General features: G+C 40.8%; 34 protein-coding genes and 3 pseudogenes (1 of these 37 running past the window's edge). 28 read left to right on the top strand and 9 right to left on the bottom strand.

Annotation, left to right across the window (positions count from 1 at the left end; translation table 11 throughout):
• The 22 genes from D0T85_RS20265 to D0T85_RS20160 form a co-directional block, all read left to right on the top strand.
• Positions 1 to 1,587: the 3' portion of a RagB/SusD family nutrient uptake outer membrane protein gene (locus tag D0T85_RS20265; RefSeq protein ID WP_163215335.1), read on the top strand. Its footprint begins 39 nt before the window's first position; 1,587 of the gene's 1,626 nt are visible here — the last part of the coding sequence; its start codon lies off the left edge, out of view; its stop codon occupies positions 1,585 to 1,587.
• 1 nt (position 1,588) lies between these two features.
• Positions 1,589 to 3,940 carry a family 20 glycosylhydrolase gene (locus D0T85_RS20260; protein ID WP_163215334.1) on the top strand — a complete coding sequence of 784 codons (2,352 nt, stop codon included), beginning with the start codon at positions 1,589 to 1,591 and terminating at the stop codon, positions 3,938 to 3,940.
• 16 nt (positions 3,941 to 3,956) lie between these two features.
• A complete protein-coding gene (locus D0T85_RS20255; protein ID WP_163215333.1) occupies positions 3,957 to 4,787 on the top strand; it encodes a glycoside hydrolase family 16 protein in 831 nt (276 codons plus the stop codon).
• A 344-nt stretch (positions 4,788 to 5,131) separates the two neighbouring features.
• The gene (locus D0T85_RS20250) at positions 5,132 to 6,265 is read left to right on the top strand and encodes an aldose epimerase family protein (protein ID WP_163215332.1); all 1,134 of its coding nucleotides are present in this window, start codon (positions 5,132 to 5,134) and stop codon (positions 6,263 to 6,265) included.
• A 105-nt stretch (positions 6,266 to 6,370) separates the two neighbouring features.
• A complete protein-coding gene (locus D0T85_RS20245; protein WP_163215331.1) occupies positions 6,371 to 8,050 on the top strand; it encodes a sodium:solute symporter in 1,680 nt (559 codons plus the stop codon).
• 88 nt (positions 8,051 to 8,138) lie between these two features.
• Positions 8,139 to 8,813: an NUDIX domain-containing protein gene (locus tag D0T85_RS20240; RefSeq protein ID WP_163215330.1), complete on the top strand. Its 675-nt coding sequence runs from the start codon at positions 8,139 to 8,141 to the stop codon at positions 8,811 to 8,813.
• 130 nt (positions 8,814 to 8,943) lie between these two features.
• A complete protein-coding gene (locus tag D0T85_RS20235; RefSeq protein ID WP_163215329.1) occupies positions 8,944 to 9,627 on the top strand; it encodes an L-ribulose-5-phosphate 4-epimerase in 684 nt (227 codons plus the stop codon).
• 358 nt (positions 9,628 to 9,985) lie between these two features.
• Complete coding sequence (gene araA, locus D0T85_RS20230) at positions 9,986 to 11,479, top strand: L-arabinose isomerase (RefSeq protein WP_203558537.1); 1,494 nt, start codon at positions 9,986 to 9,988, stop codon at positions 11,477 to 11,479.
• Between the two features lie 98 nt (positions 11,480 to 11,577).
• A complete protein-coding gene (locus tag D0T85_RS20225) occupies positions 11,578 to 13,173 on the top strand; it encodes a xylulokinase (protein ID WP_163215328.1) in 1,596 nt (531 codons plus the stop codon).
• Positions 13,174 to 13,340: 167 nt separating this feature from the next.
• A complete protein-coding gene (locus tag D0T85_RS20220) occupies positions 13,341 to 15,692 on the top strand; it encodes a glycoside hydrolase family 127 protein (RefSeq protein WP_163215327.1) in 2,352 nt (783 codons plus the stop codon).
• A gap of 10 nt (positions 15,693 to 15,702) precedes the next feature.
• Positions 15,703 to 17,631, top strand: a complete 1,929-nt coding sequence (locus tag D0T85_RS20215) for a glycoside hydrolase family 97 protein (protein ID WP_163215326.1) — start codon at positions 15,703 to 15,705, stop codon at positions 17,629 to 17,631.
• Positions 17,632 to 17,768: 137 nt separating this feature from the next.
• Entirely contained in the window at positions 17,769 to 19,307 is a 1,539-nt protein-coding gene (locus D0T85_RS20210; RefSeq protein ID WP_163215325.1) for an alpha-N-arabinofuranosidase, read from the top strand.
• A gap of 127 nt (positions 19,308 to 19,434) precedes the next feature.
• Entirely contained in the window at positions 19,435 to 21,444 is a 2,010-nt protein-coding gene (locus tag D0T85_RS20205; protein ID WP_163215324.1) for a transketolase, read from the top strand.
• An 804-nt stretch (positions 21,445 to 22,248) separates the two neighbouring features.
• Positions 22,249 to 22,578 carry a hypothetical protein gene (locus D0T85_RS20200; RefSeq protein ID WP_163215323.1) on the top strand — a complete coding sequence of 110 codons (330 nt, stop codon included), beginning with the start codon at positions 22,249 to 22,251 and terminating at the stop codon, positions 22,576 to 22,578.
• Between the two features lie 3 nt (positions 22,579 to 22,581).
• Positions 22,582 to 23,178: a DUF3575 domain-containing protein gene (locus tag D0T85_RS20195; RefSeq protein ID WP_163215322.1), complete on the top strand. Its 597-nt coding sequence runs from the start codon at positions 22,582 to 22,584 to the stop codon at positions 23,176 to 23,178.
• Between the two features lie 17 nt (positions 23,179 to 23,195).
• Positions 23,196 to 24,722: a DUF3868 domain-containing protein gene (locus D0T85_RS20190; RefSeq protein ID WP_163215321.1), complete on the top strand. Its 1,527-nt coding sequence runs from the start codon at positions 23,196 to 23,198 to the stop codon at positions 24,720 to 24,722.
• A gap of 94 nt (positions 24,723 to 24,816) precedes the next feature.
• Positions 24,817 to 26,454, top strand: coding sequence for a hypothetical protein (locus D0T85_RS20185; protein WP_163215320.1), 1,638 nt, complete (start codon positions 24,817 to 24,819; stop codon positions 26,452 to 26,454).
• 105 nt (positions 26,455 to 26,559) lie between these two features.
• Complete coding sequence (locus D0T85_RS20180) at positions 26,560 to 27,924, top strand: Mfa1 family fimbria major subunit (RefSeq protein WP_163215319.1); 1,365 nt, start codon at positions 26,560 to 26,562, stop codon at positions 27,922 to 27,924.
• Between the two features lie 115 nt (positions 27,925 to 28,039).
• Positions 28,040 to 28,960: a FimB/Mfa2 family fimbrial subunit gene (locus D0T85_RS20175; protein WP_163215318.1), complete on the top strand. Its 921-nt coding sequence runs from the start codon at positions 28,040 to 28,042 to the stop codon at positions 28,958 to 28,960.
• 42 nt (positions 28,961 to 29,002) lie between these two features.
• Positions 29,003 to 30,505: a hypothetical protein gene (locus D0T85_RS20170; RefSeq protein ID WP_163215317.1), complete on the top strand. Its 1,503-nt coding sequence runs from the start codon at positions 29,003 to 29,005 to the stop codon at positions 30,503 to 30,505.
• A 13-nt stretch (positions 30,506 to 30,518) separates the two neighbouring features.
• The gene (locus D0T85_RS20165; RefSeq protein WP_163215316.1) at positions 30,519 to 33,659 is read left to right on the top strand and encodes a hypothetical protein; all 3,141 of its coding nucleotides are present in this window, start codon (positions 30,519 to 30,521) and stop codon (positions 33,657 to 33,659) included.
• 110 nt (positions 33,660 to 33,769) lie between these two features.
• Positions 33,770 to 37,051: a hypothetical protein gene (locus D0T85_RS20160; protein WP_163215315.1), complete on the top strand. Its 3,282-nt coding sequence runs from the start codon at positions 33,770 to 33,772 to the stop codon at positions 37,049 to 37,051.
• A 127-nt stretch (positions 37,052 to 37,178) separates the two neighbouring features.
• Here D0T85_RS20160 and D0T85_RS20155 read toward each other — a convergent pair whose 3' ends face one another.
• Positions 37,179 to 37,886, bottom strand: coding sequence for a hypothetical protein (locus D0T85_RS20155; RefSeq protein ID WP_163215314.1), 708 nt, complete (start codon positions 37,884 to 37,886; stop codon positions 37,179 to 37,181).
• 898 nt (positions 37,887 to 38,784) lie between these two features.
• On the opposite strand from D0T85_RS20155, the pseudogene D0T85_RS20150 reads away from it, so the two are divergent.
• From D0T85_RS20150 to D0T85_RS20140, 3 genes and pseudogenes are all read left to right on the top strand, one after another.
• Positions 38,785 to 39,222, top strand: a pseudogene (locus D0T85_RS20150) (hypothetical protein); the annotation flags it as partial.
• Positions 39,213 to 40,011, top strand: a pseudogene (locus tag D0T85_RS23255) (glycoside hydrolase); the annotation flags it as partial. The pseudogenes D0T85_RS20150 and D0T85_RS23255, both read left to right, overlap by 10 nt.
• A gap of 162 nt (positions 40,012 to 40,173) precedes the next feature.
• Entirely contained in the window at positions 40,174 to 42,594 is a 2,421-nt protein-coding gene (locus D0T85_RS20140) for a sugar-binding domain-containing protein (RefSeq protein WP_163215313.1), read from the top strand.
• A 116-nt stretch (positions 42,595 to 42,710) separates the two neighbouring features.
• On the opposite strand, the gene D0T85_RS20135 is transcribed toward D0T85_RS20140, so the two are convergent.
• Positions 42,711 to 43,157: a hypothetical protein gene (locus D0T85_RS20135; RefSeq protein ID WP_163215312.1), complete on the bottom strand. Its 447-nt coding sequence runs from the start codon at positions 43,155 to 43,157 to the stop codon at positions 42,711 to 42,713.
• 231 nt (positions 43,158 to 43,388) lie between these two features.
• On the opposite strand from D0T85_RS20135, the gene D0T85_RS20130 reads away from it, so the two are divergent.
• The 3 genes and pseudogenes from D0T85_RS20130 (at position 43,389) to D0T85_RS20120 (ending at position 48,204) form a co-directional block, all read left to right on the top strand.
• Positions 43,389 to 45,911, top strand: coding sequence for an alpha-L-arabinofuranosidase C-terminal domain-containing protein (locus tag D0T85_RS20130; RefSeq protein ID WP_163215311.1), 2,523 nt, complete (start codon positions 43,389 to 43,391; stop codon positions 45,909 to 45,911).
• Positions 45,912 to 46,013: 102 nt separating this feature from the next.
• Positions 46,014 to 46,982: pseudogene (locus tag D0T85_RS20125) on the top strand (glycoside hydrolase family 43 protein); the annotation flags it as partial.
• Between the two features lie 73 nt (positions 46,983 to 47,055).
• The gene (locus D0T85_RS20120; RefSeq protein ID WP_163215309.1) at positions 47,056 to 48,204 is read left to right on the top strand and encodes a lactonase family protein; all 1,149 of its coding nucleotides are present in this window, start codon (positions 47,056 to 47,058) and stop codon (positions 48,202 to 48,204) included.
• A gap of 65 nt (positions 48,205 to 48,269) precedes the next feature.
• On the opposite strand, the gene D0T85_RS20115 is transcribed toward D0T85_RS20120, so the two are convergent.
• From D0T85_RS20115 to D0T85_RS20085, 7 genes are all read right to left on the bottom strand, one after another.
• On the bottom strand, positions 48,270 to 49,037 hold the full coding sequence (locus D0T85_RS20115) for a TIGR03915 family putative DNA repair protein (RefSeq protein WP_163215308.1): 768 nt from the start codon (positions 49,035 to 49,037) through the stop codon (positions 48,270 to 48,272).
• Positions 49,034 to 50,299 (bottom strand): putative DNA modification/repair radical SAM protein, encoded by a 1,266-nt coding sequence (locus D0T85_RS20110; protein WP_163215307.1) that lies wholly within the window; start codon positions 50,297 to 50,299, stop codon positions 49,034 to 49,036. Before D0T85_RS20110 ends, D0T85_RS20115 begins: the two co-directional genes overlap by 4 nt.
• A gap of 393 nt (positions 50,300 to 50,692) precedes the next feature.
• Complete coding sequence (locus tag D0T85_RS20105; protein WP_163215306.1) at positions 50,693 to 51,544, bottom strand: AraC family transcriptional regulator; 852 nt, start codon at positions 51,542 to 51,544, stop codon at positions 50,693 to 50,695.
• Positions 51,545 to 51,776: 232 nt separating this feature from the next.
• On the bottom strand, positions 51,777 to 52,220 hold the full coding sequence (locus D0T85_RS20100) for a hypothetical protein (protein WP_163215305.1): 444 nt from the start codon (positions 52,218 to 52,220) through the stop codon (positions 51,777 to 51,779).
• Positions 52,221 to 52,527: 307 nt separating this feature from the next.
• Positions 52,528 to 53,175: a hypothetical protein gene (locus tag D0T85_RS20095; protein ID WP_163215304.1), complete on the bottom strand. Its 648-nt coding sequence runs from the start codon at positions 53,173 to 53,175 to the stop codon at positions 52,528 to 52,530.
• 3 nt (positions 53,176 to 53,178) lie between these two features.
• Positions 53,179 to 55,101 (bottom strand): heparinase II/III family protein, encoded by a 1,923-nt coding sequence (locus D0T85_RS20090; RefSeq protein WP_163215303.1) that lies wholly within the window; start codon positions 55,099 to 55,101, stop codon positions 53,179 to 53,181.
• A 12-nt stretch (positions 55,102 to 55,113) separates the two neighbouring features.
• Entirely contained in the window at positions 55,114 to 56,607 is a 1,494-nt protein-coding gene (locus D0T85_RS20085) for a hypothetical protein (protein WP_163215302.1), read from the bottom strand.
• Positions 56,608 to 57,671 lie beyond the last annotated feature (1,064 nt).

The following is a 57,671-nucleotide window of genomic DNA, read 5'->3' as shown; positions in this document are numbered from 1 at the left end:
GTTTCCGGTTGTATGCTGCTTACTGTGTCGTGTTCGGACAGCTTTTTTCAAGTTAATAATCCCAATCAGGTTTCGGAAGATACTTATTGGCAAACCGAGGATGATGCATTGATGGCATTGGCTGCATGTTATGACGCCTTGCAAAGTGATAATTTATACGACGACTATATAGATGCCGACGGATTTGGTTTCTTGATGCGCGAAACAAGTACCGATAACGGACACCATAGCTGGGGTTCGTGGATGGTGGGAAGTAATATTGCCCGGGGAACTTCTTCGACAGCAGATTATTATTTTCCAAAATATTGGAATGCAAACTACGAATTAATTAAACGTTGCAATATGCTGATTGCTAATATTGATCGTATTCCAATGACAGAAGAACAAATCGGGATATATAAAGCAGAAGCTATTGCTCTTCGTGCATTGGGATATACAAACCTGATTTCTGTGTTCCGTGATGTTCCTTATCTGGATAAGCCATTGACATTGAAAGAGGCGGAAGCACCTAAAACATTGAAAACCGAGATTGTAAATGCTATATTGGCCGATATGGAAGCTAACAATCCGAAATTGCCAGCAAAAGGAAGCGAAGCAAAAGGACGAATGAGCCAGGAAGCAGCGTATGCCATAATGGGACGTATAGCCCTTTTTGACCAAAGATGGGAGAAAGCCATTGCTGCCTATGGAAAGGTAGTGGGTAAAGTACAACTTTTTAAATCAGGAGATGGTACTGACTATGCTGCCAATTTTGCTGATCTCTTTACTGTAGCCAATGAAACATGTGATGAAGTATTGTTGAGTGTACATTTCAGAGGACCCGGGTTGGGAGAAGGAAGTACATTTGGAATTTGCTGGAGTGCTCCGATGAATGCCATAGAGGGCTCTATGAATTTGTGCGACGAGTTTTATTGCACTGACGGTTTACCCCTCGACAAGTCGCCCTTATATCAGGGAAATGTAGAAGACTATGATGTGACTGCTCCCGATTTGGTACGTTTTGAAAACCGCGACCCTCGTTTGAAAGCTACATTGATGGTACCGGGCATGGAATGGAATGGCAAAGTGTACGATTATGTAAATACCAAAATGGCTGCCGTATCTACTTGTGCTATTCGCAAATGGTTTACTCCCAATGATACCGCCAATGAATATGACGGAAGCCTCGACTTCTATATAATAAGGTATGCCGAAGTATTGCTTTCGTTGGCTGAAGCCATGATAGAAAAAGGAGGATATTCGCAGAGCGAGATTACTAAACACATAAATGAGGTACGTGCCCGTGTAGGAATGCCCGCTGTTGAAGATGTAGAAGGTACCGGATTATCGCAGGAGCAATTGCGAGCCATTGTACGTCACGAACGTAGAGTAGAGTTAGCTTTTGAAGATCTTCGTTTTGCCGACCTTTATCGCTGGGGCGAATGGGAAAACAATGTTAAGCGTATGCAACGCGATGAAACTGTTTATGGTATAAATTACAGCGGTTACAGCCGTACATATCGTGGTGCACAAGATGAAGTATGGCCAATACCACGAGCTGAGATCGACAGCAATTCTAAGCTGGAACAACATAAAGAATGGAAATAATATGAAGATAAAAAAACTGTTAACCGTACTTTGTACAGTTGTGTTAATGGGTTGCTTTACCGCTTGCGAAAACAATTCGCCGGCGGTAAAGTCGTACAACGAAGGCATTAATATTATACCCATGCCTCAAACCCTTATACAACAAGAAGGACGTTTTAAATTGGTGTCCGGAGTTACTTTCGATGCCAATACCCCTGATGCAAAAGCTGTGGCAGCGTATTTCATTTCTAAAATGGAACGCTCTACCGGCTACAAGTTTGCTATTGCCGACGAAGGAAAAATAAGTCTGACTATCGACCCTTCTCTTGAGTTGAAAGACGAAGGTTATCATCTTACTGTAACGCCTACTGCTGTAAATGTGGTTGCCAAAACTTCTCAAGGGTTATTTTATGGTATGCAAAGCTTTATGCAATTGCTTCCGGCCGAAATAGAAAGTCAGGAGATTGTACCCACAATGGACTGGACAGCACAAGCCGTTAACATAACCGACGAACCGCGATTTACACACCGGGGAATACTGATTGATCCATGCCGGCATTTTATATCTGTAGCCGATATTAAAAAACAACTGGATGTGTTGGCGCTGTTCAAGATAAACCGTATGCATTGGCACCTTACCGACGATCAGGGTTGGCGTATTGAAATAAAGAAATATCCCCGGCTCACCGAAGTTGGTTCCTGGCGTATTGATGGTGAAGGAACCGAATACGGAGGCTTTTATACACAGGAAGAAATTAAGGAAGTAGTAAACTATGCTGCAGAACGGTTTATTACCATTATTCCCGAGTTAGAGATACCCGGGCATGAACTGGCTGCCATCTCTGCTTATCCGGAGTTGTCCTGTACCGGCCGAGCCATTACTCCACGTATTATCTGGGGAGTAGAAGACATTGTACTATGTGCCGGTAAAGAAGAAACATTCCGGTTTCTGGAAGATGTGGTCGATGAACTGGTAGCTTTATTCCCCGGTACATATTTTCATATAGGTGGCGACGAAAGTCCGAAAACCAGTTGGGAAGCCTGCTCGTTGTGTCAGAAACGCATCCGTGAAGAAGGACTGAAAGGCGATAAAGAACATACGGCAGAAGAGAAACTGCAAAGTTATGTGGTACAGCGTATGGAAAAATACCTGGCCAAATATGGCAGAAAGATTATCGGCTGGGATGAAATACTGGAAGGCGGATTAGCACCAACAGCCACGGTAATGTCCTGGCGTGGAGAGAAAGGTGGAATAGCAGCCGCCATGGCAGGACACGATGCTATTATGACTCCGGGTCCGAATGGTTTTTATCTGGACTACTATCAGGGCGACAGTAAAATAGAACCAGTAGCCATTGGTGGATATTCTCCATTGAAAAAGACCTATAGCTATAACCCTGTACCCGATACGCTGGTATCTATCCAAAAAGATCATCATATAATAGGTGTACAGGCCAATGTGTGGAGCGAATACCTTTATACAACTAACATCCGGGAATATCATACCTTTCCGGGAGCGTTGGCTCTTGCCGAGGTAGCATGGACAACCCCCAGCCGGAAAGATTACAATGATTTTGAACGTCGTATCCATAATGCATATAAACGCATGGATGGGCATACCATTCATTATCATATTCCATTGCCCGAACAACCCCATGGCTCTTGCAATTATGTGGCTTTTACCGATAGCGCATTGCTGGAATTTACTACCAGCAGGCCCGAAGTAATGGTATATACAACAGACGGAACCGACCCGGTTGCACAATCTACTGTTTATAAAACTCCCATTGTGTTTACCCAAAGCGGTGTGTTGAAGATTGCCACATTGCTTCCTACAGGTAAGTTAAGTAGCATACGTACTATCCAGGTAGAGAAACAGAACCTGGCACCTGCACTGAATGTTGAAAATCTATCACCCGGGCTCAATATGCAGATTATTGAAGGCATGTATCTTCATGTAGATGAACTGGAGAAGGCCGGTAAAAGTCCTGTTGCCAACCGGATAATTAAAGAAACAAAGGAAATGGTGACTTATGTAAAATCTACCGAGTCTATGCGGGGAGTAAAACAGTATGCTTCCATTGCCACAGGTTATGTAGATGTTGCAGAGGATGGTGTGTATTATATCTCGTCTAATCTGGAAGAAGTTTGGATAGATGGTAAACTGATGGTAAATAACCGGGGAGAAGTAAAACGCTATTCGCGCAAAGACACTTCGGTGGCGTTGGCAAAAGGATTACACGAAATCAAAGCAGTATTTCTAGGACATATCATAGGAGGATGGCCCTCTAATTGGAACAACGGAAGCATCAGCCTGCGCAAAAGTGACAACGAAAAATTCGAAGCCATCACAGCAAACATGCTTTGGCATTAATTAAAAACTATTTTATATGAAAAGATTTCAACGCTTATTGTTTTGTATAAGTTTAGTTGTTCTGTCTCTGACTGCAATAAACTGTACAGGAAGAAAAAATGGCAATAAAGACGCACCCAAACAGGATTTGTTGTTTGCTGACGATTTTGATGGCAAGTCGGCCATACCCGACACTGCCGTGTGGAAACTATGCACTTATGCCAATAATGCCTGGTCTCAACACTTCAGGCATGTAGAAGGATATGAAAATGTGAAAGTAGAAGATGGTTATCTGAAAATCAGAGCCCGTAAAGATGGTGAAGTATATAAAAACGGAGGCGTATTTTCAAAGATCGGTTTTCCCTGCAACTCCCGTCTGGAAGTAAAAGCCCGGTTGAGTGGCTTAGTTAGAGGAGCTTTTCCGGCCATCTGGCAAATGCCCATAGGCGGACTTCCTTGGCCCAAAAGCGGGGAAATAGATGTGATGGAATGGGTACAGGGCACACCTACACAGATTTATCAAACCGTTCATACATTCTATACCAACGGCGAAGGTGGCTCTGCCGGTGAAACAAATCCGGCACCAGACAAGAGTTTTGATGTAACCAAAGATCATGTTTACGCAGTTGATAGAACAGAGAAAGAATTGATATTCTATGTGGATGGTAAGGAAACCTGGAAATATGAAAACTTGCATCTGGATGCAGAGCAATTGCAATATCCATTTTGTGATTTTCCATATAACATTATCCTGAATTTTTCGTTAGGAGGAACTTTAAACGGTAATCCTACCTGGCCGGGAGAAATACACGATGAAGATTTACCCGGTGAAATGTGGGTAGATTGGGTACGGGTGATTTCTTTGTAGATTGAAACACTTTCTTTTTGTCTTTTTGTACCACGCCTGTGATACAAAAGTGCCACGCCTGTGATACAAATGTATCTTAGGCGTGATACTTTTGTACCACAGGCGTGGTACTTTTTTCTCAGGTCTAAAAAAATCGTGGTACTGTAACTGATTGATTATCAGTTATGCTTTTGGTCTCCTTTCGCGCCTTCTTCCTTTCGCGCCTTCGCGCTTCTACTCTTTTTTGCATTTTATGCTGTATAACATATTGAATAAGTGTACAACTTACACCGTATAGTGTTACTTTTACACTCAAATTGATTTAAGTACCTCATTTACTAAAAATTATCATCAAACACACAACCATGAAGAAACAATTATTATCCCTTGGATTAGCATCTTTACTGGTTTGTTCATGTGGCAATAAGACTGCTACCGAACTAACACTTTCTGGTTTGAATCCTCAAAGTTTTCAAACGGAGATAAACGGAGAGTCTGTAAGTCTTTATACATTAAAGAATCAGGCAGGTATGGAAGTATGCATCACAAACTTTGGTGCACGAATAGTATCTATTATGGTACCCGATAAAAACGGAACTATGAAAGATGTTGTACTGGGATTCGATAACATTCAGGATTATATTAATGTACCCAGTGACTTTGGTGCAGCAATTGGCCGTTATGCTAACCGTATAAAAGATGGTGTAATTGTAATTGATGGTGATACAATTCAATTGCCACAAAATAATTTTGGCCATAGCCTTCACGGTGGTCCACAGGGATGGCAATACAAAGTATTCAAACCAACACAGCTAAATGATAAAGCTGTTAAAATGACTCTTCTATCTCCCGACGGAGATGCAAACTATCCGGGAAATGTAACAGCAACAGTTACATATACCCTAACAGACGATAATGCTATCGACATTAAATACGAAGCCACCACCGATAAGAAAACAATCATTAATATGACAAACCACTCATATTTTAATTTGTCGGGCGATGCTTCAAAACCAATTACTAACGATATTCTTTATATCAATGCAAACGAATTTACTCCGGTTGACGATACATTTATGACTACCGGCGAAATACTTCCGGTTGAAGACACACCAATGAATTTCAATACTCCTAAAAAGGTAGGAGAGGAGATTGACAACTTCGACTTCGCTCAACTGAAAAATGGTAACGGTTACGACCATAACTGGGTACTGAATACCAATCTTGATGTTAATAAACTGGCTGCAAAAGTAACTTCACCAGAATCTGGTATCTCTGTAGAAGTTTATACCAACGAACCGGGTATACAAGTATATACAGGAAACTTCCTCGATGGAACTGTAAAAGGTAAAAATGGTATAACTTACAACCAACGTACCGGAATCTGTCTGGAAGTACAACACTATCCCGATAGCCCCAATAAACCAGAATGGCCTTCGGTAATTCTTGAACCGGGACAGACATATAATAGTCGCTGTATTTACAAATTTACGAAATAAGTAATGAGTGGTGAGTAATGAGTTTTGAGTTGCAATGCTGCATAAATCTCATAACTCAATACTCATAACTCATAACTCAATACTCATAACTTAAAACTAAATATTATGCAATTTTGGGATTGGCTTGTAATCGGAGTATTCTTTTTGGCTCTGATAGGAATTATCGTCTGGGTAGTCAGACAAAAACAAAATGACTCTGCCGATTATTTTCTTGGTGGACGTGACGCTACATGGATAGCTATTGGTGCTTCTATTTTTGCATCGAACATTGGTTCTGAACACTTAATCGGACTTGCCGGGGCTGGTGCATCAAGCGGTATGGCTATGGCGCATTGGGAAATTCAGGGATGGATGATTTTGATATTGGGTTGGGTATTTGTTCCCTTTTATACCCGAAGTATGGTTTATACCATGCCCGAGTTCCTTGAACGTCGTTACAACCCACAGTCGAGAACCATATTATCGGTAATTTCGCTGGTAAGTTATGTGTTGACAAAAGTAGCTGTAACTGTATATGCCGGAGGATTGGTATTCCAACAAGTATTTGGCATTGATAAACTTTGGGGCATTGATTTCTTCTGGATTGCTGCCATTGGCCTTGTACTTATCACTGCACTTTATACAATATTTGGAGGTATGAAGTCGGTACTTTATACTTCTGTGCTTCAAACCCCTATTCTTTTACTCGGTTCTTTAATTATTCTTGTACTTGGTTTCAGAGAACTGGGCGGTTGGGACGAAATGATGAAAATTGCCGGTGCAACCACCGTTAACGAATATGGCGATTCAATGGTTAACCTGATACGCAATAACGGCGACCCTAACTTCCCTTGGTTGGGAGCGTTAATAGGTTCGGCTATCATTGGTTTCTGGTATTGGTGTACCGACCAGTTTATTGTTCAACGTGTGCTTTCGGGTAAAAACCAGAAAGAAGCCCGTCGTGGTACTATCTTCGGAGCTTATCTTAAACTGCTTCCGGTATTCCTGTTCCTTATTCCGGGTATGATTGCTTTTGCTCTTCACCAAAAAACAGGTAACTTCCTTCCAATCATGGAAAATGGTGTACACAATGCCGATGCGGCTTTCCCAACATTGGTAGCAAAATTGCTTCCTGCCGGTGTGAAAGGGTTGGTAGTTTGTGGTATTCTTGCTGCATTAATGAGTTCTTTGGCATCGTTGTTTAACTCGTCGGCTATGTTATTTACAATCGACTTTTACAAACGTTTCAAACCACAAACATCCGAAAAGAAACTGGTAGCTATCGGTCAGGCAGCAACAGTTGTTATTGTAATTCTTGGAATCCTGTGGATACCTATTATGCGTAGTGTGGGCGATGTGTTATACACTTACTTACAGGATGTTCAATCGGTGTTGGCTCCGGGTATTGCGGCTGCATTCTTGTTGGGTATCTGTTGGAAACGTGCCAGCGCTCAAGGTGGTATGTGGGGATTAATCTCGGGTATGATTATTGGTTTGACTCGTCTTGGAGCCAAAGTATATTATAGTAATGCCGAAGCTGCAAGCGATAACCTATTCAAATACTTATTCTATGATTTGAACTGGTTGTTCTTCTGCGGTTGGATGTTCTTGTTCTGTTTATTGGTTGTGTACTTTGTTAGTTTGGCTACCAAAGCTCCATCGCCCGAGAAAATACAGGGATTGGTATTTGGTACAGCTACCGAAGAACAAAAAGCCGAAACCCGCGCCAGTTGGGGTAAATGGGATGTTATTCACACAATCATTATTTTAGGTATAACAGCAGCGTTCTATATCTATTTCTGGTAGTGTTTTAGTTTTTAAGTTTTTGAGTTTTTAAGGCAATTTGCCATGAATTAAATCTCAAAAACTTAAAAACTCAAAAACTTAAAAACTTATGAATTATTATAATCAACATCCCAAGTTCTATGTAGCTGTAGACTGTATAATCTTCGGTTTCAATGAAGATGAAATCAGTTTATTGTTACTCAAACGTAACTTTCAACCGGCAATGGGCGAATGGTCCATAATGGGTGGTTTTGTTCAGGAAGACGAAAGTGCCGACGATGCCGCTAAGCGGGTTCTACATGAACTCACCGGACTGGAGGATGTGTATATGGAGCAAGTGGGGGCTTTCGGAGATATTAGTCGCGATCCGGGTGAGAGGGTTATATCGTTAGCTTATTATGCTTTGATAAACATTAATGATTATGATCATAAACTGGTGAAAGAGCATAATGCTTTCTGGATCAATATTAAAGAGATTCCACCTCTAATTTTTGATCATAACGAAATGGTAGAAAAAGCGCGTAAACGCATGCAGGCCCGTGCATCTACACGTCCTATTGGGTTTAATCTTCTGCCAAAATTGTTCACCCTGTCTCAACTGCAAAGTTTGTACGAAGCTATTTACGACGAAGAATTGGATAAACGCAATTTCCGTAAACGGGTAGCCGAAATGGACTTTATTGAAAAGACTGATAAAATAGATAAAATGGGATCGAAACGTGGTGCTGCCCTGTATCAGTTTAATGATAAGGCATATCGCAAAGATCCTAAGTTTAAACTGTAATTTATTAGACACGGATGACGCGGATTGCACGGATTAAATAACACGGATTAATATCTGTGCAAATCATAAATAATATCCGTGTATTATAATCCGTGCAATCCGCGTCATCCGTGTCTAAATAAAAATTATTATGCTCAACGAATTAAAACAAGAAGTATTTCAAGCCAATCTCGACCTAGTAAAACACGGTTTGGTGATCTTTACCTGGGGAAATGTTTCGGCCATCGACCGTGCGTCGGGGTTGGTTGTGATAAAACCAAGTGGGGTATCTTATGATGATATGAAAGCAGAAGACATGGTAGTGGTAGACCTTGATGGAAACATCGTTGAAGGAAAACTCAAACCATCTTCTGATACTCCCACTCATTTAGCATTATATAAAGCTTTTCCTGAAATTGGTGGTGTGGTACATACACATTCAACTTATGCCACAGCGTGGGCACAAGCCGGATTAGATATTCCCAACATTGGTACTACCCATGCCGATTACTTTCACGATGCCATTCCCTGCACAGCCGATATGACTGAAGCAGAGGTAAAAGGCGCCTATGAACTGGAAACAGGAAATGTAATTGTGAAACGCTTCGAAGGATTAAATCCTGTTCATACGCCGGGCGTACTGGTTAAAAACCACGGACCTTTCTCTTGGGGACCCGACGCGGGTAGCGCAGTTCATAACGCTGTAGTAATGGAACAGGTAGCAAAGATGGCAAGCATTGCTTTTGCTGCTAATCCCAATTTAACAATGAACCCTCTCTTAATAGAGAAACATTTTAGCCGTAAACATGGGCCCGGTGCCTATTACGGACAATAAATAGCAGAGGCCAACGGCCTCATCGCAATAGCGTAGGGCAACGCCCTACGTATCCGGTAAAGCACCACATTGACCCCAACGGGGTCAACGCAATGTGTTTAAAGTTGACCCCGTTGGGGTCACAATGCAATATAATTTGTCAACGTAGGGCTTTGCCCTACGCTACTGCATAGAGGCCGTTGGCCTCTTAACAGGAGGGTGTGTCAAAATAAAGAATGTTCTTTGAATTAATTACAGTTTGTAAGCAAGGGCTGTAAGCCCTTGCTTACAAACTGTAATTAATTCAAAGACCGATTGGAGTTTTGATACAGCCTCAGTAAAAAAGAATATCAAATCATTAACATTAAAAAAAATAATCATGGCTTTTGAAAATTATGAAGTATGGTGGGTAACAGGCGCCCAACTATTGTACGGAGGAGACGCAGTAGTAGCAGTAGATGCACACAGTAACGAAATGGTTAAAGGACTCAACGAGTCGGGTAAACTACCTTTCCCAGTAGTATATAAAGGAACAGCCAACAGCTCGGAAGAAGTAACAACTGTAATGAAGGCTGCCAACAACGATGAAAAATGTGTAGGTGTAATTACATGGATGCACACATTCAGCCCCGCTAAAATGTGGATACACGGTTTGCAAGAACTGAAAAAGCCATTCTGCCACTTCCACACACAATACAATAAAGAAATTCCTTGGGATACAATGGACATGGACTTCATGAACCTCAACCAGAGTGCTCATGGCGACCGTGAATTCGGACACATTACTGCCCGCATGCGTAAACCACGCAAAATCGTTGCCGGCCACTGGCAAGATGCTGCAACGCAAGCCAAACTAGCCGTTTGGATGCGTGTATCAGCCGCATGGGCCGATGCACAGGATATGGTAATCATCCGCTTTGGCGACCAGATGAACAACGTAGCCGTAACCGATGGCGATAAAGTAGAAGCCGAAATGCGTTTAGGTTACCACGTAGATTACGTTCCGGTAAACGATTTGATGGAATACTACAAAGCAGTATCAGATGCCGACGTTAAAGCCCTCGTTGCCGAATATTTCCAACTATACGATCACGTTCCCGAACTCGAAAAAGAAGGAACCGAAGCTTATACCAAAGTATGGAACTCAGCAAAAGCAGAAATCGCTATCCGTCGTATCCTTAAAGAAACAGGCGCAAAAGGTTTCACAACAAACTTCAACGACCTGGGATTAATGGATCAGATACCCGGATTGGCCAGTCAACGCCTCATGGCCGAAGGTTTCGGTTTTGGTGGAGAAGGCGACTGGAAAACAGCTGCCCTTTATCGCACAGTATGGTTTATGGGTCAGGGAATGCCAAACGGTTGCTCGTTCATGGAAGACTATACATTGAACTTCGATGGTGCAAACAGTTCTATCCTGCAAGCACACATGCTCGAAGTTTGTCCGCTTGTAGCCGAACATAAACCCAAACTGGAAGTACACCGTTTGAGCATTGGTATCGACAGTGAAACTGCCCGTCTGGTATTTACTTCTAAACAAGGCGAAGGTATTGCTGCTACTATTGTAGATATGGGTAACCGCTTCCGTATGATTGTGAACAAGGTTGACTCAATCAAGAGCAAGGAACTTCCAAAACTTCCTGTAGCATCCGCACTGTGGATTCCTCGTCCAAACTTTGAAGTAGGTGCAGCAGCATGGATTCTGGCAGGTGGAACACACCACACAGCATTCACGCTCGACCTCACTACCGAGTACTTTGAAGACTATGCCGAAATAGCAGGCATCGAAATGGTTGTGATTGACGAAAACACTACTATGGAAGGCTTCAAGAAAGAACTCCGCATGAACGAGATATATTATATGCTTAAATAATCCAGTTGAGAGTTGAGAGTTGAAAGTTGAGAGTTACGATGCCGCATGATAACTTTCAGCTTTAACTCTCAACTCTCAACTCTCAACTCTCAACTAAAATGATAAACGCAAAATCAGTCATCGAAGCAGGCAAAGCAATTCTGGGTATAGAGCTTGGATCTACTAGAATTAAGGCTGTTTTGATTGACCAGGAGAACAAACCGATAGCACAAGGAAGCCATGCTTGGGAAAACCAATTGATAAATGGACTCTGGACATACAGCATGGATGAAATCTGGCATGGGTTACAGGATTGCTATGCCGACCTTCGTTCAAACGTAAAGAACAAATATGGCATTGAAATAGAGAATCTGGCAGCCATTGGTGTTAGCGCCATGATGCACGGCTATATGGCATTCAATAAAAAAGAAGAGATTCTTGTACCTTTCCGTACCTGGAGAAACACCAATACCGGACAGGCAGCAGCCGAATTGTCGGAACTGTTTGTGTATAACATTCCATTAAGATGGAGCATTTCTCACTTGTACCAGGTTATTCTGGACAACGAAGAACATGTGAAGGATATTGATTTTCTGACAACACTTGCCGGATATATCCATTGGCAAATAACAGGGAAAAAAGTATTAGGTATAGGCGATGCATCGGGTATGCTTCCCATAGATCCTGATACCAAGAACTACTACGCCCACATGGTGACCAAGTTCGATAACCTGATTGTAGGCAAAGGATACAATTGGAAACTGCTCGACATTCTGCCTGAAGTACTATCAGCAGGCGAAGATGCCGGAATACTTACAGCAGAAGGAGCCCGGAAGCTCGACGTATCCGGTAACCTCAAGGCAGGAGTACCTGTTTGTCCGCCCGAAGGAGACGCCGGAACCGGTATGGTAGCAACCAACGCTGTAGAGCAACGCACCGGAAATGTATCGGCAGGTACTTCATCATTCTCAATGATTGTATTAGAGAAAGACTTGTCTAAACCCCACGAAGAGATTGATATGGTAACAACTCCCGACGGAAGTTTAGTAGCCATGGTGCATTGCAACAATTGCACTTCCGACCTCAACGACTGGGTAAACCTCTTCAAAGAATACCAGCAATTGCTGGGCATACCTGTAGATATGGATAAAATATATGAAGAACTTTATAACCATGCGCTAACCGGCGATACGGATTGTGGAGGATTGCTTTCATACAATTATATTTCAGGTGAACCCATAACTGGACTTGCTGAAGGAAGACCCTTGTTTGTACGCTCGGCCAATGACACATTTAATCTGGCTAACTTCATGCGCGCACACCTGCAATCGGCTGTTGGCGTTTTAAAGATTGGTAACGACATTCTTTTCAATGAAGAAAAAGTTAAAGTTGATAGAATTACGGCTCATGGTGGATTATTCAGAACCAAAACCGTAGGGCAGAGAATACTTGCCGCAGCATTAAATTCGCCGATTTCTGTAATGGAAACAGCTGGTGAAGGTGGTGCTTGGGGTATTGCATTGCTGGGTTCTTACTTAGTGAACAATGATACGAAACAATCTCTTGCCGATTTCCTTCACAAACATGTGTTTGGTGGAGAAGCAGGTATTGAGATATCACCTTCGGATGAAGATGTAGAAGGTTTCAACAAATTCATCGAGAGCTACAAGGCAGCACTTCCTATTGAAGCAGCAGCAGTAAAATATAAGAAATAGACACGGATGACGCAGATGACACGGATTAATAGGTTAGTAGCTAGTAGTTAGTAGTTAGTAGTTAGTAGCAATGCTGCATAGATTTCTACTAGCTACTAACTACTAGCTACTAACTTATTAATCCGTGTAATCCGCGTAATCCGTGTCTAAAAAACATCTAAAATCCTGTGGTTACTATGAAGTTTATCATCTCCCTTATTATTTTATTATCCCCTGTTACCCTTTTTGCTCAACCGCAAAAACAAGTAGAACTCTTTAACTTAAGCGATGTTGAACTACTTGACAGCCCATTCTTACAAGCACAACAAGTAGATTTAAAGTATATCCTTGAAATGGAACCCGACCGACTTCTCGCTCCTTATCTTCGCGAAGCTGGTCTTACACCTAAAGCACAATCGTATACCAACTGGGAAAACACCGGATTGGATGGACATATTGGTGGGCATTATCTTTCTGCCCTATCCATGATGTACGCCGCCACAGGCAATGCCGAAGTGAAACGTCGGTTAGACTATATGATAAATGAGCTCTGGCAGTGCCAGAAACAGGTACGCACCGGATTTATCGGAGGTACACCCGGCAGCATCAACCTATGGAAAGAAATTAAACAAGGAAACATCCGCGCCGGAGGCTTCGACCTCAACGGCAAATGGGTGCCCTTGTATAACATACACAAAACCTATGCGGGCTTGCGCGACGCTTATATATTTGCGCATAACGAAATAGCATTCGAAATGCTGGTTAAGTTAACCGACTGGATGATAGATGTGACCGCCGATTTATCCGACACCCAAATGCAGGATATGTTACGCAGCGAACACGGTGGACTGAACGAGGTATTTGCCGATGTGTACGACCTTACCGGCGAATCCAAATATCTTGATCTGGCTAAACGCTTCTCGCATCTGGCTATATTAAATCCTTTGTTGGAAAACGAAGACAAACTAACTGGCTTGCACGCCAACACCCAGATTCCCAAAGTAATCGGGTACAAACGCATTGCCGATCTCGAAGGCAATAAAGCATGGAATGATGCTTCCCGTTTTTTCTGGCAAACAGTAACACAGAACCGTAGTGTAAGCATTGGAGGCAACAGTGTACGCGAACATTTCCATGCTACCGACAACTTCGAACCCATGATAGACGATATTGAAGGGCCTGAAACCTGCAATACATACAATATGCTTCGTTTAAGCAATATGTTTTATCAAACAACCATGGATACCCAATTCATAGATTACTATGAGCGTGCCTTGTATAATCATATTTTAGCCTCTCAAGAACCGGAGAAAGGTGGATTTGTGTACTTCACCCCGATGCGTCCGGGACATTACCGGGTTTACTCGCAACCACAAACCAGTATGTGGTGCTGTGTAGGTTCAGGATTGGAAAACCATACCAAATACGGTGAACTTATTTATGCACATCAGGAAGATGCTTTATTGGTTAATCTCTTTATCCCTTCACGCGTAAACTGGCAGGATAAAGGAGTTGTTCTGGTACAGGAAACCCGTTTCCCCGATGAGAATAAAATTAGTTTCCGTATGGAACAGGCAGATGATGAGCAATTCACACTAAGAGTACGTTACCCGGAATGGGCAGGCGATTTTCAGCAAATAGAAGTAAATATCAATGGCCAAAAAGTCTCTGACCCGGGATTATACATGGGCTATCTTTCTATCGATCGTAAATGGAAAGAAGGAGATGAAGTAGTTGTAACCCTTCCGATGAAACTGGAAATGGAGCAATTACCGGATAAACGCAATTACTATTCTTTCAGATACGGCCCTATTGTACTGGCTACAAAAACAGGTACGGAAAGTATGACCGGACTCTATGCTGATGATAGCCGCGGTGGTCATATTGCCCATGGTGCTAAAATTCCATTAGACAAGGCACCGACGATAATAAGCGAAACTCAAAACATATTGGCTAACTTTAAAAAGTCAGATATTGGTAACCTCTCTTTTGCCTATACAGGAGAAGCATATCCAGCTAAGTCACTTGAGTTTATTCCATTCTTTCGTTTGCACAATTCCCGTTATGCAGTGTATATACATCAGGTAACCGCACAAGAATGGGTACAGAAGAAAGCCGAAATAGAAGCCAAAGAAAAACAAGCCGCCCAGCTTGCCGCCCGCACGGTAGACATTGTTTACCCCGGCGAGCAACAACCGGAATCCGACCACTTTATTGAGCAGGAAGCATCCACAACCGGTATCCATAAAAACCGCCACTTCCGCAGCGCCCGTGGCTGGTTCAGCTATGAAATGAAGATAACCAAGGGAGCTAAAATACAGTTTGTAATGCAAAACAACGAACTTGAATACGAACCCCGTTTATCTGTAAATGGTCAGAAACTTGCCCGGGTTTATAAAGATACACCCATAGAAGAGGGCTTTGTGATCCGCGAAATGGCTTTACCCACTGGTTTAAGCGATGGTAAATATCGTATTCGGTTTGAAGCAGGCGATACTGGTAATACCGGAAAGATATTTGAAGTAAGAATAATAAAATAGAATAATAAATATGAAGAGAATACTTTTAACTTTATCTTTGTTTCCTGCTATTCTTTGTGCGCAGGAAGTACAAAGCCCCGACGGTAATTTGTCTGTCAATATTCAAAAAAATAGTACCGGATTATCATATACTGTAACCTATAATGGTAAAACTATGCTCGAGCCCTCTCCATTGGGTCTTGAAACCAATATTGGTAGTTTTTCCAGCAATCTGGTTCATATAAACGATACCCGTACCCTCGTTGATGAATCATATACAATGCCTCATGCAAAAGCAAGTCGCATACACTATCAGGCAAACGAATTGATAAGTAAATATGTAAATCCTCAGAGCGACACCTTATCTGTAATCTTTCGGGTAGCAAACAATGACATATCGTTGGCTTACCAAATAGCATCCCCCAATAAAACACATTGTACCATATTGAAAGAAAATACCGGGTTTGATTTTCCAACTCATACCACGACTTTCATAACACCACAAGCTCCATGGGGCGAAGGATGGATGCGTACAAAGCCCAGCTACGAAGAAGAATATACCCTTGACGAACCCATTGGAACACCATCGAAATACGGAATCGGTTATACTTTCCCTGCTCTTTTTCATCTGGGGAATGATGGTTGGGTATTGATTTCGGAAACAGGAGTAAGCAGCCAGTATGCAGGTACCAAACTAAGCGAAAGCAGCCCTGAGGGTTGCTATCATATCTCTTTCCCCGAGAAAGAAGAAAATCATAGTGTTGGCGATGCAACAGTTACAGCCCGTTTACCTCTAACAACCTCATGGAAAACAATAACAGTAGGAGAAACTCTTAAACCAATTATTGAAACTACTTCTGCCTATGATGTTGTTAAACCCATCTACGAGCCCTCACAAGTATATAAGCCCGGTAAAACTACCTGGAGTTGGATACTTTGGCAAGATATCAGTTGCAACTATCAGGATCAGGTAACCTTTATAGACCTGGCTGCCGATTTGGGTCTTGAATATATTCTTATTGATGCCTTGTGGGATAAACAGATTGGTTATGAAAATATGCCCTCGCTTATTGCCTATGCACAATCTAAAGGAGTAGATGTAATACTATGGTATAATTCTAACGGCTCATGGAACGATGCACCACAAGGTCCGCATAATCGGATGGATACAGCACCTGCTCGCAAAAAAGAAATGAAATGGATGCAGTCGTTGGGAGTTAAAGGTATTAAAGTCGATTTCTTCGGAGGCGATAAACAAGTAACAATGAAACTTTACGAAGACATACTAACTGATGCTAACGAACATGGGATATTCGTTAATTTCCATGGTACAACTTTGCCCCGTGGTTGGGAACGTATGTATCCTAATCACGTAACAAGTGAAGCAGCATTGGTATCAGAAAATTTGGTGTTTAGTCAATACTTTACCGATAAGGAAGCGTATTCAAGCACCATCTTACCATTTGTGCGTAATGCTGTTTCGGCAATGGATTTCGGACCAGTCTTTTTAAATAAACGTTTTTCAAAGGATCAAAAGGACGGAACTATCCGGAAAACAACAGATGCCTTTCAAGTGGCTACAACAGTAATCTATCAATCGCCCATTCAACACCTGGGGGTAACTCCTAATAATTTAGAGGAACAACCGGACTATGTTTTAAACTTCATTAGTAATGTACCCACCGTTTGGGACGAAACCCGTTTCATTGATGGCTACCCAGGTAAATATTGTGTATTGGCACGCAGGTATGGAAACCAATGGTACATTGCCGGAACCAATGCCGAAGCCGAAAGTAAGAAGCTTACCCTATCCTTGCCTTGGTTAACCGGACAAGAGTTGGAAGTTATTTATGATAACCCTGATGGAACTGCCGCTATGCAATTAGCAAGAGTTAATAAGAAAGGAGAGCTGGTTGTGAATATGAATTCTCAAGGAGGATTTACTATTCATGCGAAATAGTCTTTTCTATTTCAATCTTCCCACTCGAGTTTGTTTTGTTATATTTATCTATCACGTTTCCTATATAGAAAACTAAATGAAACTAATAGCTATAACAACATTTTAAACATTTTAAACCTCAATAACAGCATGTAATTATGAAGAAAAGTATCTTAGTAAGTATCTGCGCACTGCTGGCTTTATCAGCTAATGCCCAGAAAAACGCGAGTATTAAAGTCGATCTGGAAGGTAACCAGATAATCCCAAAAGAAATCTATGGTCAGTTTGCCGAACACCTTGGAACCTGTATCTATGGTGGATTATGGGTGGGAGAAAACTCAGCTATACCTAATCAGAACGGTTACCGTTCCGACGTTTTAAATGCATTGAAAGATCTTAAAATACCTGTACTTCGTTGGCCAGGTGGATGTTTTGCTGATGAATACCACTGGATGGACGGAATTGGCCCACGCGAAAACCGTCCGAAAATGGTAAACAACAACTGGGGAGGTACCATCGAAGACAACAGCTTTGGTACACACGAATTTCTTAACCTGTGCGAAATCCTTGAATGCGAACCTTACATTAGCGGAAACGTAGGTAGTGGCACAGTAGAAGAACTAGCCAAATGGGTTGAATACATGACCTCCGATGGCGACTCGCCAATGGCCAGACTTCGCCGTCAAAACGGACGCGACAAAGCATGGAATGTAAAATACCTCGGCGTTGGTAACGAAAGCTGGGGGTGCGGTGGAAGCATGCGTCCCGAATATTATGCCGACCTTTACCGTCGTTATGCAACCTATTGCCGCAACTACGATGGCAACCACCTCTATAAAATAGCCAGCGGTGCCAGCGATTACGATTATAACTGGACCGAAGTACTGATGGATCGTGCCCGCAACCACATGCAAGGCCTTTCTTTGCATTACTATACAGTAAAAGGATGGAGTGGCAGTAAAGGTGCAGCAACCATTTTCGATAAAGACGATTACTACTGGACATTGGGCAAATGTCGCGAAGTAGAAGATGTATTGAAAAAGCACATTGCTATCATGGATAAATATGATCCAAAGAAAAGAGTTAACCTTTTGCTTGACGAATGGGGAACATGGTGGGACGAAGAACCGGGTACAATTGGCGGTCATCTTTACCAGCAAAATACATTGCGCGATGCATTTGTAGCTTCTCTTTCTTTCGATATTTTCCATAAATACACCGAAAGACTTACCATGGCTAACATAGCACAGATTGTAAATGTATTACAATCTATGATTCTTACCAACGATAAAGGCATGGTATTAACTCCTACTTACCATGTGTTTAAAATGTATGCAGTTCATCAGGATGCTACACACCTGCCTTTGGATATAAAGTGCGAAGAAATGCCAGTACGCGATAACCGTACATTGCCATTAATCAGCGCAACAGCATCGAAAGGCAAAGACGGTATAGTACATATCTCATTATCGAATGTAGATGCCGACAATGCTCAGAACATCACTATTGATCTTTCTGGATTGAAAGCTAAAACAGTTACCGGCGAAATTCTTACCTCTAAAAACCTCACTGATTACAATACATTTGAAAATCCTAATGTTGTGAATGTAAAGGAATTCAAAGGAGCAAAATTAAACAAAGGTACATTAGAGGTTAAATTACCAGCTAAGTCGATTGTAACAATTGCTATAAAATAATATGTTAAACGCAGAGTTACGCAAGTTACGCTAAGTTTTATTTTTTTTATATCAACTTCGTGGAACTAGTGTAACTTAGCGTTTAATATTTTATCTTTGCAAAAACAAATACTAAAGATTACTAATTATGAACGACATTAAACTTATGAACCGTGCGGCTGATAATATCCGTATCCTAGCTGCTTCAATGGTTGAAAAAGCAAAGTCAGGGCATCCCGGTGGTGCTATGGGTGGTGCAGATTTTGTCAACGTACTCTTCTCTGAGTTTTTAGTGTATGATCCCGCTAATCCGGCCTGGGAGTCACGCGACCGCTTCTTCCTTGATCCCGGACACATGTCGCCAATGCTTTATTCAGTATTAGCAATGACTGGTAAATATAGCATGGACGAACTGTCGCAATTCCGTCAGTGGGGAAGCCCAACACCAGGACACCCCGAAGTAGACATAATGCGTGGAGTAGAAAATACTTCTGGTCCGTTAGGTCAAGGCCATACATATGCTGTAGGTGCTGCTATTGCTGCCAAGTTCTTGAAAGCACGCTTTGGTGATGTAATGAATCAAACTATATATACCTATATATCCGATGGTGGTATTCAGGAAGAAATCTCACAAGGTGCAGGCCGTATAGCCGGTACACTGGGATTGGATAACCTGGTTATGTTTTACGATTCAAACGATATTCAGCTTTCTACAGCTACCGATGCGGTAACTAACGAAGATGTAGAAAAGAAATATCGTTCATGGGGATGGCATGTGATAAATATCGCAGGAAATGATGCCCAATCCATTCGCGACGCTTTGAACGAAGCTAAAAAAGAAACAGAACGCCCAACCCTGATTATTGGAAAAACCGTAATGGGTAAAGGTGCTCTCAGAGCCGACGGAACAAGTTATGAAGCATGTTGCGATACTCATGGTGCTCCGCTGGGTGGCGATGCTTATAAAAACACCATTAAGAATCTGGGTGGTGATCTTGACAATCCTTTCGTTATCTTCCCCGAAGTAGCAGAAATGTATGCTGCCCGTGCAGAAGAACTGAAATACATTGTTGCTGATAAGAATGCAGAAAGAGAACAGTGGGCTAAACAAAACCCAGAACTGGCTGTTAAGTTTGCCGAGTTCTTCTCAGGAAAAGCTCCCAAAGTTGATTGGGCTGCTATCGAACAAAAACCGGGTGCTGCAACCCGTAATGCTTCGGCAACTGTATTAGGTGCTTTAGCTACTCAGGTAGAAAACATGATTGTTGCCTCTGCCGACTTATCTAACTCTGATAAAACAGACGGTTTCCTTAAGAAGACACATGCTTTCACCAAAGGTGATTTCAGTGGTGCATTCTTCCAGGCGGGTGTATCCGAGCTTACTATGGCTGCAGTTTGTGTAGGTATGGCTCTTCACGGTGGTGTAATTGCCGGTTGTGGTACCTTCTTTGTATTCTCAGACTATATGAAACCAGTGGTTCGTATGGCTGCATTGATGGAACTTCCGGTGAAATTCATCTGGACACACGATGCCTTCCGCGTAGGTGAAGACGGCCCAACTCATGAGCCGGTTGAACAGGAAGCTCAAATCCGTTTGATGGAGAAACTGAAAAACCACAAAGGACACAATTCAATGCTTGTACTTCGTCCTGCTGATGCTGACGAAACAACCGCAGCTTGGCGTCTGGCCATGGAGAACGTTTCAACTCCTACCGGATTGATCTTCTCACGTCAGGACATTGCCAAACTTCCCGAAGGCACAGATTACTCGCAGGCTGCTAAAGGTGCATACATTGTTGCTGGTGCCGATGCAAACCCAGATGTAATTCTGGTAGCTTCCGGTTCGGAAGTAGCTACATTGGTTGCCGGAGCCGAATTGCTTCGCAAAGATGGTTTGAAAGTACGTATCGTTTCTGCTCCATCCGAAGGATTATTCCGTAGCCAAAGCAAAGAATACCAGGAATCAATTATTCCTGCTGGTGCAAAAGTATTCGGTCTTACTGCCGGATTGCCTGTAAATCTTCAGGGACTTGTAGGAAGCAACGGTAAAGTGTTTGGTTTAGAATCATTTGGTTTCTCTGCACCATACAAAGTGTTGGATGAGAAATTAGGATTCACTGCCGATAATGTTTATAAGCAAGTGAAGGAAATGTTCTAACTTGAATTATTCTCATCGCGATGAGAATAAATACTCATCGTAATAAGAACAAATACTCATCGTGATGAGAAAACTTTCTCATCGCGATGAGAAAAAAGGTTTCATCGTGGCTATCTCACAATAGAATTTGGGTTCTATTACGAGATAGCCTCTTTTTTTATGTTATTTGCATAACTTTGGGTAACCCAAAACATTACTTGGGTATATACAAAAAAAGTTTGTCCGATATAATTTATGCGTGTAATTATTAGTTACTTTTCATTGAATTAAAAATGACAATTCGATAAGTTATTACATATTTTAGAAATATTGTTGCTTGATTGTAGGTGAATAATGCCCTTGGCATGGGGATTTGCTTGCTTGGTAGAGCATTGTTGTTGGTTGAGAATTATTTAAACACAAAATGTCCGTCTCTTATAAGGAGACGGACATTTTGTGATGCAAATATACTAGTTGTAGATGAAATACACAACTATTTTAGCTATTTTTTATGGGAAATGAATGGACGTAAGTAACAATATTAAACACGCCGTTTTTTCTCCTTATACATCATAACTGCGAAATAAGATAAAATATACATATTATTGACTTGTATGGTGTAACTATCTTTTCGGGATAATAGTTTCTACTTTGTAATCATTCCAATTTAACTTATCTAATATTGCGCTTATAACCTATCTATTTTTCATAAAGTCGCTTTAAAACTATCCTAACAGGCTTTTTTGTGTTGGGAATTATTCCGTTAAATGCAAAAATGTCCGTCTCCTTATAAGAGACGGACGGTTATTTAACGACTGTAATGCGATGTTAGACAAAAAAAATCTTTTTGTTATTTACCTTATACATAAGATAAATAGCGCTTGCGTAAACACTACTTCTTCCCGGGCCAAAAACAGAGGGTTATTAACTTCTCTGGCATACCTCCGTTTAAAAACTTATCTGGATGGTAATCGACACATTATTATACCAATGAATGATGCCGCTTTATCCGACTTATTGATTGAAATGGGTCATTCTATTGATTCATTGCCTATTTCCAGAGATATTAAATTAGAATTTCCTCGTAATATCCGGCAATTTAACCGGTATTATAAGAAATGGCTTGATAACATAAACTCGAACCAATTACAATAAATCATGTATACGCGCATTCTAATTATATTCATATTAATTTTCAATCTGGCGTTAGGAACTTCTGCTCAAGAGTTACCAGGACACCGCTTATACAATGCTACTCCTAACATAGCAGTGAAAAGCAATCTCTTATATGATTTAACTCTTGGTCCTAACCTGGGAATTGAATTCAAACTAAGTAAACGGTATACGCTTGATTTACCAGTAAACTACAACCCGTTCGAATTTGGTAATAATCGTAAGTGGAAGCATATTTTGGTACAACCCGAATTACGTTATTGGCTTTGCGAATCTTTTGCCGGACATTTTTTAGGAGTTCATGCACATTATGCTGATTATAATGTGGGTAATATAGGTCCACTCAATGCAACAAAAGCAAATCGTTACAGAGGATGGCTTGTAGGTGGAGGCATATCCTGGGGGTATCAGCGAATACTCTCAACCCGTTGGTCTTTAGAAACCACCATTGGTTTGGGGTATGCTTATCTTGACTACAATCAATACGAATATCCTGCATGTGGTTCTAAAATAAAAGATGATCATTTAAACTATATAGGGATAACCAAGGTAGGTATAAGTTTGATTTACATTATAAAGTAGATAAAGTGGATAAAGAAATGAAGATAGTATATAAAAATAAGGATTATAAAATGAGAAATAACTTTATAAGCTCTATGAGCTTTATAACCTTTATGACTTTCTTTATAACCTTTTCTTTCCCTGTTTCGGCACAGGATTATAAGGGAGATGTTTTGGTTGAGTCAACCCATTTCCGTGAACATAACGATAGTCTTATAGTAGGTTTTAATATTCGTGTTGAAGCAAACGCTGTTCCTACATGTTCCAGTATGACTTTTACACCCGAATTGCGAGGAAACAAAAACCTGGTTGAATTGCCGTACATACAAGTAAATGGCAAGAAACGGAAAGATATTAATCAACGTTGGTTTGCTGTGGCCAGTAGAAAATGGCTTTCGGAATATGAACCTCCACAGATACTTGTTAATGCTGATAAGTATGTAGACGAACATATTACTTATTACATCACCTTGCCGTATGAATCGTGGATGGATAAAGCTTCTTTGTACTTGCGTCAGGAATTGATAGGCTGTCGCGATCAGGTGAACCTGTATACTTATAAACTTGATAGCCGGGTAGAGATGGCTGTTAGAGAACCTTATAAAATGGAACTGATTGCAGCTTTGGTTGCTCCCGCTGATGAGGTTAAAACCCGAAACCGCCAGGGAAGTGCATTTCTAGACTTTCAGGTAGGCCGTTCGGTTATTCTGCCCGATTTTCGGCGGAACCCGGTAGAGTTGGGCAAAATTAATGATGCGCTTGTTGAAGTAATGGGCAACATGGACAGTCAGATAACCGGATTATTTATTGAAGGATATGCATCGCCCGAGGGTCGTTATGCATCTAACGAGTCGCTTTCCCGTGATCGTGCAACTGCGTTGAAAGATTATATTAGAAATCGCTACATGCTTTCCGACAACATATTTACGGTTCGTTGGGTACCCGAAGACTGGGTAGGCCTGAAAGCGGCAGTGCAAGGAAGTAATCTTCCACAAAAAGACCTGATTCTGCGTATAATAGACAATGGCAGTGATTACGATGCAAAAGAGCAACAGCTGAAAGGTTTATCAAGTTATGGGCAGTTGTTACGGGATATTTTTCCGGAGTTGCGTCGTGTAGAATACCAGATTGATTATAAAGTTCGTAACTATACCACTGCCGAGGCTCGTAGTTTAATGAATACCAATCCAGAGAACTTATCGCAGGCCGAACTTTATCGTGTAGCAGTAGAATATGGAAAAGATACACCCGAATACAATAGAATACTAATGGAAATTATTCCGAAGTATTACGAAAACGATCCTGTGGCAATGAATAATGCAGCTGCTTTATTGATTCAGAATTCGGAAGAAAACACAGCCTTACGCATGTTAGAGAAGGCCCCTAATCTTCCTGCTGCGTGGAACAACAAAGGTGTTGTATATATGCTTCGTGGTGAATTAGACAAGGCCGAAGAGTTATTGAAACAAGCGTCGGTTGCAGGTATACAAGAAGCTACCCATAATTTGAAAGAGCTTCAAACAAAACGCGAAGACGAACTTAAGCGTACTAATAGAGGCCGTTAAGCCATATTTGAAATAAGCTGGGTTGGAATTTACCAGCAACAATGAGAGGTGGAAATGTCAAAGTGCATTTCCGGTTTAAGAGAGAGAGAAAACAATGAGCGAAAAAAATCTGAGATACGTATATATCGTGGCGTTACTATGTCTATTTGCGGCCTGTAACAGTAATACAGATAGAAAGAGGCATCTTACCGAACGCCTGTTTCTGGAACGCAAGCATATTAGTATATCCCATCCAGGTAATAAAACCTCTGATAACAGGGTGCTTGCCGAACAGGTTACTTTTCGCAATGAGTTTCTACCGGAAGAAAAAGATATTACGAAGAACGAAGAACTGGGTTTGGATACCAATAAAATATACACACTATCCGAGGTAACCGTTACTTCGCGCGCCCGCTTTGCTCCTGTACGCGAAGGATATATAAATGTAGATTTCCTGATACACGTACCAGCAGGGTTCTTGTCGGACGATTTTCAGATCATACTTGTGCCCGAATTGTTGTATGGAGATTCTGTTACACAATTAAACGAAGTGGTGCTTCGGGGTAAGAATTTTATTGAACTCCAGAAACAGGATTACGAACGATATAAAAACTACCTGAATAGTATTGTTGATCCTTCGGCTTATGATTCGGTTTTTGTTGATCATACCGGGGTGAACAAGGAACTTAATCGCAGGCGCCAAAACGAACTTGGGCAATACTATCAGCGGTGGTCGCTTATACAGGAATACCGTGAATGGCGGAACGAAGAACAAGCCAGATACGATCTTTATAACATAAAACAAGCCGAAAACCTTCGGCAGAAACTCCGGAAACATGATAGTAAATATCAGGTAGCTTTTGCACGGCAGCTTGCCACGCATCAGGACACTTCGGCTTTGGGTATAAAGTATCGTATGGAGCGGAAAAAAATAATCGACTCTTCGCCTGTTCGCAAACAAATTACTGTAGAAGCAGTACCGGCGCGCTACCGCGAAATCTACCTGAAAGGTATAAACACGGAAGATTTGGAACCTTTATTACCACAGGATGCAGACTCGCTTCATATTGCTACCGAATTTGTGCTTCACGAAAAGGTTGCTGCCAACGAAGCCAGAGGAGCCCGTCAGGAAGAAATGTTCCATTATATGGTGCCCACTCCTTACCGGCCCGAAGCACACTACAGTGCTACAATTGTTCCGGAAAAGGATTATACATACCGCTATACAACAACATTGCCGGTTGTAGCAGGAGTAAAAAACCTGTCGTTACGGCTTAGCGGTATGGTAAATGCAACAGACAGAAGCCATTATAAAATAGCGTATACCGATAAACTAACGTATGTTGTTTCTTCAATAGACGAACTGGCCGATGGAAGTTTGCTTGGTAACAATGATTTTACAACCGAGCAACGGCGTGAGTACACCCGTGCGCTCGAACAGCTTCGTAACCGCGATTACCAAGGTGCATTATTCATTTTAAATGAATATCAGGATTATAATACAGCCCTTGCCCTTGCATGTTTAGGATACGATGGCCGGGCTTACAACCTGCTTGGTACACTTACTCAAACGGCAAATACGCATTACCTGGCTGCTATTTTATGTTACCGTTTAAAAGAAAAGCAGGCAGCAGTTGATCACTTGCTGGAAGCATGCCGACTGGACCCGGCTAAAATAGATCGTGCCGAACGTGATCCGGAAATCAGTAAAATGATACAGGATTACAACTTAAAACAGGTGTTGGAGCGATAACTCCTTCCATGCTCGAATTAAAAAAATAAAAATCAATTGTCAACTGCGGATGCCACTGCCTATTGACAATTAAATATCTATTATTAATAACAACAAAAAATGAAAATGAAAATGAATTTTAAGTATGTAATGTTAGCTTGTGCCACTTTAATGGCTGGATTCACAAGTTGTTCAAACGAAGAAAATCTGGATGGTGCAGAAATCATCCCTAATGGAAAAGCTACTGTAGCCGAAATTGTATTGACACAGCAAGCCAACTCAACAAGAGCAATTTCTTTAAGTTCTACTCCTACAGCTGCTGAAAGTGTGATAAATAAAGCTACATTATACATCTTTAATGCTAGCAAAAGACTTGTTAAACAAGTTGATTTTGCCCCTACAACAAATGTTAAAACGGTAGAATTAACAACAGGTACTCACTATTTTCATGCATTGGTAAACCATCCGGGTACTGCTCCTGTGTTTTCTGCAAACTCAACTTTAGCAGCAGTAACAGCTCATTTAAACAATGAGATTCCTTTAACAAACATTGGTTTTATTACTACAGGTCCTAGTGGTTTCTTGATGAGTACACTTGGTGATCCTGTTGCTAAAAATCTGGTTGAAGCAACCGAAGCAGAAGCAGCTACAAAAAACCCTGTTGAATTGAAAGTAGGCCGTGCCATGGCTAAGTTGAAAACATTGTTCGAAGCTACCGATCGGGCAACTCAACAACCTGCTACAGGTGTATTGGGCAATGTAAAATATCAGGGTGCAAACAATCCTAACAAAATGTATGCATTGCCAAACTACGTTGGTACTCAATTGGAGGCACCTTACTTCACTACTTATAGTGATCCTAATGTTGTAGATCAAACAAAGTACTTCCCAACTTTGCCCGGAGACTTTACAATGACTACAGGTTGGGTTAATGCCGATGGTGCAGAAAGTAACATAGTGTATTTAGTTGAAAATAGCAACAAAACTCCCAAAGAAGGTAACTCTACTTTTGTATTGTTGAAAGGAACTTTCTCTCCTGAAGCAACTTATTGCTATAATGGTGCAGATGGTACTGAATTGGGTTCGGCTATTCCTACAGGAACTACTTTCTGGTGTGCTGCTACTGCCGACAAAAAAATTGTTTATAAGAAAAAGTTCTTCAACTCAGCGCCTACATCAGCTGTTTTGGCAGCATTAACAACCAACTTGAACGATGGTAATACATATACAGAAATTATTGAGTATAATAATGGTGAAGCTTACTATGCATTCTTCTTGCAAGATGAACTTCAAAGTACCCGTGTTGCCAAATTCACAACAGCACGTAATAACTACTATGGTGTAACCATTAATTCTGTTAGCGATCTTGGTGCTAATACTCCTAAAGGTGTAGTTCCTGATAAAGAAACTCCACTTGGAGCCAAAGCATGGGTACAAGGAACAATCACTATCTTAAATTGGAGTACTGTTACTCAAACTGGTGGTATCTAATCCCTGACACTTATATTCACTTCACAATTCATGGGTGGGAAATGCTTCTGTTCTCCCACCCATGGACTAATCATGCAACTATTTATCTTACAAATCGCAAGTTAAAACAAAATCCATGAAGATATTTAATAAAATACCCTTTGGTAAAGTCGGCGTGCTTCTTACCGCTATAATTCTGTTTTGCGGATGTATCGATGATACTTATAATTGCACCCGCCCTACAGGAACATTCTTGCGGTTTACATACACGTTAAATACTAAATACAGAGATCTGTTTGCAGAACAAGTGAGTGATATAGCACTCTTTTTCTATACTCAGCAAGGAAAACATATTCTAACAAAAGATGTTTCGTGTAACGAACTGGACACTGATAACCGTTTATACATGGAGCTGACTCCCGGAAACTATCGTGTAGCAGTTTGGGGAAACCTTGACGAGCGTCACTATGGTTGGCGCGATCCAAGACATCCTACCAATTTTCAGCTCGACCTTCTGTGTGGCGAGGGTGGCGAAGTAGGCCATGAATTTGCTTCCTTGTTTCACGGCATCATTGATTTTGAAATACTCGAGGGTGTAGTAGAAGAGCATACGGTTGAATTAATAAAAAACACAAATACCATTCATGTAATAATGGAGCAAGAAACTGCCGAAACACGGAATGCAGATTGTTATGCACTGATTACCGGATACAACGGCAGCTATAATCTTGAAAATAATTGCGTGGCCGAATCATTGCCACTACAATATAATCCCCGGTATACATCTCTTATTAATGGCACTCAGGCTAATTTTACTGTAATGCGCTTGTTTCAGGATGATGATTTAAACCTGACTCTGGGCTGGGACGGTACTGAAGGAAGCACCGTTAGCAAGCACTTGGTGTCCGAGTTAATGAAACATCCGGAAATAAATACCAATGAAGATCTTGACCGGTGGGATGAATACACGCTCACATACACAAAAAACAGTTTTGGAGCTGTTGTTTTAATAAAAATAAATAACTGGGACGTGATATTAGAACCCGGTGGAATTTAATTTGCTATTTAAGTAAAGAATATACAAAAGCACATATATATAATGAAGAAGATTTATACCCTTTTGTTAGCCATATCATTCATGGGGATCTCATGCAATGAAAAGGTCGAAGGCTATGAACCCGGAAATTCTGCCGAAGACAATGAAGTAGAATTGAAAATCGTGCAAACCGCCTCAGGAACAACACGTGAAGCCGTACCATATCCTTCTGCCACCGGAACAGATGAGGAAAGAAGAATCCTCACGCTGGATTTAATAGCCTTCGATTCGGGAACTAAAAAATTTGTTTATACACGTCCTGCCTATCCATCGTCGGGAAATATGTACCGGGCTACTGTGCCTTCGGTTCATACTAACGTAGATGTGGCAGTACTTGCCAACTGCCCGGCAACCTATATTACAACCTTGTTAGCATCGGCAGAGTGGGGGGCTTCAAATCAGAAATGGGAAGACTTTCAACGGCTTTTAATCGACGAAAACCCGGCCCGGCTGGTAAACTCGGCAAACTTTCAGCCATTACCTATGTCTAGTGCCCTGTTGGAGGGGAAAACCCTTTCGCCAACCGGAGTAGCAAACTGGGGAACCACGCAACTGTTACGTTCGGTAGCTTCGGTCGATTTATTAATAGAAAAAAATACCGCTACAAGCAAACTCGAATTAACAAAACTACATGCTTTTTACGCAGCCGATAAGGGATACATATCCGCTATAAAGCAACCAAGTACTACCCCACAACAATACGAAACGCCAACCGGCATGCAAACTATATTAAATACACTTACTGCAACCCGGATAGGCGAAACACAAACAGGAACTGCTCCTGATGTTATAGCCTACGATGCCATTACCAGCCAGTTGTTTATGTACGATAATAATATAGTAACAAATAGTAGTGGCAACACCAATAAATGTACACGTGTAATTATTGAAGGGTACTACGATCAGCTTGGCGAAGCAGGACCTAAAAAGCCATCGTACTATCCGGTATTTTTGCTCAACGGTACAAACTTTCGTCCGGTTATCAGAAACTGGAAATACCTGTTAAAGATAAATGCAGTACATGGCCCGGGCTACAGTACAATAACCGAGGCAGCCGAAAGTGCTCCTATCGACCTCAATGTGGTAATACTCGATTGGAATATAGCCGATGTAGAAATAGGCGTAAGCGGTACATACTATGTGTCGGTTAATAAGAAAGTGGCAATACTAAACAGAGAAGCCGGATCGACCGATCAAATCAATATAACCTATAGAGGAGAAGATACTGATAATTTTGCGTTGGATTTTAAAGACAATACAAACGGTGCTCAAACCACTATAACCAATGGCATTGCCAATAATCGTTTCGAGGTAACACTAACTTCGAGCAACGGAAATGCAGAACTAGTGGTGAAGTCCAAAGGAAGATATTCTGCCACCGAGTCGGAAAACCAGGATGTAGTGATATTGAAATATAGAAACCTTCAGTTTGAAATTGCCATCCATCAACTTAACAAAGACGATGGCGATTGGGAAGATGGAGGTGATATTCCAACAGATTTATAAAACCCCTATCTTAATGAAGAAGATATTATTATACGGATTATGCATAGTACTGTTGGTACTAAACGCATGCCAACACGAAATGGATCAGCAATATACGCAAGGCAACAGATTTAATCTGAATATTGTTGTTGACGACTTGGAAACCGGAGTCAAAACACGGGCCTCAGTACCATCGGAAGCAGGAGAGAAAAATGTAAACTCACTTTATCTGGTATTCTTCGATTACGATAAAAACGGTACAGGTTCTTTTGTGGGTTATTATAAGGTTCCGGAAGCTCAGCTAAGCATGACTTCTACCATAGTTGTACCCACAACTCTAACCCATGGTGGTAATTTAAACAATACAAATAATTACACTATTCTGGCTCTTGCCAATATAGAAGAATCTGCATTGGGTGCAGGCAATGGATATGCAGATAACATAAGTGCTTTCCTGAATCAGTTCGAACATCAAACAGAAAACGGTGCACTATATAAAACAATGCTCACAGTAACAGGAGCCGGAACAAACGAGGCCGACGATACACATGCCATAGACTCTTCGAACCTGTTTATGAGTGCCCGAACCGTTTGTATGGCTGGCGATGCTACCACTACTATACATCTTAAGCGTGGTGTTTCTCGTTTCGATGTTTACAATCGGGCAGCTACACATAAACTGTCGTCTGTATCTATATGGGCTGCTGCAATAGAAACTCCGGTGTGGGAAAACATTCCTGTTGAACCAAGCCGGATGGAACGTTTTTATGGTGTGAAAGGAATAACCACCGAACAAACTAAAGGCAAACTTTATGCTTTCGAAAACACGGTAATCGAACCATCATCAACCGATACCGAAACCACTTGTTTAATTATAGGTATGGAAGCAACCGCTGTTCCCGGTACTATAAAATACTATCGGGTAAATGTGCATTTGCAAGATGCAGCACAACAGCTTATGCGCAACCATGCCTACCAGATAACCGTAAACAGTGTAACAGGTCAAGGCGCTGATTCCGAGTACGAAGCATGGACCCAAAACGAAAACGAATTGTTGGTTAGTGTAAACAATTGGAACCTGGACGATAACGGAATGATACTAACCGACGGTACAAACACATTGGGGCTTCCGGTAAAGCACATCAGGTTTGATCCGCAGGGAGACTCGCGCGAGTATTCAATTTACACCGTAGGTAACGGAGTGTTGGAAATTACAAAGAAAGATTTGCCAATGGAAGCCAATGGTATTACTCCCGGATTTACAGCTGTTATTGAAGGAAACACGTTGAAAGTAACAGCTACTAAACTTCCGGCTGGTGAAGAAATACGCCGCGGAAGCATCGAAGTGGCTTTTGCCGGATTGCGCGGAACAATAGATATGATTCAGGAACCGCTAAACGAAAAAATGCTTTACCTGGACAGAAACTATGTGGCCGACTTTGCCGCAATAGGCCGTTATGGTATACCCGACGGACCCTTAACCGTTACTGCTTCGGGACCATGGGTGGCCGAAATATTTAATACCGATGATACTCCGGATAATCCCGGTTTTTCTTTCCTGTCTGGTGGAACGGCTGTAACACGTTTAGAATCGATCAATAATCCTTATGGAGATACGTTTCAGGTTTATACCACCGGCGATAATCCTTACGCTAATGATGTGCGTAGCGGATTTGTTATGGTATCGTTGGTAGAAGATCCTGATAATTACTCGGTTGTTGTTCCTTTAATACAAAAGGTAAAAACGGTGTTCCAGATATCACCATCGGCATCCGAAGTAAGATTCCATGCCGATGCTTCGCCTGCTAATAAATTAATTGCTGTAGGCAATATGTACGAGTTTACTGTAGACACCGGTGGTGCAAGTTGGACTGTGGAGATGGATGGTGGCAATGCCGATAAATTTACTGTTACCAAAGTTACCGAACGCAGATTTACTGTAAGGGCTAACACACAAAATGTAACTGCATCCGAGTGGTACTCGAACATTAAAATTACAAGTGGAACCAACGTAATGACGATACCTGCCATTCAGGAAGCTGTAATGCTTACTGTTTATTTTAACGGGCAGATACCTACCGCAGGCGGAACAATAACGGTTAATGTAAACTCATCAAATCTGCAATGGAGTGCCGAAATTATCGAAAACTGGAATTCGGGTTCTGTTACTAATCCGCATCTGGCTTACCTGCAAGCGTCAACAGGAGGAAACAGAGAAACTAGTTTGTTTAATCAAGGTGCAAACGGATCGTTCAAAGTAGGATTCGATGCTTTAAGATCTCCTTTGGTAAACATGGTGCCAACTGTGAAGATAAGAGTATTCTTAAGCACTATGCCAAGCATCAGTCAAACCATTCAAGTGCTTCAGTTACCACTTGCCCAAAGTGCCCTCAAAGTGATGGATGTGTGCCATGATTCGTGGGGATCGTTAGGTGGTTCGGGCGATTATTTCTCGGGCTACAACGAATTCTTAAGAAGTAAATCGCTCTTTGGTACAAATGGCAGTGTTAAACTACCCAATATTACAATAACCGAAGTTGCAGATAGATCCGAACCGGGAGTAATATCATCCGAGTATGGTTATGTACATGCGGGTGGACGCCCAAGCAATCAATACTCAAGCGCACGCTTTAAAAGTGTTGAAGACTGGAGGCAGCAAAACGATGGAGTAGTGGTATATGTATGCGACGCGGAAGGCGATCAGTTTACAAACCCACAATCAACATTGGTAAAACTGAACTATAAAGCCACAGATGGAAAAGATAAACCTATTCAAATAAACACTGCTTTGTTAACAAGTACAAACAGTCTTAAAAAGAATATTATGAAGTATCTTTTAATCGATGGTCCGTTTGGTAGAGTAAATAACGCTGCTTCGTTATCGTTTACAGTAGATGGTGTATCTACAAGCCTTTGGAGTTATCCAAGTAATGCTGTACCGGTAATAGTAAACAGTGCCGGTAATGCAATGTTAGTGATAGACCCAGACAATAAGTTGGTATACCTGGGCGAAAGTCAGTTCTTTAATAACGGTTACAGTACAAGCATTAAAAACGATAGAGACAGATTCCTTGGAAACTTGTTAAGCTATATACTGAACGCAGCGTTACATGGTAGTTCTTTTACCAACGATTTTACCGACGACGCCCGCTATAACAGTAAACACAGCCGATAATACAAAAACAGAGAGTAACAGAGTGCTTTTGCCGGGTGAGGAACACAAAGCGCATCTTTGTGCCGGGATTAAAACCAAAAGTATCTTTGTTACTCTTATAAAGAATAAGAATGATGAAAAGAAACATTTTATATGGAATACTTGTGTTGGTTATGGCTTTGATGTCGTGCCGGCAAGATCCGGACGATATAATTGCAAAAACCGGAGCAATAAGCCTGAAGGTTGAGGTAGACCCGAACGGATCGGGGTTGCAAACCGATACACGTTCTATTATAGTAGATCATTTACAAGGCGAAAATCAGGTTAACAACTTGTATTTGTTGTTCTTTACTAAAGCAACCGACGAATCGACAAGCTACAAAGGGTACTATAAAATAGATGGCCCGGTAGTACTCGATAGACAGTTTGCTTTTAACTACAACGATATAAATACAGGGAACTATTCAATACTGGCTTTTGCTAATATTGACGATTGTTTTATAAACTCTTCAACGCTCAGTGCCGGCTCTTTAAACAGCTTTTTAAATAGCCTGACAGGCAAAACCGAAGAAGAGGTTATAAAAAGTGCCACACTTTACTTGGATAAAGTTACAAACGGCTATGCTACCCAGATACTAAAACAAGACAACCTGGTAATGAGCGGCCGTACAGAAAAAAAAGACGGCAACCAGCTTATTACCCTTAAACTAACCCGGGCCGTATCGCGTTTCGATATACAGATATTGGATAGTGGTTATGAATTGTCGTCGGTATCTATTTGGAACAATGCTTCGTCAACCCCTTTGTGGTTGTCGAGTAGCAATGCATCGGAAGTACAAACCGTAAACCCGGGACGCTTTTACGGAATTACCTTTCCAGCAGGTACCCGCGAGCGTAAAGGTGGTTTTTATGCTTTCGAAAACTATATATCCAATCCTAAAGCAGGCGATAAAAAAACCACTTGTCTGGTTGTTGGTGTTCAGCCTTCAGGGGGTGGTACAACTCAATACTATCGCATCAATATACATCCCGAACAATCCGGTCAGAGTATTAAACGCAATTACGTATACCAAGTAACTGTGCGTAGTGTATTAGGTAGCGGAGCTGCTACCGAAGAAGCAGCAGCTAACTCAACCGTCGACCCTAATCTTGAAATAAACATCAACAACTGGGGGCTCGACGAAGAGGGAATGATTCTTACCGATGGTAAAAACACCCTTGCCATACCATCTAAGATTATCCGGTTTGCACAAGATGGTGGAACACGCAAATACACTATCTTTACTCAAGGCGAAGGCGTTTTGTCTATGTCGCCAAATCTTCCCAGCGGATTAACAGCTACCCTTGCAGGAAACGACCTCACTATTACCGCAACCAATCTGGGCAGTCTTTCTAAACGCGAAGGTACTATCGACATCAGTTTTGCTGGTCTTAAAGGAACCGTACAGGTTATTCAAGAACCTAAATTAGCCCACTTCCTGAAACTGGACAAAACGGCCATTAACAATTTTCCTACCACAAAATCTACTCCTTTTACCGGAGTTGTAAATGTAAGCAGTTCAAAAAACTGGGAAGCCAAAATATACAATGCCGGTGGCAGTAGTTTTTCTTTCAGTGCCAACGATGCAACTGCTCTTACCACCTCGGGCATATCGGGCGACAACCTGAATATATATGTAACCGAAGATAACCTCACCAACAAACTGATGGCAGGCTTTGTACTTGTATCTTTGAAAGACGAACCGGGCTACAGCCGTGTGGTTATACTGAAACAAACAGCATCGGTAGGTATTTCTATTGATCTGGGAGAGCTAACCGAACTTCGCTTCGAAGGCAATGGTGCGCCTAAAACAATTGCAAATGCCATTCCTGGCGAAGGATATGAACTTGAAGTACACCCCGGTACCGATACCAATGGCAACTACAATAGTTGGGGAGCCGAGTTGCAAGGTGCCAACGCTTCTAAATTTGTACTGCTTGTAGATAAGAATTCGACATTGAACCGTGTAACCGTATACCCTAAAGGCAATACTGATGCAGGTACACCACATGCACAATATCCATATTATAACTTTACTGACAATATTATTGATGGTGTTGAGTTGGTGGTATATTGGGGCGATAACCTTGCTGCTGTAGCAACCGACCAACAGAAATGTAAAAAAGTGGCTGTGTTGCAAGAAACAATGGTGTTCAATGTTCCAACAACAACAATTATTAGTAAAGTAGGCCAAGTAAAAGATATTCCAATAGATATACCAAAAGGTTCAAAATGGCAGGCAGAGATTATAGAAAACTTTACCACTTCGGAAGAATATGGTTATATGCCTCACAAAGGCTATATCTATGATGGTGCTAATAAGTTAACAGAAAAGAACGAAAAAATAACCGGGCAAACAAGCACAACTCTTAAAGTTGGGTTCGATAAACTATTATTTCCCATAGTCGAAGTTCAACCGGTTTTAACTTTGAAAATCTCGCTCGAAAACATGCCCGAATTCTCTTCTGTAATAGAGGTAAAACAAGAAGCGTTAAGTCCGCGAACAATAAATATTCTCAATACAGTAGGAGGCCAAGCATATAGTTCGCTCAACGATGGGTCTTTTTCAAAACGTATTATTGATTACTACAACAGTGCGCACTTTTCAACATCGGCTTCGGCTAAGTGTTATGCCGATTTTGTTAAAGTACCCAAAGGTGATGATAAATATCCGGTCGATAATTTTAATGCTACAACCGGTAGTCCGCAAAAGATATCCGAACTAGGATACAACTATGTGCATGCCGGCTATACAAAAAATAACTGGACACAAGCCGCTTGTAACGAATTAGAGTTGTGGAGGCAAAAAACAGATGGTGTAATGTTTATTATTCAGGATTATAGTAGTAGCAACGCTCTCAATTTTTTTCAATCTCTGAACTCGGCCACAGGATATGTTGACAATACCCATTCAAGCAATGAGGCTATATTCGAGATAAACAGTCCGGGAAAGAGGGTTCTCTACTATTTATATAACCACGGACCTTTTGGCGAGGTAATGTTAGCCGACATGGATAATAAGATTACAGACATGGACAATGTACATTCTGCTATATCCCGAACATCGGTTACCCCAACAGGTACAGCCGTTTTATCCGAAAAAGATTATGCAGATGGTATTGTATTGTTTATCGATCCCGATCAAAAAATTGTTTATCTGGGCGAATCTCAACTGTTTAGTGATAGTTCTTTTTCACCCAATAACATAGATGATAGCAATGCTGCCAACAGATCGGCAAGCCGTTTCTTAGGCAACCTTTTATCGTATATTATACGTGCGGCACAGTATGGCAGTCATTTTACAGATCATTTTAAACATAATTCAACCACTTATCCATTTGCTGCACTAAAAAAAGATCCGATGTTTGATTAAGAAAGCGCGAAGGCATGAAAGCGCGAAGGCGCGAAAGCATGAAAGCGCGAAAGGTAAAGGCGCGAAAGGGTAAAAGCTTTCGCGCCTTCCGCCTTTCATGCCTTCGCGCTTTTATGCCTTCGCGCCTTTATACATTCACAGCCCGCAAGCTGCGTCGTATTTCTGCCTGTATTGTTGTATTGTCGCTTTTAACTTCGTTCAGGAACTCAATGCTTTCCTTTATATGAAATCCGGAACAACACATAATTAATTTCCATACAATCAGTTCATTGTTTTTATATTTATAGTAAAGTCGGAGGATAGTGGCAAAGTTTTTGCTTGTGCCTACCTCATTGTTATAGAAAGCCATGTATCCAATGGCATCCAGTATTTCAATCAATTGTTCTTGGGGCATATCCTCGGCCTGTGCCAATAGCAATCCAAAAATGCTTTTATTCATTTTACCCAAGGTGCGTGCAATAATATCTCTGGGCAAAGGATACGATTTCTTCCATGATGTTCTTGGCGGAACAGCTTGAAGTTGATTGTTACCTATTTTGCCCAGATAGTTACACATAAGTAAAGCAGTAGTGCTGTTTCCACTTTCAAGAGACTTGCATATAGCCAGTTTAGGGTAGAGGGTGTTTTCAATTTTCAGAGCATCAAGAAGTCGTATAGTACGTTCGTTTTCATCACATTCTTTATGTTGTAAAGCAAATGCAGCTGCCGAACGATCTACCGGAAGAAACGATAATAGTTTCTCATACAACTGTTCAACAGAAAGCTTTTTGGCTAAAGATATATCCAAACTGTTTGCAAGGCCGCGTTTTCTTAAAGCTTCGTTGGTACTTTTCATGTTCTATTATTTTGGTTTGTTTTAACTGTATCTGGTGTATTGCAAAAATAACACTTTATAGTCTTTGTACAATGATAAAAGCAATACTTATTTCACCACAGAGTTCATCATTTTGTTCAAGCTATATAGCAGAGCGGTCTCGGTCTATATAGCTTAGCACCATTGTTCTATATAGCATCGACCCCCGAAGCTATATAGCATTGATCCCTCGGTCTATATAGAAAGATATTTTACTGGCAATTGACCTGCGCTTTTATCCCGGTAGGATAAAGCTTTTCTCCTACCGGGATGAAGCCTTCATCCTACCGGGATAAACCGTTTATCCTACCGGGAGAAAGGCTTTATCCTACCGGGATAAAAGAACTATGAGCATGAGTTATGATACTTCAAATGGTACTTATGTTTTACTTTTTAGCGAAATGTCATAGGTTAAGTTGTTGGTAATTAGTTAGTTGTGGCGGTTATGAGACTTATGGCAGTATTTTCGCTATAGATTTCCTGTAGGCTGATTGATATGAATCATATGAATCCCCATATAGGGCAGGGCTGTTAAGTTCTATCAATTGCCGTCTGCTTTAGCTGACGGTTGTTAGAAAGATTTCTCTCTTGGCTTTAGCCAAAGTTGATTTAGTTTGGCTAAAGCCCAAATTGTTATACCTTTTAGACCGTCAGCTAAAGCAGACGGCAATTGATAATTTTCTATAGAATAAAACAAAACATACCCTAAATTCTGATTTCATAGTCAGTAAATCGTTCATTGCACGATTTAACACCCTTACGTGCACGATTCTTAATCCGTACCTACACCTTATTTCATCTACATTTGCTCTACATAACTAAATGCGCAAGCAAATTTTGAGAATTAATTATTTATAGTTTAATTATTAATCTGATACACATGAACAAAAGAAGATTAGCCTTTTTAATGCTATGTATGTGTGTGATAGTTTCCTTTACAGGATGCAGTGACGACGACGGATATAAGGATGTAGACGGACAAAGTCCGGCTATTGCTTTAACGGCCGACCACATTCAAACAGCAGCAGGGCGCCAGTTTACCATTGAGGGAACTGTAACCGACAAAGACGGTATTTCTACTATTGGGTTGGTATGTGCCGATCTTTACCTGAACAAAACAATCGACTTGATCGAAATTTATGATGAGCCACTCGAAACCTACGAATTGAAGTACAGTTTTAAGGTACAAGCCAACGAAATTGGCGAGCAATTTACTGTTAAAGTGATTGTAACAGACGTAGGCGGCCGTTCGGTATCGCACGATGTGCTTGTAACGCTGGATGGTGACTTTGAAAATCCTACCTTCACAGCATCGCCGGCGGAACAGCCGAGCAGGGAGATGCCAGCGGCATTGAAGAAAAAGCCCGCCGAGCAGAATCTTACCTTACCAATAACCTTACCTACGATTGGAATAAGTGTGAGGGACAACGCTATTTCTTGCGTCGCGCCAAGGAGTTTGGATGCAAAAACTTTGTGCTCTTTAGCAATACGCCTCCTGTACAATATACATCGAATGGTAAAGGCTTCTCGGCTAGTGGCGGCGTATCTAACTTAAAGGCGGATTGTTACGATGATTTTGCCGATTATATGACTGAGGTTGCCAAAAAATATATCAGTGATGGCTATCCTGTAACTCACATCTCTCCTGTAAACGAACCGCAATACAACTGGGATAGCGGTCAAGAGGGGAGTGGATGGACCAATAACGAAATTACTCATCTCATTGGTTCCTGCCGGTGGCGAGTATGGCGATATTGAGCAAGAAGGTACTTATCAGGCTACGCCTACACTCTGGGTGTTGGGTAACTATAGCCGCTTTATCCGTCCGGGCTACCGTCGCATCAACATGACACTGAATGAGTCACGCAGTTTCTTCGGTTCGGCATGGATTTCGCCCGATGGAGATAAGGTAGTAGCAGTTTATACAAACCTATCCGACAAAGGTGTACGCTTGGTCGAAACACACGAAGGTTGGAGCAAAGAAGCAAAATCTGTTACTACATATACCACTACAAGTAGCAAGAATTTGAAAGAAGCCACTGTAGATGTACATAATAATGTGGAACTGGATGCTGGGAGTGTTACAACAGTGGTGTATGGGTTTTGACCGATATTTTTGTTCCAGTAAATAAAAACAGAAATGAGGTTTTGAACCGCAGAGTTACGCAGATTAACGCAGAGTTTTTATTAGGATGCCGCAGGAAAACTTAAAACTCCGCGTAACTCGCGTAACTCTGCGGTTCAAAATTCTCAAAAAACAACCAAATAAATGAAAAAGCTAACATTAGTAACCTTGCTATTCTGGGCACTCTCCATTTCGTATGCCCACAGTCAGGTATCCTTCGGTACACCCGAGAAGATTAACAAGGACTGGTTCTTCACCCTGAAAAACAAAGAAGATAAACCCGTAACTCAGTTTGATAAAAAGGTGTGGCAGCAAACCAATCTGCCTCACGATTGGACAATCAAACAACAATTAAGTCCCACATTGGCCAGTGCTACAGGCTATCTGCCCGGAGGAATAGGCTGGTATGGCAAAGTACTCAACATTCCACAGGATAAACAAGGAGAAAAAGTGTACCTGTATTTCGAAGGTGTTTACAACCGTAGCGAAGTATTCATTAACGGACAGTCGCTAGGTACACGTCCCAACGGTTATGTATCTTTTATGTACGATGCAACCCCTTACATAAAATACGGACAGGATAATATTGTTACCGTTCGTGTTGACCATAGCCGTGATGCAGACTCGCGCTGGTACACCGGATCGGGAATATACCGCAATGTATGGTTGGTATATGCCAATCCTGTACACATTGCCCAGTGGGGAGTATATGCCTATCCCGAAGTAAAAGGAAACCGCGGTACACTGAAGGTTGAGGTAGAAGTAGAAAATGGTTCTGCCACAGCAGCTAACCTTACTGTAATAACTGAACTCTTTGCACCGGATGGAAAACGAGTAGCCAATAACAGTCGTACACTTACCGTTGGCGCCAAACAGAACAATACAATACATACAAACTTATCAGTAAGCCGTCCGCAATTGTGGAGTCTCGAAATGCCCACACTCTATACACTGAAAACCCGTGTACTTGCAAACGGAAAAGAGATAGATAACACTACTACTACAACAGGTTTCCGTACTTATACTTTCGATTCCAATAAAGGATTTGCCCTGAATGGACAACGAATGAAGGTAAAAGGTGTATGCATTCACCACGATGCAGGAGTATTAGGATCAGCCGTTCCCCGTGAAGTATGGAAACAAAGATTACTTACGTTGAAAGAAGTAGGTTGCAATGCTGTACGTACCAGCCACAACCCACAAGCACCCGATCTGTATGAATTATGCGACGAACTAGGTTTATTGGTATTGAATGAAGCCTATGACGAATGGGAGTTTCCCAAACGCAAATGGCTGGAAGGATGGAACGTAGGTACTCCCGGCTTTCAGGGTTCGTACGATTTCTTTGAAGAATGGGGCGAGAAAGACCTTGCCGACATTGTACGCCGTGACCGTAACCACATTTCTGTATTTGCATGGAGTATAGGTAACGAAGTAGACTATCCCAACGACCCATACTCGCATCCTGTACTGGGTGGCGAGAAGGCAGGATTTACACAAGCATCCTATGGAGGCTACAATCCGGATGCTCCCGATGCCATGCGCTTAGGTGCCATAGCCAAACGGTTGGTTGCAGTTGTGAAGAAGTACGATCCGAGTCGTCCTACCACTGCCGGATTGGCTGGTGTAGCCATGTCTAACGAAACCGAATATCCCGGTGCACTAGACATTGCCGGATACAACTATACCGAAAGCAAATATCACACCGACCATGAAAAATATCCTAACCGTGTAATTTACGGTAGCGAAAACCGTCACGACATGGAAGCATGGAAGGCTGTACGTGATAATGAACACATCTTCGGACAGTTCCTTTGGACAGGTATTGACTACCTTGGCGAATCAGGTTCATGGCCGTCGAGAGGCTTTTACTCTGGTTTATTGGATTTCGGTGGGTTTATTAAACCCCGTGGATACTACCGTCAGGCACTTTGGAGCGAAAAACCAATGGTTTATGTGGGTACCTATCCAATGCGCGAAGGAAGAAACTGGTTATCGCAGGATGCATGGGCCATCTGGAATTACGAAGAAGGACAAAACATCCGTGTAGTATGTTACACCAACGCAGCCAAAGCCCGTTTAGAACTTAATGGAAAAGTGGTAGGCGAAACAAAAAACTACGATGATAATACCGGAATTATCCATTGGGATATCCCTTACACAGCCGGGAAACTGGAAGCTGTAGGAATGGACTCTGCCGGAAAAGAAGTAAGTCGTTACGCTATCCAAACATCTGCCCGTCCGGCTGCCATAACAGTTGTAGAGCAAGTAAATAGTTTGTCAAAAGATGGATTCGGCCGCATTGTGTTACAGGTTGTTGATGAGAACGGTATTCCTGTAATGTTATCGGATGATGAAATAACCTGCCATATAAACGGTCCGCTTCGTTTAGTAGGAATGGAAGCCGGCAACAATCAGGATATGACCGATTATACAGATAATTGTCATCGTGTATTCCATGGCCGTATAGTTGTGTATGTTCAGGCAACAGATGAAGGCGGTCAGGCAGAAGTGAAGTTTACTGCACCGTGGTTGAAGGAGGCGAAGGTTTTAATAATGCTCTGAATTTAACTTTTTAACCGCAGAGTACTCAGAGTTTCGCAGAGTTTAAGATTCAATAGAAATTAAAAACTCCGCGTTAATCCGCGAAACTCTGCGGTTAAAATATTAAACTCTCGTTTTTATTGTTCAGGCGAAGCTGAAGGAGGTACCTCATTATTTTCCTCCTTTTTGGATCTGGAACCCCAGATAAGGAATAATATAAGAACAATCACGATAAGTTTACCCCCCATTTTGTTCCAAAAGGAAATCTCAGGAGCTTTATCTGTATCAATATTATAAGTTTCTTTTATATAAGCTAATTCATCCGTATCTAATTCATACGCGTTTTTTTCATCATCCGTAACAAGAACATATTCTGTTTCTCCATAATTCCATAGAGGTACCCAGAAAATAGAAAATTGTTTAAAAGATACTCCGAAGTTTACATGACCGTTATTAATGATAACACTATCTGGAAGCTGTTCTTTAGTTTCGAATTTTAATCCGTTGCTATACAAAATAGGAATAGCAGAAGCTGTGGCTGAAATGCAAATGAAACAAATTACCAGAAATAATACTTTCTTCATAATGATAATTTAAAATGTTAAATAATTAGGGTTGTTCTTTGTGTTTTAAGGGCCCAAAGGTAACTACTAGATTTAAATGGTGCAAATATTATTTAAATAATAAAGAATTTCCTGCATTGTGTGCTATATAACATATAAGATAAGTGTGTGTTTTACACCATATCGTGTTAATTTTACACCCAAAACAGATTAAGTGCTTAATATACAATGATAAACCAAATTTATATAATCATGAAAAAACTCATCCTACTTTTATTTCTTGTAACAATCATCCCCTCGGCACTAATTGCAGGTGTATATAACACGCACAATGAGCCCGATTCTGCTTACATTTTTACTTATGCAACCAATAAAGCAAACAATCACAACGGTTTGCACATAGCCTGGAGCATTGACGGTAAAAACTGGCACGCCATTGGACCCGAATATAGCTTCTTGAAAAGTGATTTCGGTAGGTGGGGAAGTCAGAAACGTATGTTCTCTCCTGTGGTAATTCAGGATAAAGATGGTTTATGGCATTGTTTGTTTACTGTAAATGAAGAGGTAGGAGTTATTGCTCACACATCATCAAAAGATATGTTAACTTGGCGGCCACAATCTTACAACTATCCAACCGATGGAAACCGTACGGAGATAGAAATGAGCTACAAAAGAAAAATTAGCGAGCGTAATTTAGTTACTATCTCCGGTGAAGAACAAGAAGGCATCATAACCCGTGTTAGCTGGAAAGTTATTGATACACTCATTAAAGGTGTTCAACTGGCCGAATATAAAAACCGCTTGTTTGGTGAGAATAGTTCACAAGATATTACTCGCTTTGCCAACCTCAAACCAGTTGAGGCTACATTAACCATTCATCCGGAACAAAGCAAATTTATCAGCGATATGCTTATCGGTATTTTCTTTGAAGATATAAATTATGCAGCCGATGGTGGTATTTATGCCGAACTGATTCAAAACCGCGACTTCGAATATAGTCCGGCCGATAAAGAAGGACATGATAAAACATGGAACAGCAAGAAAGCATGGACACTGAAAGGCAGCACTACACCATTAGCAATTGATACAGTAGCACCCATTCATCCCAACAATAAACATTATGCTGTGCTTAATGGTCCATCGGTACAGTTGGTGAACGAAGGTTGGGAAGGTATTCCCCTTAAAAAAGGTGAGAAATATATATTCTCCATGTTTTCGCGTGTAGATGGTAAGGGAGGAAAATTCCTTGTTACATTAAAAGATAAAGATGGTAAGGTGTATGGTGAAGGTGCTCTCAATATATCCGGTAATGACTGGAAGAAGAGGGAAATTGTTATCACTGCCAAGGAAACAACAGATCATGCAAGTTTAGAGTTAGCCCCTGTATTTGCAGGAACGGTTTACCTGGATATGATTTCGCTTTTCCCACAAAACACCTTCAAAGGTCGTAAGAATGGTTTGCGTGCCGATCTTGCTCAAACACTTGCTGATATGAATCCCCGTTTTGTTCGTTTCCCGGGTGGATGTGTAGCACATGGCGACGGATTGGGTAATATGTACCGTTGGAAAAATACCATCGGCCCATTAGAGTCGCGTGTGCCACAACGTAACCTTTGGGGATACCATCAAACTGCCGGACTGGGATATTACGAGTACTTCCAGTTTTGCGAAGATATTGGTGCCGAGCCACTTCCGGTTCTTCCGGCAGGAGTTCCTTGTCAGAACTCAGGAACAGGCGGACACGGTCAGCAATGCGGAATACCAATGGAACACATGGACGAATATATTCAGGAAGTGCTCGACCTGATTGAATGGGCAAACGGAGATGCAAAGAAAACCGTATGGGGAAAGAAACGTGCAGAAGCAGGACATCCCAAACCTTTTAACCTGAAATACCTGGGTATTGGTAATGAAGACCTTATTTCGGATGTATTCGAAGAACGCTATGCCATGATTTGCAATGCTGTGCGCCAAAAGTATCCGGATATTATTGTAATAGGTACAGTAGGCCCATTTTGGGAAGGCAGTGATTATGAAGAAGGCTGGCGCATTGCTACCGATCTGAAACTACCAATGGTAGACGAACATTATTATAACTCACCAGGTTGGTATATCCACAACCAGGATTTTTACGATCGTTACGACCGTAATAAATCGAAAGTATATCTGGGTGAGTATGCAGCACATCTTCCGGGTCGTCCTAATAATATCGAAACAGCACTTGCCGAAGCTTTGCATCTGGCAAATGTTGAACGTAACGGTGATGTGGTAAGTCTTACATCGTACGCACCATTGTTGGCTAAAGAAGGTCATACCCAATGGAATCCTGATTTAATTTATTTCAATAATACCGAAGTTAAACCTACTGTAGGCTATTATGTACAGCAATTATATGGACAGAATGCAGGTAATGAATATCTGTCAAGTTCATTGGAACTGTCCGAAAGGAGAGGGGATGTGCAGAAGCGTGTGGTGTCGTCCGTAGTTTATGATTCACAGACGGGTAATTATATCATCAAACTGGTTAATATGCTGCCTGTTCCGGTGAATACAACTATTGATTTGTCTCCACTTCATTTATTAACGGATAATGCTGTGTTGACAGTGCTTTCCGGTCGTCCGGATGATAAAACAGCTAAACCGGTAACATCGGATATAACAGTAGGAGAGGAGTTAAAACAGGAACTTCCGGCTTATTCGTTTACAGTGATAAGATTAAAAGAGTTAAAACAGGAGCTTCCTTATTCGTTTACAAAGATAAGGTTAAAGAAATAGCTATATGAACTTCCTCCTCCAAAGGGCTATATGCTTGATGCGTACGGCCGTTACCAACCTGCAACCAACCTGCAACAAACCGCAACTAAAAAATAAAATAATATGAAATCATTTAAAGTACTATCTTTCCTATTAGGAATAATCTTTGTTACAAGTTCCTGCAATCCCCCTAAAAAAGCAGACAATAACTATGTTGCTTACCTTTTTGCCTACTTCACCGGTAACCGTGTAGAGCAGGAAGCCATTCATTTTGCAACCAGTACTGATGGATACAATTATCTGGCTCTCAACGAAAACCGTCCGGTAATTGATTCAAAAGACATCAGTTCAACTGGTGGTGTACGCGATCCGCATATACTTCGCAGTGAAGATGGCAAAACCTTTTATATGGTTGCTACCGATATGACTTCCAGTAAGGGATGGGACTCTAACCGTGCCATGGTTCTGCTTAAATCAACCGATTTGGTAAACTGGCAATCGTCCGTAGTGAATATTCAGCAAAAGTATGCCAATCAAGAAGAGTTGAAACGTGTTTGGGCACCTCAAACCATTTACGATGCCGAAGCTGGAAAATACATGGTTTACTTCTCGATGAAACATGGTGATGGAGCAGATATTATCTACTATGCCTATGCCAACAAAGACTTTACCGATCTGGAAGGCGAACCGAAACAACTTTTCTTCCCAGCCAACGGCAAATCATGTATTGATGGCGATATTGTGTTGAAAGATGGTACATATTATATGTTCTACAAAACCGAAGGACATGGTAATGGAATTAAACTGGCAACCACAAAATCGCTTACTTCGGGCAAATGGGAAGAACACGAGGGATATAAACAACAAACTGCTGACGCTGTAGAAGGCTCAAGCGTATTTAAACTGATCGATTCGGATAAATATATCCTGATGTACGATGTTTATATGCGTGGTTCTTATCAGTTTACCGAAAGTACCGACTTACAGAACTTCAAAATCATAGACAATGAGATATCTATGAACTTCCATCCTCGTCACGGATCTATAATCCCTGTTACACAGGAAGAACTAGACCGTTTGACGGAAAAATGGGGAACAATTTCGGAATTTCACCAGTAATACATAACTTTGTCGTTATATGAAATAACATTTAAAACAATATATCATGATGCGGCGTAACTTTCAATTTTCAATTCTCAGTTTTCAATTTATCTGTTTGTGTTTCTTGTTTGGCTGCACGCAGAAGGAAAAAACGATGGAGAAAGAATTAACAATGGTAGTAGGTACATATACCGATGGGGATAGTGAAGGGATTTATACCTTCCGTTTCAATCAGGAAACAGGAGAAACGGTGGCTTTAAGTAAAGCCGAGGTTTCTAATCCTTCTTACCTTACCATTTCGGACGATAATAAATATGTGTATGCCGTTAGTGAACATGGCGACGGACGGGAAGCTGTAAATGCATTTAAATTTGATAAATCTGCCGGAACATTGCACTTTATCAACAAGCAACCGGCTATGGGTGCCGATCCTTGTTACATCAGCACCAATGGAAAAAACATTGTAACAGCCAATTACAGTGGCGGTAGCATTTCTGTTTTCCCAATAGGTAAGGATGGCGAAGTACTAGCGGCTTCAGATGTGATTAACTTTTCCGGTTCGGGTCCTGATACATTGCGCCAAAAAAGTTCGCATTTGCATTGTGTAGAGTTCAGTCCCGATGGAAAATATTTGTTTGCCAATGATTTAGGAGCAGATAATATTTATAAAATGGATGTAAACGCCAAAGCAGATGCTGAAAACAAACAGCGTTTCCTTTCGCTTGGTACTCCTCATGCATTTAAGGTAAGCGGCAGATCGGGCCCCCGGCATATTACATTTACTCCCAATGGGCAGTATGCCTATTTAATTAATGAGATTGGCGGAACGGTTACTGGTTTTCAGTACAGTGATGGTATGCTGAAAGAGATAGAAACTGTAGTTGCCGATGATGTACATGCAGAGGGAAGTGGAGATATTCATGTAAGCCCCGATGGAAGATTTGTGTATGCAACAAACCGATTGCAGGCCGATGGATTAGCTATATTCCAAATCAATCAAACAGATGGTAAACTAACCAGAGTTGGTTATCAACTTACTGGTATTCATCCACGCAATTTTATCATCACACCTAATGGTAAATATCTGCTGGTTGCTTGCAGAGATAATAATGCCATACAAGTGTTTGAAAGAAATCAGGAAACTGGGTTGGTTACAAATACTCAGAAAGATATAAAGGTTGATAAACCGGTTTGCATTAAGTTTGCGAATTAGTTACGAGTTACGAGTTACAAGTTACGAGTGACCATGCGGATTAGCTCGTAACTTGTAACTCGTAACTATCTCTGCTTTTCCGTTAAATACTTCCAATACCTCACAGGTATATGTTGTTTATGCAGTCTGGGGTTAAGTCTTTCCTTAATTGCAATAGATTTAAAATAAGTCTTCCACAATTCCTGAAACAGTTTTTCGTCTTCGTCCATTAAACTTTCATCGAGCATACCGCTAATCAGGTGGGCGTCTTTTGTTTCGAAGGTTACTTCCTCTACTGTTTTTAAATCGTAGTAATATCCATATTGCCGTTTAGTGTCATAGATTAGCCATTTCTGATCGGCAAACCTGTCTTTGAAATGCTCTATGGTTGTTGACAATACATTAAACTCGGGTTCGAATGGTGCAAAAAATGTTCCATCGGCTGCTTTCTGAAAACGGGCAAACTGAATAATGCGGTGATGTTCGTAATTTACCCTTTTCCATATTTTTGATAATGCCAGCACATCCGGATCACCAAAGTTCAATTCGATGGTTTTAGGAGTATCAATGGCTTTTCTTATGTAGCGGAATAACAGGATGTCGACTTCGGGCAGTTCAGACAACCAGCACATTGTTATCAGCGAAAGAGCACTTTTCGATAACTTCTTTTCCAATGCTTTCCATACCCTGACTGCTTTTTCTTCATCAGCTGTAACATGAAAGCTTTCATCATAGAATAAAGGAAAGGGTTCACCTTCTGCCAGAAGTACATCGGGGAAGGTTTTACGGAAATAGGCATCGAACACTGCTGTAAGAAGCCCATCAAGGGTTTTATCGTACACAAAGACTATCATTCGTCGGTAAATAAGAGTTGCAATTGGCGTTCGTCGACTTTCTTCCCGGTTTTGGGTATCAATAGTTTGCGTACTCCTTCAGGACTTAATTCATTGACAGTCTTCATTGGTAACTCGTGACAGGTGATAAAGTACTGGGCTTTCTTCATTACAATACCGATTTTCTTTAACTGATACATGCCGAGCTTTGAATAGCGGCGCGAAGTAACAATCATTTTGGCCGATTTTACCCCAATGCCCGGTACCCGTAGCAACATTTCATAATCTGCCCTGTTTACATCAACCGGAAACTGTTCAGGGTGCCGTAATGCCCACGCTAATTTAGGATCGACTTCCAAATCAAGATGTGGATACGAATCATCAACAATCTCATCTACTTTAAACTGATAAAAACGCAATAACCAATCGGCCTGATAAAGTCGGTTCTCACGCACCAGGGGAGGCTGCTTTAAGGCAGGTAAACGGTTGTCGTATGTGTTTACCGATACATAGCCAGAGTAATATACCCGTTTCATGGTGGGTCGTCGGTATAATGCCGACGAAAGGAAAAGAATATCTTTGTCGGTCTCGGCTGTGGCTCCTACAATCATCTGGGTACTTTGTCCGGCTGGTGCAAAACGAGGAGCATAACGGTATTTCTTTCTGTCTTCTTTGTTTTCCAATACTCCTTGCTGAATGTATTGCATGGGTTGAAAAACACTTTTAAAGTCTTTCTCGGGTGCCAGTAGTTTCAAGCTTTCTTCTTTGGGAATTTCTATGTTTACACTTAAGCGGTCGGCATACAATCCGGCTTCGTTAACGAGTTCCCTGCTGGCACCGGGAATACTTTTCATGTGTATATATCCATTGAAACGGTGAACTTCCCGGAGGTCTTTTATTACCCTGACCAGGCGTTCCATTGTATAATCGGGATTGCGAACAACGCCCGAACTGAGGAACAGCCCTTCGATATAATTACGACGATAAAATTCGATGGTGAGATTAACGAGTTCCGTAACCGAGAGTGTGGCTCGGGGAATATCATTGCTTTTACGGTTAATGCAATACGCACAATCGTATATGCAATAATTGGTTAACATAATCTTTAATAAGGATATGCACCTGCCGTCTTCAGCAAAACTATGACATATTCCAATGCCACCTACAGTATTACCCAATCCACCTGCTTTATTAGAGCGAACCGTGCCACTGGAGGCACAGGAAACGTCGTATTTGGCTGATTCGGCCAATACCTTTAGTTTGTTGAGTACGTTCTCGTTCATGAGTTCAAAACTACACATTATCTCTCAGTTGAACAAGAAAAATCAGATGAGTTATGCACAATATTAAAAAGTAGCCGAAACCTGTAAAATAGTATCTATTTGAAAAATTGAACTTTCTTTTCCATACCGTACTTTTGTACAAGTATTCATGTTACAATATTTATAGTGATGGCACAACACAAACATTCTATATATTGCGATTAGCCGATTTACGATTTACGATTGGAGTTAATTTGTAAACCTATACAAAGAAACTTCAATTATGAATCGTTTAATCGGCTAATCGCAAATCATTTTGTACCGAAGTTTATGGTAATAAATAGTTGTATATGTATTGAATTGAATTAGTAAAAGTGAATGACACCTCGCAGCGATTGCAAGGTGCCATTTTTTTTATTGTTGCTTCTTGTTCCTTATTTGTCCCGGAGTTTTGTTAAATACATTTTGGCAGAAAGTAGTGAATGAAGATACTGATGAAAAATCATATTTATCTGCCAACTCTTTTATGCTCATTTCAGAGCAATTCAGGTCATGAAATATAAGGGAGGCTTTTTGGTTACGTAGCCAATCGGATGCCGATGTTCCAAATACCTTCTGGAATTGTTTTTTGAATCCGGATTCGCTGTACAAGGACACTTCGGCAAGACCCTTTACGTTTTTTACATTCCGATAGTTTTTATACATCAAATTCATGAATGTTGAATTATGACTCAATAACGGTGTAAAAAAGGCTTTGAGTTCTTCTTTAGAATAATATGCACGTAGAAGAAAAAACAGCTCTTTCATCTTTGTTTCAAAGTAGTAGGAGCATTTTAATCCTTCCTCGGAACATTCAATTAAAAAGTCGATGAACTTTTCCAGTTTGTCATTGATGTTAAGCATGTGAAAGTCGTTCTTTGCAATGCTCTTTTCCGTATTCGAGAATATGTGTTCCAGCGAAACACACTCGCATAGTTGTACTATACCACGTATGCGGCAAATAATGATATGGGTATCTTCCATAACTTCGGCATGTACATGACTTCCGGGAGGGAAAAACAGGATTTTACCACGAGTAACTTCCAGATCTATAACTTTTCCATAGTTCAGGATAAAGTTACCACTAATAACAAATACAATTTCTGTGGTAAAAAGGTCTCTTTCAATTAATCCACCTTTATCTACTTTTAGTATTTCTAAAGATGCATTTTTACCTTTTTCATAGTTGAAGCAATTAAAGTGCTCCTTTGGGTACAATAATGTCATTTCTTAACTAATTGAATGATCGAATGTGTATGTTTGTGTTGTAATCAATACAAATATAGTGCTATTTTGTATTTTTCTGATAAGTATACGATCAGTTTATACGAAAGATATATGAATATTAACAAATAGTATAGTTAAAAAGAGTTTTGAGTGGTGAGTAATGAGTGGTGAGTAGTGAGTTGTGAGTACGATGCCGCATGGTACTCATAACTCACTACTCACTACTCATAACTCACCACTCAAAACTTTTGTAGTTTTCCGGATTTATTTCAAAAGCGTCTATCAGTTCTTTGTTTGCATCTAAAACTTTATAGCGAAAAACAACATTGTAATCTCGTAATTTACTAAGCGATCCGGATTCTCTTATATAATCTATCAATGCAATTTCTTGAATTCTCTTGTTGCTATTTTTGTCCATAAATTGTATTGTATACTCAAGAATAGCAGGCCTTTCGGCTTTCATATCTATAACATAAATGTTATCAGCTAATAACAGAGGTAATGTTTTTTTAGTTACGCTCTCCATTTGTGTTAAGGTTAAATAAATGTCCTCCTCTTTGTCGGCTCGATAATAAAGGTAATCAATAGGGGCATATGTAAGTTCGAGTAACAATTTGTTTTCATTATTACGGAAACGATAGATAAAAGTAACAAAATCGTCTCTAAGACGTTTCATTACCGGATTTGATACTATGTTGTACAAATGAGCCTCTTTTATTAATTTCAAATTAGTTGAATCCTCAAGAAGGTCTGCCCGGGTAGTTATATGATTTAATATTAAAGTATTGTCTTTTGTTTCTGCACTAACAAATATTGTTTGCTCGTTTGTTTTAACTGGGCATTGTTTGTTTAGTTCTTGTGCAAACTCTTTTACAATTGCGTTCTTTTGGCATTGACTGAATAGAAATATACAGCTTATGCACATTAAAAGAAGAATAAATTGAGAATTGAGAGTTGAAAATTGAAAATTACGATGCATCATGTTACTTATTAACTATGTAAAACTTTGTGGAGTACCCTATCCAATATTTTGAATCGTCGTCGCGTTGTATTTCTTTAAGGAAGTGTATGGTTTCATCATCTACCCAATAAACACCAGTCATATAACCTTCCCCCATGTTGAAAAGGTTATAAGGGATGTACTTATCGCCTTCTTTTACTTCAATGTAATATTCTACACCATCAAAATGAAAAGTGCCAAACCGGTATTTCCCTGATGGAGAATAGACATAACTGGATGGATTAACAAAAATCTCTTCCAAAGTTGTTAAATTGTATGCCGATGGGTATCCGTGACCACCTGTTATCATTACATAGTCTAACTCAGGACAATATTCATAAGCCCATTGTTCCCTGAAGTAAACTGTTGTGCCGTCTTCTTGTTTAATATACTCCCCGAATTGATCAAAATTCTTTAGCCGCTCATCTGCCATGAGTAGTTGCTCAAATAGTTTGTCGGCTTCTTCATCGTAGTAAACTTTAAAAGGCTTCTTTATAACTTTGCTATAATCGTAAACTCCAACATCTAATGCTTTGGGCCGAATCCGATATTGCTTTTCCTGCGTGTATAGTGGTATTGTGTTGCACGCTATTATTAGCCAAACAATGATTCTTATCTTATAACTCTTCATAGGTTAGAAAGATGCTTTTTTTATCGTAAACCTATACTTCCCTACTGGTGTAACCTTTTTTGCCTTTAGCGAAATACGAACAACTTCATCGCCCCACACTTTTGTTAGTCGCGGATCTTCTACAGCAAGTTTCTCTGTTGAGGCTTCAAACAGGTTTTTATCGTATAACAAAGAAACTGCCTGATCATTACATTTAATGGAGATTTTTCCATCAGCCGGAATGCTTACTTCTCCCCATGTCATGAAATGTAATACATTCTCAACAGTAGGATTAGTGATAGAAAAATCATCCTCAATAAGTAAAGAATTGGATGTTAGCCGGTAACTGCGTTGCCATTTGTTGATTCCTGCTTCTTGGGGGTAGGCCTGAGTCATATCGAGCGAGAACGAATTTTTATTGGCCTTTACATTTGTACCTTTATAAGTTTTACCAAACTTTTGCTGGTGACCGTTTATGCGTGGCAGATTGTGATAATCGCTTTGCATAGTCCATATTGTATAACGCTCGCTGCTAAATGTTTTGCGTGTGTATGTTTCAACACCCAAATCAATAAATACCGGATAGTTATTTACATAGAAATTGAATGTTCCTACATCGTTATGATTATGGCTTTCATCATTATACCCTGATTTACCGGCAAAGAATAAATCACCGTTTGCCATGTAGCAGAACTCAGTTTCGGGATACCATGTAAATGGAACATGCGGATGCACAGGATTGTAACTATCTATTTGTTTTTCGCAATCCATATTGGCCAGCATACGGAACAAATCGCGGTTGATACTGATAGATGAAGGGTGCTGTTTCTTTAAATAAGCAGAGAAATCTTTTAATTCCTTACTATTTGTTTGCTCACCATAACGGGCTATAAGATGATAGTCTAATCTTTCTTTGGCCGAAGCATCGGCAAAGTTAACCACCCATCCGTTGCCAACATAGCTGCGCGATATGTATTCGCCCATGTTTTTAACAACTGGTGCATCAAACAAAGAAAGCTTTCCACCCGTTGCATTATACAATAAATCCAGGAAGTCGAATAACTTGCCGCCGGCATGTCCCCAGTACGAAGGACCCTCTTCGCAAGCACCATCATCTTTGGTGTAGTTCAGGAATTTATCGGTCGATACCATGGTGCGGTACACAGCTTTGGCCAGTTTATCTTTGTCGTTCTCTAACAAGAGGAAACATTGCAGTACATTAGAGTTACACCACGGATTCCAGTTGTTTACAAATCCCTTTTCGGCAGTAACATCGAATGCCATCCACCAAAAACGGCTTTCGTTCATATAAGGTATCATGATGCGTTCTTCCAGTTCCTGATACAAGCGTTGAGAGAACAGAGGTGTTATCTTGTCGAATTCCTCGTGCAGGAAGTAATAAATCCAGGAAAATGTAGCTGCCACATCGGTCGATACCAGTTCAAGTACTTTTTCTTCTTTCTTAGGGAAAGTGCCACCGCCTCTTTGCAACACCTGATGCGCCGATATACTCCACGAGGTCATTTCGCACGTGTGGAATATTCCGTTCATTAACTGGTCCAGAAAGCGACCTTTGCCCTCTGCCATTTCTGCAAGAAATAGCGAAACAATGGCATTGATGTTGGCATTGTAATTGCCCGACATGGGTTCGCGACTGCCGCTTCGGGTAAATTCCAGATAGTCGGTTACTCTGATAACTTTCCACATGTAGTCCAGATTCTTTTCTCCCTGTTCAATATAATAAGCTTTGTTCTCTCCAATAAGGTTCTCCCAGCCTTCACGGTCGGTATATCCGGGGTATTTTACCCATTGTTGGTTAAGTACAAGTACTTCTTTTAGCTGCTCTTCGGTAGTAAGATTCAGTAACAGGTTCTTTTCACGATAAGCTTCTGCCGATTGTATGGCCAGCAGAAAGCATAGAATTAAGGTTATTCGTAATGATTGCATGGTTATAAAATTTTATAGCGTTACCAGTATCCCGCCATGGAAAGCACTGTTTCCAAAACCGGATTTTACTTTATTAAACATGGAATAAGGAGTATAATGGTATTCAATAAACAAGCCAACATATTTGTGTTTAATATTGATACCACCAAATAAATCTATAGTTCTAACAGCATAATTATTATCTACTTCATCTCCATATTCGTCAATACTTGTGTTTTTATAAAGGTTTGTGCTCAGGCTTTCGTACCCTAACCCTACATAATATTGCAAACGAAGATTAGAACGGAAACGTTTTTCCCAACGGGCACGTATGTTAAAGTTTAGTAACACATCGGCCTCGGTTGTACCATAATCGCTAGTATGGTTTTTACCCGAATAATAATATTTAAACTCGTTTGCTCCGGAAGGAAAACCAACCTGCATACCAGCATCGAGCATGGTAGATTGTATGGAGAGTATTTTAAAATAAAGTGCCAATATGGTTGCCGATGAATATATATTACTCAGCTTGCCTACAGGAATTCTGGTTCCAACCTGAACATCCATAAAGTTCCATGGCTCATATTCAGCTTCGCTATAAATATAAACAGGTTCCGGCTCGGGTTCGGGTTCCGGCTCGGGTAATCTGAATGCATTATCCGGTAGGTTGGGTATGCTCATAACCTGCTCCAATATAGAATTAAGATAGTAATCGTCTTTATTGTGTCCGTAGTTACTCATTATACAGCTAACATACTTTCCGCGTACTTTTTGTACTACATAATAAGCAATAAGTGGGTAATGCGAAGCACCATCATTATAAACTATACGGTTAGCTTTGGTGGCCATAACCTCGAAGGTTACATTTATGTTTTCCTCCATCAGTACCCTCATTTCACTTTTATCCAGTATTATCCGGTTTTGAATATCCAATTCGGCATCTTTCAAAGTATTGAATTCCGACCATCGTATCTGTACACCATCACCGCTTACGGCGTGTGGGTTTATCATTTCCCAATCTTCTTTTGGTGTAATCTTTCTTCCAATAAATGAAAACGATTTTTCTGTTTTACTATCAATAATATAAGGTAAAAGTTTGTTTTTCAGATATTCTTCTACAACTGCTCTTTCGAGTTCTGCATTGCGGTTGTTTATTGTAACAAAAAGCAGAGAAACGATTTCTTTGGTATTTAATTGAAGCAGGTAGCAGGTTTGTATTGTTCGCAGATAGGGAGACGTACTTATAATGACTTCGGATTCGAGTACTCTGCTTTCAATACCGAATGTACTTTCCGAGTAATCGGCTTTTATTTCGCCAAACCCCAGATTGTATGCAATATCGCTCAGGATATCCGGATTACTGATTTCACCTTCAAAATTGTCGATGTAAATATCGTATCCACTAACTTCAAGTATAATATTACCATCGGGCGATTTAAGCCCCTGCATAAAAGAAAGGTTATTGTTTTGCGAGGAAATGCTAATGGCATTTATCAGTAATAAAATACTAATGATAGTATATTTCATGTTTAGGAATATTTTTGGATACCAAACATAGGTGAAATTGAGCAAATAACAAAGTAACTGGGGTAAAAACTTGATTTTAAAATTGACTCATACTTGAACCTTATCATAACTATTTCGATTTTAAAATTCAGTTTTTATATCCAAAATATTTGTATCACAAAGAAAAATAAATTATTTCTATAATCAATAGCTTAATTTCTACTCATATGCGGCTTGTCTCTTTTTTGTACATGTTGGCATAAAAATCGACTCTGATTATATTCAAAAATGGGAGGGAAGTTGACTCCTTTAGCTCCTAGTGAAGTAATGATTGATAAAGAAAAAATGCAACAAATGGGGAGATGCCAAAAGCAACGGTCGTTGAATTCCGTTGCAACAATAGAAAAGAAGAGAAAAGAATATAACATAACATAAGAAAAAGCAGAATAAAAAGAAACTGCTGCTGTTGATGAAAGGCGCGAAAGGATGAAGACGCGAAAGCTTTTGCACTTACCTTTCTCACCTTTGCGCCTTTCTCGCTTTCTCGCCTTCATGCCTTCGTGCTATATAGTTCGAGGGGTCAATGCTATATAGCTTCGACCCTTCGGCCTATATAGCATTGACCCTCAGAGCTATATAGCACTCAACGGCAAAGCTATATAGAACAAATTAATTCAGATATTTAAAAATCTGCGCAATTCTGCGTCATCTGTAGCTAAAACATAATAGCAACAGTTTAATTAACTTCTTTTAAATATTTAGTTTGGTGTTTCTTTCCATTTCTCGCCATTTCTTTCCATTTCTTGCCATTCACTATTTTCGATGCTATATCTTTGCAGTGTTTAAAAGATGAGGCAGGCAATTGAGTTCTTTGACATTTTTAGCATTTGAGTATCTGTTTGGTTCAGTTAGGGACTGAGTTGAACTAAAATTAAAACACAGAGTCACAGAAACACGGAGCTTTTCCTTGTGCTGAACACAGAGGCTTCTCCTCCTCCGCCCTACGGGCACCTCCTCCTTTCTTTGTGCCAACTGACATAAAGAAATTGAAAATAAAAAACGATCTTTGAAATTCTGTTATAAAA

The organism is Bacteroides sp. 519, assembly GCF_010500955.1.
Taxonomy (GTDB): domain Bacteria; phylum Bacteroidota; class Bacteroidia; order Bacteroidales; family Bacteroidaceae; genus Bacteroides.
The sequence above is the reverse complement of the archived record's forward strand: the minus strand, read 5'-3'. Positions and strand labels throughout refer to the sequence as shown.

What these genes read in the sequence shown, in the direction of transcription:
- D0T85_RS20260 (WP_163215334.1), top strand. Translation starts at nt 1,589, where the DNA reads ATGAAGATAAAAAAACTGTTAACCGTACTTTGTACAGTTGTGTTAATG.
- D0T85_RS20255 (WP_163215333.1), top strand. Translation starts at nt 3,957, where the DNA reads ATGAAAAGATTTCAACGCTTATTGTTTTGTATAAGTTTAGTTGTTCTG.
- D0T85_RS20250 (WP_163215332.1), top strand. Translation starts at nt 5,132, where the DNA reads ATGAAGAAACAATTATTATCCCTTGGATTAGCATCTTTACTGGTTTGT.
- D0T85_RS20245 (WP_163215331.1), top strand. Translation starts at nt 6,371, where the DNA reads ATGCAATTTTGGGATTGGCTTGTAATCGGAGTATTCTTTTTGGCTCTG.
- D0T85_RS20240 (WP_163215330.1), top strand. Translation starts at nt 8,139, where the DNA reads ATGAATTATTATAATCAACATCCCAAGTTCTATGTAGCTGTAGACTGT.
- D0T85_RS20235 (WP_163215329.1), top strand. Translation starts at nt 8,944, where the DNA reads ATGCTCAACGAATTAAAACAAGAAGTATTTCAAGCCAATCTCGACCTA.
- araA (WP_203558537.1), top strand. Translation starts at nt 9,986, where the DNA reads ATGGCTTTTGAAAATTATGAAGTATGGTGGGTAACAGGCGCCCAACTA.
- D0T85_RS20225 (WP_163215328.1), top strand. Translation starts at nt 11,578, where the DNA reads ATGATAAACGCAAAATCAGTCATCGAAGCAGGCAAAGCAATTCTGGGT.
- D0T85_RS20215 (WP_163215326.1), top strand. Translation starts at nt 15,703, where the DNA reads ATGAAGAGAATACTTTTAACTTTATCTTTGTTTCCTGCTATTCTTTGT.
- D0T85_RS20210 (WP_163215325.1), top strand. Translation starts at nt 17,769, where the DNA reads ATGAAGAAAAGTATCTTAGTAAGTATCTGCGCACTGCTGGCTTTATCA.
- D0T85_RS20205 (WP_163215324.1), top strand. Translation starts at nt 19,435, where the DNA reads ATGAACGACATTAAACTTATGAACCGTGCGGCTGATAATATCCGTATC.
- D0T85_RS20200 (WP_163215323.1), top strand. Translation starts at nt 22,249, where the DNA reads ATGTTAGACAAAAAAAATCTTTTTGTTATTTACCTTATACATAAGATA.
- D0T85_RS20195 (WP_163215322.1), top strand. Translation starts at nt 22,582, where the DNA reads ATGTATACGCGCATTCTAATTATATTCATATTAATTTTCAATCTGGCG.
- D0T85_RS20190 (WP_163215321.1), top strand. Translation starts at nt 23,196, where the DNA reads ATGAAGATAGTATATAAAAATAAGGATTATAAAATGAGAAATAACTTT.
- D0T85_RS20185 (WP_163215320.1), top strand. Translation starts at nt 24,817, where the DNA reads ATGAGCGAAAAAAATCTGAGATACGTATATATCGTGGCGTTACTATGT.
- D0T85_RS20180 (WP_163215319.1), top strand. Translation starts at nt 26,560, where the DNA reads ATGAAAATGAATTTTAAGTATGTAATGTTAGCTTGTGCCACTTTAATG.
- D0T85_RS20175 (WP_163215318.1), top strand. Translation starts at nt 28,040, where the DNA reads ATGAAGATATTTAATAAAATACCCTTTGGTAAAGTCGGCGTGCTTCTT.
- D0T85_RS20170 (WP_163215317.1), top strand. Translation starts at nt 29,003, where the DNA reads ATGAAGAAGATTTATACCCTTTTGTTAGCCATATCATTCATGGGGATC.
- D0T85_RS20165 (WP_163215316.1), top strand. Translation starts at nt 30,519, where the DNA reads ATGAAGAAGATATTATTATACGGATTATGCATAGTACTGTTGGTACTA.
- D0T85_RS20160 (WP_163215315.1), top strand. Translation starts at nt 33,770, where the DNA reads ATGATGAAAAGAAACATTTTATATGGAATACTTGTGTTGGTTATGGCT.
- D0T85_RS20155 (WP_163215314.1), bottom strand. Translation starts at nt 37,886, where the DNA reads ATGAAAAGTACCAACGAAGCTTTAAGAAAACGCGGCCTTGCAAACAGT.
- D0T85_RS20140 (WP_163215313.1), top strand. Translation starts at nt 40,174, where the DNA reads ATGAAAAAGCTAACATTAGTAACCTTGCTATTCTGGGCACTCTCCATT.
- D0T85_RS20135 (WP_163215312.1), bottom strand. Translation starts at nt 43,157, where the DNA reads ATGAAGAAAGTATTATTTCTGGTAATTTGTTTCATTTGCATTTCAGCC.
- D0T85_RS20130 (WP_163215311.1), top strand. Translation starts at nt 43,389, where the DNA reads ATGAAAAAACTCATCCTACTTTTATTTCTTGTAACAATCATCCCCTCG.
- D0T85_RS20120 (WP_163215309.1), top strand. Translation starts at nt 47,056, where the DNA reads ATGATGCGGCGTAACTTTCAATTTTCAATTCTCAGTTTTCAATTTATC.
- D0T85_RS20115 (WP_163215308.1), bottom strand. Translation starts at nt 49,037, where the DNA reads ATGATAGTCTTTGTGTACGATAAAACCCTTGATGGGCTTCTTACAGCA.
- D0T85_RS20110 (WP_163215307.1), bottom strand. Translation starts at nt 50,299, where the DNA reads ATGAACGAGAACGTACTCAACAAACTAAAGGTATTGGCCGAATCAGCC.
- D0T85_RS20105 (WP_163215306.1), bottom strand. Translation starts at nt 51,544, where the DNA reads ATGACATTATTGTACCCAAAGGAGCACTTTAATTGCTTCAACTATGAA.
- D0T85_RS20100 (WP_163215305.1), bottom strand. Translation starts at nt 52,220, where the DNA reads ATGAAACGTCTTAGAGACGATTTTGTTACTTTTATCTATCGTTTCCGT.
- D0T85_RS20095 (WP_163215304.1), bottom strand. Translation starts at nt 53,175, where the DNA reads ATGAAGAGTTATAAGATAAGAATCATTGTTTGGCTAATAATAGCGTGC.
- D0T85_RS20090 (WP_163215303.1), bottom strand. Translation starts at nt 55,101, where the DNA reads ATGCAATCATTACGAATAACCTTAATTCTATGCTTTCTGCTGGCCATA.
- D0T85_RS20085 (WP_163215302.1), bottom strand. Translation starts at nt 56,607, where the DNA reads ATGAAATATACTATCATTAGTATTTTATTACTGATAAATGCCATTAGC.